We start from the raw sequence: 51,638 nt of genomic DNA on the forward strand, positions 1-51,638 counted from the left end.
GCACTAGCGGAAGCTGATGCTGAATCAACACCAGAACCAGTAACGCCAGCTATTGATGCTCAACCAAGTGTTGAGCCTCAAACTGAAGCCCAAGTTATAGCTCAGGCGCAAGACGACGAAGAGTTTTCGTTTGATGATTTCGACTTACCAGAGTTTAGTGAAGAAGACGCACTAGCGGAAGCTGATGCTGAATCAACAACAGAGCCAGCAACGCCTGCTATAGACTCTCAATCAAGTGTTGAATCGCAACCTACCGCTGAGCCTCAGTTAGATGCTGCACCACAAGTTGAAACTGCGAAACCAGAAAGCGAAGAAGAATTCTCGCTTGATGACTTCGAACTACCAGAGTTTGGTGAAGACGATGCGTTAGCGGAAGTGGTGAGTGAACCAGATGAAGCACAGTTAGAGCAAGACTTAGCGCCTGACACAGAGAAGTTCGAGTTCGATGACCTTGATCTTCCGGAGTACGATGAAGAAAGCGCAAAAGCAGACTCTGTTTTAGATGATATTGAGCAAAGCAATGCCGAGCCGGTGGCGGAAGCCCAAGGCGTAGAGTTCGATGAGTTTGATTTACCGGAATATGGTGAAGATGAAGCCATCTCTGATGCGTTTGCTGAGAAGCCAACACCACTGACTTCTTTCAGCCCACAAGGCGAAGAGCAAGATGCGTTGCATGATCTGTTCTCAAATCCGCAGAGCTATAGTCAGGCTGATGATTTCTCGAATGCTGAAGACTCTGAACCGGCTGGTTTTGCACAGCCAGAACAATCACTGAGCGCGGCTTCAGAGCCAAACTCAACGCCTGCAGCGGTTCAAGACGAGCCACTAGAAGGCTTTGATGACTTTGATGAGACAGCATTAGCTGAGTTGCTTTCTGAAGATGTTCAAGACTCTGTCGACAACATGTTCGATAAGCCATTGGACGCAACTTCGATTGATAGCGCAGGGTTAGATATTGACGCCATGCTTGAAGTCGGCGGCGAAGACTGGAAAGGCTTTAACCTAGCGCCAGAACAACAATCGAGCATGCATAATGATGTGCCTGATGACCAACAAGAGATTTGGGCATCGGCTGAACAGCAAGCTGAACCGAAAATCAAAGAAGAGAATTGGGCTGAACAAGACAATCTAACCGAATCAGGCAACAGTCGTGATAAGCAGTACATGACGATTGATGAGCTAATGGCTCAAGTCGAGCAAGAAGGTGAAGAAGTCATTAATCCAGACGATGAAGAGCTTAAACTGGATGTGGGTCTTAACGAATTCCCTGATGTTATCGGTGATATTGGCAATTATGATGTCGACAGCAATGCAGAAGCTGCGGGTAAGCTTGATTTGGCCAAAATCTACATCGAGATGAGTGACTCGCAAGGGGCAATTAAGCTTCTAGAAGAGGCAATCGTTGACGGCAGCGATGATATTCGTCGAGAGGCAAAAAATCTTATCGATACGTTAAACGGTCGATAAATTTACAAATCAGTAAGGGTAGCGTTGGCTACCCTTTATTTTAAGGCGATACAGAGCGCTATCGTTTCATTTGGTTTTTCAACAGCATCGTCTCGGTCGATGCTGATTGTTTATTGAAGTTTTAGCCCCATCCTATTTGGGCTAGCACTGATTTCCGTATATAATTCTCGCCCATTTTCAAAGAGAACAAGAACATGAAAATTGCTTTAGGTATTGAATATAACGGTACCCACTACTTTGGTTGGCAGCGCCAACGAGACGTGAAAAGTGTCCAAGAAGAATTGGAAAAGGCTCTTTCAGTTGTCGCGAATCACCCTGTAGAAGTTATGTGCGCAGGTCGTACAGATGCCGGTGTTCACGGTACGGGACAAGTCGTTCACTTTGAAACTAATGTCGATCGTAAAATGGTGGCATGGACAATGGGCGCGAATGCCAACATGCCAAAAGATATTGCGGTTCGTTGGGCGACAGAAGTGAATGAGGATTTCCATGCTCGTTTCTCGGCTACTGCCCGCCGTTATCGCTACATTATCTTTAACCATGCACTACGCCCAGGCATTTTGAATTCAGGTGTGAGCCATTATCATGGTCATCTTGATGAGAAAAAAATGCATGAAGCGGGTCAGTACTTACTTGGTGAGAATGACTTCACTTCGTTCAGGGCAACACACTGTCAATCTCGTAGCCCATGGAGAAACATGATTCACTTGAACGTGACTCGTCATGGACACTACATTGTGATCGATATTAAAGCGAATGCGTTTGTTCACCACATGGTGAGGAATATTACGGGTAGCCTTATTGCCGTAGGTAAAGGTGAGCAGAAACCAGAGTGGATCCAGTGGCTTTTAGAAGCTAAAGATCGAAAAGTAGCCGGCGCAACTGCAAAAGCGGAAGGTTTGTATCTGGTGGATGTTGATTATCCTGAACATTTTGAGCTACCACGAGAGCCAATTGGTCCTCTATTTTTACCGGATAATTTGAACTAAATGTGAGACTTAGGTTCAAAAATTATTACGGTTTAGTGCGTAAGATAGTCCCAGGAAATAGGTACAACCAGTTTTTTATCTACAGTCGCTGTTTTATGTGCTTTAATTCCCACGCATAATTCCCAAATTTATTTCTTTCGCAATCAAGCGGAAGAATCGAAACAAAAAGGTCTTCCATGAGTTGGCTTGAAAAGATTTTAGAAAAAAGCAACATCGTAACATCTCGTAAAGCGTCTATCCCTGAGGGTGTTTGGACGAAATGTACTTCTTGTGAGCAGGTTCTGTACCATGCTGAACTAGAGCGTAACCTAGAAGTATGTCCAAAATGTGACCATCACATGCGCATGAAAGCACGTCGTCGTCTGGATACATTCCTAGACAAAGGTGAGCGTGTTGAACTAGGTGCTGATCTTGAGCCACAAGACAAGCTGAAGTTTAAAGACTCTAAGCGTTACAAAGAACGTATCTCTGCTGCTCAAAAGAACAGTGGTGAAACAGACGCATTAGTTGCAATGAAAGGCGAACTATTGGGTTTACCTATCGTAGCGTGTGCTTTTGAATTCTCATTCATGGGCGGCTCAATGGGTTCTGTTGTTGGTGCTCGTTTCGTGAAAGCGGTAGATGCTGCTATCGAGAACAACTGTGGTTTAGTGTGTTTCTCTGCAAGTGGTGGTGCTCGTATGCAAGAGGCATTGATGTCTCTAATGCAAATGGCGAAAACCAGTGCTGCGCTTGAGCGTTTATCTGCGAAAGGCCTACCGTTTGTTTCAGTTATGACTGATCCAACAATGGGTGGTGTTTCTGCAAGTTTGGCAATGCTTGGCGATATCAATATTGGTGAACCAAAAGCACTGATCGGTTTTGCTGGACGTCGTGTAATCGAACAAACGGTACGTGAAGACCTTCCTGAAGGTTTCCAACGCAGTGAGTTCCTACTAGACCACGGTGCTATCGACATGATTGTTGACCGTCGTGAGATGCGTCAGCGCGTTGCAAGCCTTGTTGCTAAAATGACCAACCAGCCTTCACCATTAGTAGTTTCTGTGAACGATTCACCGAATGAAGCTACTTATGAAGTACCAGAAGCGCCAGAAAAAGGGTAAAGTACCTTCTAACAAACCAACTTAATTATGGTTATGAGTTAGATGAGTCAACAACCTATTCCTCAAGCCACATCCTCTTTGGAGATGTGGCTTGATTATTTATCAAACATCCACACAAGCGCTATTGATCTTGGATTAGACCGAGTTCAGGCCGTCGCCTCTAAGGCAAACCTCACCAAACCTGCTCAACATGTTATTACTGTTGCCGGAACCAATGGCAAAGGCTCAACATGTGCACTGATGGAAGCGATTCTATTGGACGCTGGTTACTCAGTTGGTGTCTACAGCTCTCCTCACTTAATTCGCTATAACGAACGTGTTCGTATCAACGGCCAAGATCTATCTGATGAAAAGATGGTTCAGTCTTTCGATTTCATTGAGAAAGAGCGTGGCGAAATCAGCCTGAGTTTTTTCGAATATGGCACTTTAGCGGCGTTACGTGCATTTCAAACTGAAGCGGTTGATGTTGTGCTTTTAGAAGTGGGTTTAGGCGGGCGTTTAGACGCGACCAATATCGTTGAGCATGATGTTTCTGTGATTACTAGTTTGGCTGTCGACCATGTTGACTGGCTAGGTGATGACATCAATGTGATTGGTTTTGAGAAAGCGGGCATTTATCGTAGCGGTAAACCCGCTATCTGTGGTCAACCCAAGCCACCGGCTACGGTTGCAGCGCACGCTGATGACATTAAGGCTGAGTTCTACCAAGTCGGTATTCAATACACTTATGATGTTGACGGTGATACGTGGAACTGGCGCAGTGGTGCATTCCAACTAGAATCGCTACCTATTCCAAGCCTGCCGTTACCTAACGCTGCAACAGCGTTGATGGCATTGGGCACATCAGAGCTTAGTATTAGCGACGTGAACGTGGTTAACGGCATGAAGAATGCGCAGCTTCCTGGGCGTATGCAGCAAATTAGCGAACAACCGGTGATTGTGCTTGATGTAGCACACAACCCGCATTCTGCTGAGTACTTTGCGCAGCAAGTCGCGAAGAAGTATGCAGGCAAAAATTTACACGTTGTAGTCGCCATGCTTCATGACAAAGATATCCCCGCGACATTGGAAGTATTAGCTCCAATAACAACACATTGGTACCCAGCTTCGCTGAACGGCCCACGAGCCGCAACAGCCGCTGAATTGTGTCAAAGCTTACCTGAAGGTGTAGAGCGGTATTCAAACCCTGTTGTAGCGTTTGAAGCGGCTTTAGCTTCTGTTAAAGGTGACGATGTTGTGTTGGTTGTCGGTTCTTTCCATACAGTGGGTGAAGTGTTGGAGCATTGGCAGAAAAAAGGAAACTAAATGGCAAGTAAATTCCAAAGCCGGTTAGTCGGCACCATCATTTTAGTGGCCATTGGCGTGATTGTATTGCCCGATGTACTAGATGGTAAGAAGCTCCACTACAAAGAAGAGTTTGCAAGCATTCCAATTAAGCCTGAGCTTGATAGTAATGTTGAAGTGTTTGAAGTACTCGATCCCGTTGAAGATCAGATAGCGCTACCGGATTCTCCGGTTGAGCAAGTGGTTGAAAGTGGTCGTACTGATAATTCAAACACGCAAACCGCGTCTTCTTCTAATGATAAAGAAGCAGACAAAGTGGCAGTTGTGGTTAAGCCGATACCTGAAAAAAATGAATACCAAGACAGTGCTTGGATTATTCAATTGATGGCTTTGAAGAATGCTGACAACGCAAAAAACGTTGTTAAGGATCTGCAAAAGCGCGGTTATCAGGCTCACACCAAGCAAGAAAAAACTTTTACGCGAGTAATTATTGGCCCGGATGTCTCTAAATCCAAACTTGAGCGACAAATTAAGGAATTAGAAAAAATTACGGGTTCAAAAGGCCAGTTGCTCAAATTTAAACCGTTAAATCCATAAGAAAACGTTTGCGTCAGCATTTTTTCTGTTAAAATGCGCGCCAACTTAAGATGAAGAATTCATGAATTGGTTAGATTTTGTCATTTTAGGCGTGATCGGCTTCTCTGCCGTGATCAGTTTAGTTCGTGGTTTCGCTAAAGAAGCCTTGTCACTCGTTATTTGGTTTGGAGCATTTTTTATTGCTAGCCAGTACTACGCTAAATTAGCGATGTACTTCACCAATATCGAAGATGAGATGTTTCGAAACGGAACTGCGATAGCAGCATTGTTTGTTGCAACGTTAGTTGTGGGTGCCTTAGTTAACTATGTCATCGGTCAACTAGTTCAGAAAACAGGCCTGTCAGGTACAGACAGAATCCTCGGTGTCGTCTTTGGTGGCTTACGTGGTGTTTTGATTGTTTCTGCAGTGTTGTTTTTCATGGATGCGTTTACTGCATTCCCAAGTTCTGAGTGGTGGAAGAATTCGCAATTGGTTCCAGAATTTAGTCGAATCATTGCGCCGTTCTTCGAGCATTTACAAGCAACATCTAGTTTCTTATCTGGCGCGCTCTAGCGTCAGTTAATGTCGAAAAATCGAGGATTAGGACATGTGTGGTATTGTTGGAATCGTGGGTTCAACACCTGTAAACCAGTCTATTTATGACGCTTTAACGGTATTGCAGCATCGTGGCCAAGATGCCGCTGGTATTTGTACCATAGAAAGCAATCGTTTCCGTCTGCGTAAGGCGAACGGTTTAGTAAAAGATGTTTTTGAAGCAAAACACATGCAGCGCCTACAAGGTGAAGTTGGTATTGGCCATGTTCGTTATCCTACTGCGGGTAGTTCAAGTGCGTCTGAAGCTCAGCCTTTCTACGTAAACTCTCCTTTTGGCATTACGTTGGCGCACAACGGTAACCTGACGAACGCAAACGAAGTTCGTGAGAAGTTGTTCGAAAAAGACCGTCGTCATGTAAACACAACCTCTGACTCTGAAGTTCTACTGAACGTATTAGCTCATGAGATCGATACTGTTAAAGGTAACGTAACTTCAGATGACGTTTTCCGCGCTGTGGCAAATGTGCATCGTACAATTCGTGGTGCTTACGCCGTAACGGCGATGATCATCGGCCACGGTATGATCGCATTCCGTGACCCACATGGTATTCGTCCATTGTGTCTTGGTAAGCGTGAAGTTCAAGGTAAAACAGAGTACATGGTTGCGTCTGAATCGGTAGCACTCGATGCTGTTGGTTTCGACTTCATGCGCGACGTAGCACCAGGTGAAGCTATCTACGCAACGTTTGACGGTGAGCTTTTCACTAAGCAATGTGCAGACAACCCACAACTAAACCCATGTATCTTTGAGTTTGTATACTTTGCACGCCCAGATTCATTCATCGACAAAATCTCGGTTTACAGCGCACGCGTTGAGATGGGTGAGATGCTTGGTATGCGTATTAAAGAAGAGTACGCAGACTTAGACATTGATGTGGTTATTCCAATCCCTGAAACATCAAACGATATTGCGCTACGAATCGCTCAAGCGATCAATAAGCCATACCGTCAAGGTTTCGTGAAAAACCGCTATGTTGGCCGCACATTCATCATGCCAGGTCAGCAACAACGTAAGAAGTCGGTTCGCCGTAAGCTCAACGCAATTCGCTCTGAGTTTAAAGGTAAGAACGTTCTTCTGGTTGACGATTCTATCGTTCGCGGCACAACATCAGAGCAGATCATTGAGATGGCTCGTGATTCTGGCGCAAATAAGGTCTTCATGGTTTCAGCTGCTCCAGAGGTTCGCTTCCCTAACGTTTACGGCATTGATATGCCGAGCGCGACAGAGTTGATTGCCCATGGTCGTGATAACGAAACGATTTGTAAGCAGATTGGCGCAGACGCCTTGATTTTCCAAACGCTACCAGATCTGATTTCTGCAGTGGGCATGGGCAATCAAGACATCTCTCGTTTTGATACTTCTGTATTTAACGGCGAGTATGTAACGGGCGATATCGACCAAGTGTACCTAGATTTCCTAGACTCTTTGCGTAATGACGACTCAAAGGTTCAGCGTGAGATTCAACAAGATCTTGCTAACTTAGAGTTACACAACGAAGGCGCTTAACTAGCGTTTCGTTAGTCATACAGAGTTTCGCTAGCGATACAGAAAATAAAAAACCAGAGCATCGGCTCTGGTTTTTTGTTTATAGAGAAGGGGATTGACCTTAATGAATGTGGTATGCGATCACAAAATCAATAAACAATCTCACTTTCTCTGGTAGATGGTCTTTGTGGTTATAAAGCATGTAAATATCACGAGGGTTAGCGCTCCAGTCTTCTAAGACTTGCACTAAGCTGCCATCTTCAATGTATTCACGAATCATCACGTCAGGCATCAGGGTGATACCTAGGCCTTCTGAGCACGCTTGTCTTACGACATTAAGCGCATTGGCGTTGAAACGGCCTTTCTCGCTATTCACCACCGTCTCTTCATTCGAATTACTCAGCTGCCACTTAATCAGCGGGTAGCCTTTGAGTAGCGAATGGTTCGCTAGCTCTTCAGCATGGCTTGGAGCTGGGTTCTTCGCTAAGTACTCAGGGCTCGCGATAAGAATATCTTTGACTTCACTGATTTTTCGAGCGATTAGGCTTGAATCACGCTGAGGGCCGACTCGGAAAATTACGTCCCACTCCGTTGGATCCAGCTGATCCGCTTGGTTGTTCATCATCAGCTCAATATTGATATCAGGGTATTGAATCATGAATTCACTGAACATTGGCATCATCATGCGCTTGGTCAGGTTTGAGGGTGCCGTAATACGAATCTTACCGGAAGCGCCTTTGCACACGTCAGTTAACTCTTCTGCAGTAGAAGAGAGACGTTGCAACAGCGGAGAGCATTCATTGAAGAAACGTTCGCCTGCCTCTGTTAAAGAAAGTTTACGCGCGTGTCTATTGAGAAGCCTAAGGTTCAAAGAATCTTCTAAGGCTTGGATGCGTCGTGTGATGGTCGCAACCGGAATCATAGTCTTGCGCGATGTTGCGGTGTAGCTCCCATTTTCAACGACGAGTCGAAAGAGGTTTAAATCATCTAATTTCATAAATCCAGACACATTTGTTTACAATCTCATCTAATTTATACGTAACAGTGAGATCAATGTTTGCGTTACGTCAACTCGTTGCACTATTTACAAGTATTCCAACCCTCGTCACGAATTACCAGTAAAGAGTGCAAATTTGTGTATTTAGCATTTTATTACTAAGTTTTATATTAGTTCTTAGAACAGATAACAATAATAATTCGACTTAGTTTTGTGAGGTTATAGATTATGTACAAAACTCACAGTCAGCCAGTAATGACCTCGGCTCAGGAAGTAATTAACCAAAAATGCGTGATGTTGGTTGATGATGATCCTATTTTTCGCCGTATAACCAGCGCGTACCTAGACAAGGTCGGTTATAAAGTGGTTGAGGCTGAAAATGGACTGGACGCTTTGCAGAAACTTAGAGACTCAGCGCCAGATTTAATTGTGTGTGACTTATCAATGCCAATACTTGATGGCATAGAGCTTGTGGAAGAGCTCAGTTTAGAGTACCCGTCACTGCCTATGATCGTTGTGTCTGGCACTGATGATATGTCTGATGTGGCGAAAGCCTTGCGATTTGGTATTAAAGACTTCTTGGCGAAGCCGTTAGAGGATCACCGTCACCTAGGAAGTGCGATTGCGAATACATTGACAGATTCGTTCGATAACATTTCAGACCAACGAGATTTTTCGAGCCAATGGTTCTGTGTGGATGATGGGGGAGAGATCCCTGAAGACCAAGAACTGCATTGGCACCTGAATTACCTTCAAGATAACCCAAGCGCAGCAAAAGACTTACTGCATGCGCTGCTTCCAGAGAAAGATACGCGACAAGGCTCATGGCGTTGCAGTTACCGGTTACTGCAATCAACAGAGATGATGCCACTTGTGTTTGACTATGCGTGGATGATGAACGGGCAGTTTGCTTTTTACCTCGTCGATTCATCGTCGTCTGATAATGGCGGCTCCGCGACAACATTGTTAGTGAGAGCGCTGTTCCACGATTACATAAGAAACAGAAAAGATTTTAATGTTGATCTCAAAGATATTGCTGAAATCTCAGAGAAGGGGATTCGTTGCTCTAAATGCTCCACCCCAGTGAATGCCTTGTTTGGTGTTGCTGACCTTGCTGAGGGAACCATCTCCATTTTGCCTGCGGGTCTAGACGGGCAATGGTCGAATGGTGAATTGAATCAATATATTGCAGCAGGTGAGCGCTTGGGTGAGAACTGCAAGAAGAACTTTATTACGCGGGACCTTCCGATCGAACAGGGCTGCCAACTGTCGTTGAGCCTACTTGGAGCGGCAAGTTTTAGTTTAGACATACACCAAGGGTCTACTGATTAACCCTATATTTCCTCGGTTTTTGTGAATAATTGATTAAGGTATAGTTGCGCAAATGGTGCGGCTATGCCTTTTTTGTTAAATGTCGATTTAGCAAAGCGGGTTTGGTTCGCCGGATACTTACCTTCACTAACAAAAACAAGAAGCAATCATGGCAGATAACAAAGACTTTCAAGACCCGTTTAATGTATTCTACTTTTTAGGATTTTTAGCCGCATTTTTAATGATTCCATTGCTACCAGCAACACTTACGTTGATCCGTGTATTCAATGGTTACGCAACATTCTAGTTAAGCTGTCGTCGCCGATTGGTGATAGCTAACTCAAGGAGGCCACAATTAGCGTTCGAGTTTTAAGCCTCAATATTGCTGGTGGCCTTTGTATATTTCTCGCAGTTCTAGGGATAGTTTTGCCCGTTCTGCCAACCACTCCTTTTCTCCTTCTTGCCAGCGCATGCTTCATGCGAAGCAATCCGAAAGTTCATAAATGGATGCATGAGCACAAAACGCTGGGTCCTTTGCTGAACAATTGGTATCAACACGGTGCCGTCACCAAACAAGTTAAAATGCGTGGCGTATTCTTTATCTTGTTGAGTTTTGCGTTATCCATCTACTTTGCCCCTATCATTTGGGTCAAGGCTTTCCTAATTTGTGTACTTGTTATTCTTCTCACATGGTTTATGCGACTTCCAACCCATGAGTTGGTTGCTGACAGCAAAGAAAATCACTACCATTAAGCCAGTGTGCCTGCTTGTATAGCGGGCGTTTATTATTTCAGCAATCAGAGTTATGACTCTCGTTGCAATGAATACCAATCGTACCTTTCCTTAATTCCGAGCGTTGATGTTTGATTCGTTAACGAGAGTTTGGAAAGCGGCCTAATGAAGTGCATAAGATTATGAACACAGAAAAAATCTCTCTGATCAAAGCAAGCATCAAAAGCATTCCTGATTACCCTAAAGCGGGTATTTTGTTCCGTGACGTAACAAGCTTGATGGAAGATCCAGTAGCTTACAAAGCGACTATCGACCTGCTAGCGGAAACATACAAGGACATGGGCTTTACTAAGATCGTTGGTACTGAAGCTCGTGGTTTCCTATTTGGTGCGCCTTTGGCACTTGAGCTAGGTGTTGGCTTCATTCCTGTTCGTAAGCCGGGCAAGCTGCCTCGTCAAACTGTGGCACAATCTTATGAGCTTGAGTACGGCACCGACACTCTAGAAATCCATACTGATGCTATCGTTGAAGGCGATAAAGTGTTGATGGTTGATGATTTGCTAGCAACGGGCGGTACGATTGAAGCAACAACAAAGTTGATTCGTCAGCTTGGTGGTATGGTAGAACACGCTGCATTTGTTATTAACCTTCCAGAAATCGGTGGTGACAAGCGCTTACAAGGCTTAGGTCTAGAAGTGTTTAGCATCTGCGAATTCGACGGTCATTAATCCTTTTCGGAATTATTCATGAGCTATCTTGCGTTAGCGCGAAAATGGCGACCAACCAAATTCAAAGAAGTGGTTGGTCAAGCCCATGTTTTAACAGCATTAGAGAATGCCCTTAGCCAGAATAGGTTGCACCACGCATACCTGTTCAGCGGTACACGAGGTGTTGGTAAAACAACCATCGGTCGTTTGTTTGCTAAGGGACTCAACTGTGAAACAGGCATTACCTCAACACCTTGTGGTGAATGTGCAACCTGTAAAGAAATCGATGAAGGTCGCTTTGTTGACCTGCTCGAGATCGATGCGGCATCACGAACTAAGGTAGAAGATACCCGCGAGCTTCTGGACAATGTTCAGTACAAGCCTGCACGTGGTCGCTTCAAGGTTTACCTAATCGATGAAGTCCACATGCTTTCCAGGCACAGCTTTAACGCGCTTCTAAAGACCTTAGAAGAGCCGCCTGAGTATGTGAAATTCTTGCTCGCGACAACGGATCCACAGAAGCTTCCAGTAACGATCTTGTCGCGTTGTTTGCAGTTCCATCTTAAGCCGATCAGCGTTGATAATATTCACGAGCAGCTCGATCATATTCTTGAACAAGAAGATGTGACGTCTGAATCTCGTGCGCTTGGAATGATTGCTCATGCTGCTGATGGCAGTATGCGTGATGCGCTAAGCCTTACAGACCAAGCTATCGCATTGGGTAATGGCAATGTCGTAACAGATACTGTTGCTCACATGCTCGGAACACTGGATACCGACCAAGCTATCCACTTGCTTGAAGCGATTAGCAGTAAGCAGCCACAGCAAGCGATGGCGTGTATCCAAAGCCTTGCTGAGAACGGTGTTGAGTGGGACGGTTTGCTGAATCAGCTTGCGGCCCAACTGCATCGTCTTGCGATGTTCCAAGCTTTGCCATCTACATTAGATAAGGCACAGCCTGACGCTGAGAAGCTTGAACTACTGAGCAAAGCGCTTAGCCCACAAGACATTCAACTCTACTACCAGATCGTGTTGAAAGGTCGTGAAGACTTACCATTGTCGCCAACCGCTCGCGTTGGTATTGAGATGGTGGTTTTACGCATGTTGGCATTTAGACCAGCTGAACAAGCGGTTGCTACGGCAATCTCGACTCAGTCGGCAAGCCCAGCGCCAGTTCCAGCAGCTCAAGCTCAGAACGTTGCTCAGTCAGTGAGTCAACCTGCGCCAATGGCAGCTCCGAGACAGCCTCAGATGCAACAACAGGCGCCTCAACAGCAAGCTATGCAGCAGCCACCCGTGCAACAGACTCCAGCACAGTATTCAGATTCGCAAGGTTACGCTGAACATTCAGGCAACCAAGGTTATCCTGAGCAGGATTACCCGCATAGCCAGTATGACGCGCCTCCTGCTTATGATGAGCGTCCAAGCTACGGTGCAGAGCAGCCTCAGCAGCAACAAACGAATTATCAAAACCAGAGTCCGGTTCAACAGCCAAGCGCTGCACCTTCTGCTCCGCAAGAGCAGCCAGCGCGTGCAACTTCGCCTATGAGTGGTTTACGCCACCAATTACGTTCTCAACGTAGAGGCAGTTCGGCAACAGAAAACAAAGGCTCGGTGCCAAAAAAGGCTAAAGCGACACCAGCTAAAACTTCAGTTCTTGATCGAGTTGCTCAGCAACACGGTGGTTCTGAGCGGGTGTCGCCAGCTTCTTTATCAGCCTCTTCGACAGAGAATGTGACCAATGATAATGAACCTTATCGCTGGAAACCGTCTAAACCTGTAGTGAAAGAGGTAAGCAAAGAGCTTACACCTACTCAAATAAAGCGTGCGTTAGAGCATATTAAGACACCAGAAATGGTCGACAAATTGCTTCAAGAGTCGATTGCTCAAGATGAATGGTCAGCCACGATTCAAAAGCTAGAGACAGCCAAGCTTGTTGAACAGTTAGCATTGAACTCAGTGTTTGCTAAAAACGACACATCAATCACTTTAACGTTAAGAGCGAGCCAAGCTCACTTGAATACCGACCGTGCACAGAGTGAGCTATTGCAGTCTCTCAATACTGTGCTTGGGGAAGAGTGTCATTTGAGTGTTGAAATCGGTGATGGTGGAGAAACGCCGCTAGAATTACGAGAACGACTGTATCAAGGTAAGTTGAAAGACGCGTTTACCGCTTTAGAAAACGATGCCAACGTACAGTTCATTGAAAAACGTTTTGCCGCTGAACTCGACAGAGACAGCGTTCGTCCTATCTAGAACGTTTTCTTGTTTAGTGACCGGCGTATCATCCCAGATAAGCAAATCTGAGAACTGAACATCGAGGGGTTGAATCACACTGTTTTAACCCCCATTTAAGCTCGTATAGCTTAATTAATTTTTAATAAACCAATTAGACCAGAGAGTATTAACATGTTTGGTAAAGGCGGTATGGGCAACATGATGAAGCAAGCCCAGCAAATGCAAGAGCGCATGCAAAAGCTTCAAGAAGAAATCGCAAATATGGAAGTTACAGGTGAGTCAGGTGCTGGCCTTGTAAAAGTAACGATCACTGGTAGCCACAGCGTTCGCCGTGTTGATATCGATGAAAGCCTAATGGAAGACGATAAAGAGATGCTTGAAGATCTTATCGCTGCTGCTTTCAACGATGCGGCTCGTCGCGTTGAAGAAACTCAAAAAGAGAAAATGGCTAGCGTAACTGGCGGAATGCAACTTCCACCAGGTATGAAGATGCCTTTCTAAGAAACTATTTCTAAAGGTTTATTCAGGCTGCGGTTTATCTTGAGTAAATCGTTACTTGAAAATTAGAACGGTTAAATATGCGTACCAGTCATATGCTGGAGCATTTGATGGAGGCCTTACGTTGTCTACCTGGGGTTGGCCCCAAGTCGGCGCAGCGTATGGCCTTTCATTTGTTACAGCGCGATAGAAAAGGCGGCCTACAGTTGGCTGAAGCTCTTAGCCAAGCAATGACCGAAATTGGTCACTGTAATGAGTGCCGTACTTTTACTGAAGAAGATACCTGCCACATTTGTACCAATCCTAAACGTCAGGAAAATGGTCAAATCTGTGTAGTAGAGAGCCCAGCAGACATTGCAGCTATCGAAGCAACAGGCCAATATTCTGGTCGTTACTTTGTGCTTATGGGTCACCTTTCACCACTTGATGGTATTGGTCCAAGTGATATCGGTCTCGATGTTTTGGACTACCGCCTGCGTCGTGGTGATATCTCTGAAGTAATCCTAGCGACCAACCCGACAGTTGAAGGGGAAGCGACAGCGCACTACATTGCTGAGCTATGTAATGCCCATGAAGTGAACGCTAGCCGTATCGCTCATGGTGTTCCCGTTGGTGGTGAGCTAGAGCTGGTGGATGGCACCACGCTTTCGCACTCCTTACTCGGTCGTCATAAGATCTAAAAAAGCCGCTTGGTGAAGCATCACTAAGCGGCTTTTTCTTTTATTGCTTTAGACGTTTTTCAGCGCTTAATCTGAACCTCTCACCGCTTTGTATATCATCGCGCCAATCACGGCACCAATAATCGGTGCAATCCAGAATAGCCACAATTGCGAAACGGCCCAATCACCGACAAATACGGCTACACCAGTACTTCGCGCAGGATTCACCGAGGTATTGGTTACAGGGATACTGATAAGGTGAATTAGGGTCAAACAAAGACCAATTGCGATAGGTGCAAACCCAGCGGGTGCTTTCGAATCCGTCGCGCCCATAATCACGAATAGGAACACCATGGTCATGACCACTTCACAAACGAGAGCTGCTGTGAGCGAGTAGCCGCCCGGTGAGTGTTCACCATAACCATTTGAAGCAAAGCCAGATGCCGCAGCGTCAAAGCCTGCTTGGCCTGAAGCAATCACAAATAACACACCACCCGCGATAATACCGCCAATGACCTGGGCAATAATGTAAGGTGCGACGTCTTTGGCATCAAAGCGGCCACCGCTCCAAAGACCAATTGTAACAGCAGGGTTGAGATGACAGCCGGATATATGGCCAATAGCAAAAGCCATGGTGAGTACGGTTAAACCAAACGCGAGGGAAACCCCGAGTAAGCCGATACCTACATCGGGAAAAGCAGCGGCTAAGACGGCACTACCACAACCACCTAACACCAACCAAAATGTACCGAATATTTCTGCGATATACCTATTCATAACGATCCTTATTAATCTGTACCAGTATCAACAAGATAGTTTAGATTTCGCAGAAGTGTGAAATCTTGTGTATATAGTTGAAAGAAAGAACAGAGAATCTTATGTAATCACTTCGAACTCGCACTAAAGATCGTTAAGGTCAGTCGTATTCTATCGCTATTTTAGCAAGTAAGAGTGACCTGATAATTAGCCGTATTTGTGTCAGTATTCTTTTTATTTAAACTACGATGAGTTGATAAAAATTAAGTAAGTTCTACTTCTACCAACACCCCAAAGTGATCTGATACAACCGGATAAAAATCGTGATTAAAAATCACCTTATGCTGCTTTACCACTACAGGCTGATTACTAAGTACTAAATCAATGCGTAGCGCTTGGCTATTTTGCTCCCAACCATCAATGTTTTTAATGACAGTGGTTCCATCATCTTTGATTTCAGCAACTTCATAACAATCCATCAAACCGCGTTGTAATACGTAATCATAGCCTTCATTACGTATATGGCTTGGGTTGTTGAAATCGCCTAATAGAAAGCTCAACTCTGTTGGTAAAGTTGCCTTGATTCGGTCGAACTGATCCTCAAATGAGTTCTCTGAGTCATTCCACCAGCCACAATGACAATTATAAAGATTAAAATCACCCTGTTGAGAGGTCACTTTAATACGCACTGCTCGCCGATGTTTCCAAAAGCTCACATCATAGCTATCACTTAAATCAATGACCTCATGTTCGACAATCGGTAGTCGCGTTAAAAATGAGAGCCCCTCTTGATATACTTCATAACTTTGATGAACGAAATCCCACGTAAGTTGGTAGTGATGACCGTATTCCATGAGTTTTTTCTGTAATAAATAACCATAGTTATTCGCCAACACAGTGTGATTGGTTAATATATTGGCATCAACGGCCGGGCTATCTTGATGTTGATTCACTTCCTGTAATGCAACCACATCGCACCCTTGCTCGATAATGGCTTGCGCGACCACATCTAACTTTTCTAGCTGTTTTTCTTCTTGCCAACTGTGGGTATTTAGTGTCATTAACTTCATTATTATTCACTTATTTATTCTAGTGAGATAAAACGCAGCGCAAGGCTGCGTTTCTCGAGGTTATTTGATCTAAAAAGAATTACGCAGGTTGTGCTGAATATTTCTCTATTAACTTAGATTTAATAACATCCACCCCAGGGCCATAAATAACTTGTACACCCTGTTCTTTAATCACAGCACCAAGAGCCCCTGTCGGCTTCCATGATGCATATTCAGCAACCAACTTCGGATCATTAACTGTAATACGCAAGCGAGTCATACAAGCATCAATCTCAGCAATATTGGCACGGCCACCTAAATTCTGAATAATAATGTTCATCTTCTCATCTTCTGACATCGATTCTGAGCTTTCATCCAGGTAGTTACCCATACGACCCGGTGTTGGTAACTTCAATTTCACGATTAGGAAGCGGAACAATCCATAGTTAACCACAAAGAAAACAATAGAAACTAATGCAAAGCGAACCAGATCACCACCGATGCCCGCTGAAACCATCATAGGTATACGAGTGAGTAACTCAATCAAACCAAAGGCATGTACACGTAGGTCCATCACATCGACCAACGCAAATGCAACTCCTGTTAACACAGCATGTGCAACATACAAAACGGGAGCGATAAACATAAACATGAATTCAATAGGCTCAGTCACACCGGTTAATAACACAGCAAGACAGGCAGATAAGAACATTGGCTTATATTGTGCGCGCTTATCACTATCAACACAGTGATACATCGCAAGTCCAATACCAATCAATGAAGAGGCTGCGATAATAACTTGGCCTGCTTTAAAGCGTGCTGGGTGCACCGTATCTAACAGGTGTTGGTAAGTTGTCGGATCGCTTAATTTAAGATTATTTAAATCGCTGACCCAAGCAAGCCATAATGGATCTTGACCATAAACACTTGAGCCCGCATTCATCCCAGTCAAAAGCTCATAAGTACCACCCAACTCGGTGTAATTCATTGGAATAGTTAAAGTGTGGTGTAAACCAAATGGCAGTAATAAACGCTCTAACGTACCATACAAGAAAGGAGCAGTGATCGGCGCAGTGTCTTTAGAGGTAGCAATCCATTGACCAAAATCATTAAGCGCACCTTGAATTAAAGGCCATATTACAGATAAACCAAACGCAATAATCAGCGAATAGAAAATAACAACAAAAGGTACAAAACGCTTACCGTTGAAAAATGCTAATGCCTGAGGTAAGCGAGCGAAGTCATGATAGCGGTTAAATAAGTTGGCACCTAAATAGCCAGACATAATACCGATAAACACACCCATATTTAGGGCAGGAGCACCCAAAATATTCGTGAAGAATTGAGAGACAGGTAACTCAGAACCAAATAGGCTCATCACAACCGCTTCTGGGTCACTGAGCATAGCGTTATCCACGCCCAATATAACCCCAGTGATACGGTTGATTAAGATGAAGGCAATTAGCGCGGCAAATGCGCCACCTGCACGCTCTTTTGCCCACGAGCCACCAATCGCGACCGCAAATAATAGGTGAAGGTTAACAATGATCCCCCAACCTATGTTTTCCATTATAGCGCCTAGTGTTTCAATGGCACCAAACCCACCCGCATACATTGCGACCACTTTACCTAGTGATATCATGATACCAGCGGCAGGCATCACCGCGATAACAACGATAAGGGACTTCCCAAATCGTTGCCAAAAATCAAACGATAGTAACTTACTCATAAATAGTTCCTTGATTTAAATACAGGCTAACGTTATCAGCGCCTAGCCATAAATATAATTTAGTGCTTTCTTGCAAATATATACGCGGCATAAGCGGGGGCTATTTGCGTTGTTATAAAATCTGAGCGAACGTGTTCATTGTTAATATTCTGATTATCAAGCATTAACTCGCCTAATTGGGTGCAGTCGATATCAACAACGCTCTCTTGTGGACTTAAATTGGTAATAATGGTCCATGTCATGTCTTGAGCAACACGTTGATAAACATAGATATTAGGATCGTTAGCTAGCAGTAATTGATAACGGCCAACCACTAAGCTTTCATGTGACTTGCGCAAAGCAATCAACTGCTTATAGAAACCTAAGATCGAATTTGGATCTTGCTGTTGTTGCTCAACATTGATATCTGCATACTGTTGATTCACCGAGAACCAAGGTTGCACCTCAGAAAAACCGGCAAAATCCTGGTCATTCCATTGCATTGGCAAGCGACTGTGGTCGCGGGATACTTGATTTAACAAGGCTAAGATATCGGCATCGCTCTGACCTTGTTGCGATAGCTTTTGAATTAAATTTCTCGCAGACACATCGTTAAATTCGTCAAGAGAAGTAAACTGATGATTTACCATACCAATCTCTTGGCCCTGATAAATAAATGGAGTTCCTTTCATCAAGAAATAACAACTCGCTAACGCGGTAGCACTGGCATACCTAGAGTTAGGATCGGCAAAAGTATCAATACTACGAGCTTGATCGTGGTTTTCTAAATAAAGCGCATTCCAGCCTTTACCTTCTAAGGCATCTTGCCAACGCGATAAAATGCGTTTGAACGCCACGAGATCGAAATTCTCGTTGCTTTGTTCTTCCGACCATAGCTTCATGTGTTCAAACTGAAAAATCATGTTAAAAACACCACCTTGATCGTGCTCGGTCGCTTCAGCAACCCAAGGCAATGCGTTGTCGGCCGTCACCCCATTGGCCTCACCAACGGTCACGATATCAAAAGGCGAAAACGCCTGCTCTTTTAACTCAAACAGATGTTTTTCAATCCCTGCCACATTCATATGATAATCGAATGAAGAGACATAGTTTTCACCCTTTGGATTGGGTAAAGAGGGTAAACCAGCTTGTTTTTGAATATGGCTAATTGCATCGACACGGAAACCATCAATACCTCGTTCCAACCACCAATGAATCATTTTAAATAGTGCTTGTTTAACTTCAGGGTTTTCCCAATTAAGATCTGGCTGTTTTTTAGAAAATAGGTGCAAATAATATTGTGCAGTTTTGTCATCATATTCCCATGCACTACCATGAAAAATACTTTCCCAGTTATTTGGTTCGCAAGTCGGCTTTTCAGCTGTAGGCTCACAACCATCACGCCAAATATACCAATCACGCTTAGGGCTATCTTTGTTATCTCGCGATTCGATGAACCATGGATGCTCATCGCTAGTGTGGTTTATCACTAAATCCATAATAATGCGAATGCCACGTTCATGAGCAGCAGTGATTAATTTATCCACATCCTCAAGGGTTCCAAAGTCAGGATGAATCGCTTGATAGTCACTGATATCGTAACCGTTATCATCATTCGGTGATGCGTAGAATGGGCAGATCCATATTAAATCAATGCCCAAATCAGCAAGATAATCTAGCTTAGCAATGATCCCATTGATGTCACCAATACCGTCCTGGTTTGTATCATAAAAACTACGGGGATAAATTTGGTAGGCAGTTGCTTTCTTCCACCACGTGAGTGGTTTTGAGTGTAGATTATTAGCGAGTGTCATCGGTTATACTATGTGTGTTATCGTTAACACATAGTGTTAAATGGAACCTATTTGGACTCAATACAATTTCAGAGAAACTGTGAACTTTCTCTCATTCTTATGTCGAATGTGCCTTCAACGGAACTGAAATCGCGCTTGAGCAATTTTTTGACAGCTTGGTAGCCCACTTGATAGTAGTTAAAAGCGACAGTAGTCAGGCTTGGGACTAACAAATCGCTGTAGTCATAGTCACCCATGCCTACAATCCATAAGTTATGACCAATCTTGAGTTGCTGTTCTTTGGCGCGACGATATAAACGAATAGCAATATTATCGGTGGCACAAAAGTAGACATGATTAGGCTGTAATTGAATTGCCTGGTAGCCGGCTTTGTCCTCCGAGTTGGCTAGAGCTTGTAGTGAAAAATTCAACTCAGGGACGGTGTCAGTAATGGTGGCTTGCATCAACTTAGTACGGCTGGAAAGCATACGCTCATCATAAATATAATGTACGGCTGCCAGCGGTGCCTGCTGTTGTTTTAACTGAGTGATGGTTTGGGAAACGAGTGCTTTAATTGCAGCATGGTCGGGGTAATATAAACAGCAATGGTGGGGGGTGTTTTTACCAATAAATAACACATTGTCTAAGGTTTGATAAAACGTCTCTTCGACACTGTGCTTTGAAGCAATAATAATAGTGCCCAATGCATTTAAGCCATTAAACTCTCTCACAGCTTGGCATTCTGACTCATGGTTAAACCCTGAGGCATGAAAAAGCATTCGTACTTGTGATTCATTGGCAGCCGCCAGTGCTCCTTTGATTACTAAACTAGTTGTATAAGACTCAATGCGAGGAGCAACGAAACCAATAATATTAGATTGGCTACGAATGGAACGAGCAAATATATTAGGGGTATAATGATTTTCTTTGACGATAGCATCAATTTTAAGGCGATTTTCAGCCGAGACATAACCGTCATTAAAGTAACGTGACACGGTCATTGTTGAAATTCCAAGCTGTCTTGAAATCTCCGCCATGGTCATTTTTTTACTCATCACATTTTCCTTCCATAATGTATTATTGCCATATTATCCAATATATTGGCTGACAACAAAGTAAATAAAAACGCTACCTGATGATATACACATAGTACTTCAAGTTTATAAGGTATTGTCCACTTCTCGACCTGAACTGAATACCCGTAGTCATGGCCTTGCTCGCTCAGGTCTTCAGTGCAACGACTGCTAATTTAAAAATGGGCAGGAGATATCACCGACGTAGCTACAAACAAATATTGGCTATAATTAGTTGCCATTATTGACCTTTATTCAAGGCAAGTTATTGGTTGGTTTATGGGTACGAGAATAAAGGCCTCACTGATCTGTGATGTCTTATCGATGGCTTTATTTCGCCGAGAGTTTCCTGAAACGGTTATTACTCATAGCGAGGTAGTCAGTACTGTTTGAAAGACTATTGAGGCCTCATAAGCACCTATAACCTATAACCTATAACCTATAACCTAAAGCAAAGTATGAGTAGGAAAAGAAATTGCTGGGATATAGAAAAGGGCTAATACGCTTAGGTAATGGCTTCTAACTCGATCAGGTTATCAAGGGCTTGTTGGTCGGTTTTACCACAAATGACAGGGCAAGCTTTGAATTGGTGACATACCTTCGGGCGTGAAGGTTGACCAAATAATTTGCAGAGATCTTGCTCATTTAATTGGGTGCAGCGTACCCCAGCAGGCTTACCATTAGGCATTCCAGGAATAGCAGATGTAATACTTGGAGCGATACAGCATGCTCCACAACCTAGGCGACATTCCATCAAATTAAACTCACTAAATAACAGGGTGCGCGATAGTAGCAAAAAATGATGAGAGTGACAGCTGTTGATTGAATCAAAGAATGAACAATTATTATCCTTGAACTTTTTATGGGCTAGCGGTATAACACGCACCCCAGTAAAAGAGTAAGAAGTAATCCTATGACGAATCCATTTTGGCAAGAAAAGACACTAGAACAGATGACCGAGAACGAGTGGGAATCACTTTGTGACGGTTGTGGGAAGTGCTGCCTGCATAAACTAATGGATGAAGATAGCGATGAAGTTTACTACACCAATGTGGCGTGTAGCTGGTTAAACGACAAAACATGTTCGTGTAAAGATTACTCGAACCGCTTCACTTCAGGTGAAGAGTGTTTGAAGCTGACTCGTGACAAGATCGATGAGTTTCACTGGCTACCAGACACTTGTGCTTACCGTCTTCTATCAGAATCTAAGCCGATCCCTGAATGGCACCCGTTGATCACCGGATCAAAAACAGAGATGCATGCAGCAGGTGAAAGCGTTCGTAACAAAGTGGTATACGAAATCGATGTTGTCGATTGGGAAGATCACATTCAAAACTTACCTGATAGACTAAAACCTCACAATTAACTTTCAAAGTTGAGAATGCTGTATATACATGATTGTATGTACAGTATGAGGTTTAGTATGTCAGATAACGATGAAAATCAGAAAAAGGTAATACGAAAAGAGGTAGAGATTTCATCTATCCCTAACTTCGTTTACGAGAAACCATTGGTATCCATTGATGAGAATGGCGAACCTCAGGTTACCTACCGTGCCAATGGTAATACGTTCCTAATCAAGAAACTTCCCTTACTCTATATCGCTGGGTATGACGACAAAGACAACCTAATCAGCTACCAGCCATTAGACATGGTCAATGAGTTCTTATTGTCGAAAGCAATCGATGATGGCGTGCTTGAGCTTGGTACAGATGCACAGGGGCTTGCCCATTACTTCAGCTTCATACTGGACAAACAGGCAGAGTGGGATGCTGAATACGATGAAGGGGACTTTGACCCTATCTATGATGACCCCCGTCCAGAATGGAGTATCTTTCCTCGTAACAAACAAGAACGGGTAACATACCAATATCGAGATGGAATAAAGCAGCTCGCTATTAATGGCGTATTGGCTAAAACAACGGCTAGGCAATATATGAGTAGTGTTGTTGGTTTCTACAAACACTGTCTTCGCCAAGGTATCCGCTTTAATAACCCTCCCTTCCAGTTTGAGACAGTGAATATCCATTTCGCAGCATCTGCATCCAGTATGAAAGCTTACCAACGTAAGCAGGTACATACGACGGATATGCGGATTAAGTTTTCTAAGTCATCACGCAGTGGCGGCACAAACCTCAGCAACTTGCGCCGTGATCTAAAGCCGTTTACTAATAATGAATGGAACATCCTGCAAAACATATTAATGAAGTCCCGTAGGGTAGTTCGTCATGGTGACAATAATAAACTGCATTCACTGCCTATTGAGTTTTGCCTACACCCAATGATTTGCCGCAATACAGGGTTACGCCGTGAGGAAGCTGCGAGCCTTCATTTAGGGCAGATAGTTAATCCTGAGACCATGATTCAGGATGGCAAAGAGGTGTTTAAAAAGCCTGTTATGGACTTGGGTGTCGGTGATAAGTATCAGTCACTCACAAAGACAGCTGAGGGCTTCGCAGAGAAGAATAAAAGCCGCGTTACCATTATCCCCGCCGCATTGATGAAGATGCTTTACGATTACTCGCAGTCTGACAGGTATCAAAAGCGCCTTGAGAAATTCAAAGTATGGTGCAAGGAGCAGGCTGAGGCAGGTCATACGCATTTCTTTGAGGGTGATGATGCAATCAACCCCGAACTGGAATACCTGTTTATTACCCAGTCTGGGAAACCCATGTTTACGCGGTTACAAGACTTTACTGGGCGCTGGGTTGAAATACGTAACACAGCAAACCTAACCCAAGGTCTTGACCAGCCTATTGTCGGCTCTATACATAATCTGCGTTCAACATTTGCCGTGAATGTATTCCGCCACCTTTTAAATAAAAAGGATGAGCATGGCAACCCGTCAATCACACCCGATGATGCATTGGATAGGGTGTCAGTGTTGCTAGGCCATGAAGATAGGGCGACGACGATGGAATACCTGAAAATTGCACAGGATATGCCCTCTGCCGATGAAATCTACGAGGATGTACTGGACTATATTGGCGCTTTTGATGATTTGGAGGTGGCAGTATGATGCAGGGACGTAAGCGTACCAAAATTACAACAAAGAAGACCAGCGCACCTATCATCCCACTTCGTTTTGAAGATATGGTTTTAGATTATGGCAATGGACGTAAAGCCTACACTCACCGCCTGCGCTACCGTCATGTCCCGACAGTGAAACAGATTGAATCAGGGAGTGGCGTGTTGGCGAATCGGGATGGTATCGTTAGGGAAATTCACCAACGGCTAAACTCCTTACCTGAAAACTGGTCAAAGCAGGGTTATTTTTCTGGGCTTGTTACCTACTTCCTGTATCTTGATGGCATTGGTTATCACGGTGACCTTTTTACTAATGCCGTCATGATTGATTGCTTAAAGCACTTCAATAAATTAAGCGAGAAAGGTGAGCAGGTATCGGCAGCAGCGCAAATTAAAAGCGGCTTATCTTTCTTATTAAGGCAGTGGAACAGAGAAGCTGACCTTAAGGTACTGCCAGAAGTTGCGGCACTCCCTTTGGTTGCAAATAAATCGTTTCATGTGGAAACAGAGCTGAAGCCGTTATCCAAAATATTGGTTAAAGGCGCTGTGGCCTTTCAGGAAGCGATTGAGAACAATGAGTTGCTAGATATTCATCCGTTCTTTGATGAAGAGCGGTTTGATGAACAAGCAAAGCGTAATGGCTGGACATTAAGGCAATGTGCAGACAAGAAAAGGGGCTTCAAGCTGTGCATGAGATCCATATCTGCAAACCTAAAGGTCGCCTCGCTTCCACATGAGCGACTTCATCGACAGGTATTTTATAATCAGGCATCACGCAATTGGTTTTTCGTGTTCTCAATGCTGACAGGCATGAATACATCGGTGCTCGCTAACGTACAGCATAAGGATGTTTCATTTAAGAGTATTGGTAGTGGGCGATTTGTTTTTGACGGTGAGAAGTTCAGGGCAGGCTATAAGGATTTAGATAATAGCGCTGGCTTTAGCCAGCGAACTAAAGAGTTGATTACCCGATGGCTAAAAACATCTAAAGTGATGTACCAATCACTGGGTATCCCGCTGTCAAATGAACTGCCGCTGTGCCCTTTCTTTAATGGCAATGGTGAGGTTTGGACATTCAATAACCCTTCTACAAATATTGGCTACATCAATACTCAGCTTGAGAAGATAACTGGCTTAACGGTTAGTACAAGCCGATTCAGGGCAACAAAATCTGATGTACTGATGCGAGTCACTGAGGATATCTTCCTTGTGTCACAGGGGCTGAATAATGAAATAAATGTTGTCGCCCAACGCTACACGAGTGGTGTTCAGGCAGACCATGATAACAACCTTAATGCCACGATGGGTGCACAATACGCTATTGCCAAGGGGGAGGATATTGGAAAAGCCATCGAGGGTGCAAAGGCGATGCGCAGCGATATTCTGTCAGATTATGATTATAAGAATTTGCGCAGCCGTGAAAGCAAAGAGCAGCCATTAATGACAACGCCCAGTGGCATCAAGTGCGCAGGGGCAACACCAGAGAAGCTTATTGCGGAAGCAAGGCGCATGAAGCAGTTGGGCATCGATTTTTCGAAAGATACGGGGCGTTGCACGGATTTTCTTGCTTGCTTTGATTGTGACAGCCATAAATTGGTGGCGTCAGAAAATGATATCTGGTTGATGCTGTCATTTTTAGAACAAATCGAAGATCTTAAAGAGATGGTGGCAAGTAATTCCGCACCGAAGGATGAGTATTTTGTGGTGGAGGGGATATTGAAAAAAGTCCTTCTCAGGCTGAAACAAAAAGCACTTAAAAACTACGCTCAAGCAAAACAGAAAGTGGATGACGGTGAGTACCACCCGCTTTATCAAGACCGAGCCAGCGCAAGCCAATTCTTTAAGGGGTAATTTTATGTCTGAAAAGCTTATACAGCTTCGCCAAGAACTTGTTGAAAACCCGTATGTGACGTTTGACTCTGACGGGAAAGGTGTTTCTCGAGTCTTTGATGCAAAGTGGGATTTCCACGCCCTGAACCAGAATGTGAAAACAGTTTCTTTTAGGCATATTGGTGAGAAGTATCGCCTTGATATTCAGTCTTACCTCTATGCGCTGATGCAATGGCAAAAGAAAAAATCAAACTCCAATTCCCATACGGCTGTTAGCTCGTTGGCAAATACAAGGAATCGATTAAACACCATCGCAACACGCTGGGGAAAAAGTGATTTCAGCTTGCTTTCGAGCGAGCGAGAGTGGAAAAAGTATACTAAAGCATTACATGGGGTTGGCGGTGTAGGTATGTGCCAACACATTGCGTCTACGATTAATGCATTGAATAAAGTGGGTCTTGTAACGCGTTATGTCCATAAACGGGAGTATACCAAGTGGGTTAACCCTGATGCTGGTAACGGTCAGGCCATTGCATTTCCTGAAGCGATTCATGTCAGTATTTTAAGGGCAGTTGTTGAGTTTGTGGAAACCTATCACCCATATCGCCATCAGATTTCAGAGGCGATGGAGAAGCTATACACCTATCAGGATGAAATGTTCAACGCTGAGCTAAAAGCACTCGATGTAAGTGCCCTTAACGTGAGGCAAATGACGGCATTCAGCATAAGGATGTCACGCAGATCAAGAAGGTGGCCTGAACGGAAAGCCATTCCTAACTTCTCCTTTTACAGGCGTGGAAATTGGTTAGGAGTAATGCTCAGGATGTGCTTTATCTGTATTGGCTTATTCTCCGCCGCCCGAAAGGAAGAGCTGCTCTCCATGAACAAAGAGAGCTATGACGATACATTAGCTGCTGTGCCCAAGGTCTCAGGGTTTTCGACAAAGGGAAATAAGGGTGAAAGAATTTATACGACGTGGAATACTTCCCCTATCGCAAAGCTGGCACTGGAGCTAGCTTATGACGCCACGCAAGCCGCGAGAAAATACAGTTTAGAACGACTGGATGACGGTTTTCAACATGGTCTGTTAACCCAAGACCAATATAATGCAAAGAAACAAGACCTTGAAAGTGCCTTTATTTCTTCTGACATCCCTTATGGCAGTGAAGCGCTCATAAATAAAGCATCGCTAAAATACAGTATTGACGGGGCTGGTGATGCATTGAATATGAAAGAGTTCAACATTACTGCGACCGCCGAAGACGTTGACGAATTCGACCTGTTAAATCCAGATCGAGCAGGAAGTTTAAAGATTGGAGGCGGTTTACCAAAGCTTAGTCCACATGGCTTGCGAAGGAGTTTTGTGGTCTTTATGGTGAAGAACCGACTGGGCAATGCGCTTACAGTAAAATACCAACTTAAACACCGCAATATTAATATGTCCAACTGGTACGCGAATTATTCCGAACTGGCGCGTACCAACCAACTGCTGATGGATACAAAGTTAATGAGTGAAGTTGATGAAGCCATTGAAAACTCAGCAGTGGACGCATGGGATGAGATTTACAATGTATCCGATACCTTAAGTGGTGCTGAAGGCGAGCGCATAGCCCAAAATAAAGTAGAGCGGCTAGCACAAGGGGAAGAAATTGTTATGTCCCGAAGTGAGTTGCTCGCTTTGGTAAGGTCTGGTGACAAATCCATTGTGTTGCTTCCTACAGGTGGCTACTGCACCAATCGTAATTGTGAGCGCCTTTGCTCATTGATGGATATTGTTGAAGCCCCCTGTGAGCATAAGGTAATCACTGATAAAGCGGCTAAAAGGCTTTCAAGGGAGCGGGACAACCTCATTGCTTCGTTCAGGGCAATCAATGATATGGGTGATTATGCCAGTGAGTTGATTCTGGATGCCAGGAAAAAGAAGATTCAGTCCATTGAACCTACATTGGTCAAACACAGCATCCCATTTGATGGCTTCAATGATGATATTAAGGCGGTATGGTGATGAAAGTTGAGTATAAGGCAACCTGCAAGGCTGAAGGGTTACTGGTCAATGCATTTCAGCGCTTATTAGATGGCAAGCCGCTTCATGTTAAGGCTACGGGTAAGTTAACGTTGAACCGAATCAATAATGAAGCCCAACTTGGCAACAGCTATGTCCATAAGTTTAAAGAGTTCGTGGCCTACGCCAAGCCTGTTATCGATGAATACAACCACAACCGCGATAAGGCGATGACAACAGGCTTAGATATTGAGCTAGATGTCCCTTTGTCTGAGTTTGATAGGCTAAAACACGAATTAAAAAAAGCAAATGAGCTTAAGGATAAATACAGGGTGCAACGAAACAATGCAGTTGAGGCCCGGAAGCAGTTAGAGGTTGAAAATGCCAGGCTCCGTTTCAGGGTGTTTGACCTACAACAAGAGCTTTTAGATGAAAACTCAGTTGTGACACCCATAAAATAACACTTTCCCACGCTCAAAGTGTAATGGGGTAAAGGGAAGTCACACCTTTCTGCCCTAAACCTTGTTAGCACAACGAACTTGCCGTTTGGTGAATATTACAGTTGACCAAATTAATCTAATCCGTACTTTAAGTGCTTATATAGAAGTTTTCCGTAGTTCTGCCCTGAAACTCTGTCAGCGCCGATGTAAAAATGACCCACTAACGCCGATTTAAAATTGACCCACCTGAGGCAAACTATCCGTTCGTAAATGGACAAAGCGGCGGATTATGATCAATCAGGAGCAACTAGTGGAAATACACGTTTTACATCAACAAGGGTGCAGCATCCGCCGTATCGCCAAGGATTTGGGTATTTCAAGGAATACCGTTCGTAACTATCTTCGTGATAAAAGCAAAGCCCCCGTGTATCCAGGGCGTCAACCGCGATCAACTAAACTTCAGCCATACCATGACTACTTGCGTACTCGCATTGACGCAGCAAAACCGTATTGGATACCAGCAACTGTCCTACTTCGTGAATTAAAAGCGCTTGGCTATGAGGGCGGTATAACGATGCTCAAGGAGCACATCAAACAATACAAACCTAGTACGCCTGTCGACCCTGTGGTTCGATTCGAGACAAAGCCTAGTGAGCAGATGCAAGTCGACTTCACTACCATCACGCATTACGGCGTACGTGTTAAAGCCTTCGTTGCAACGCTTGGTTATAGCAGAGCGACGTTCGTTCGCTTTTGTGAGCGAGAGCGTCAAGAAGACTGGGTTGAAGGTCTTGAAGAAGCGTTTGAATACTTCGGTGGCGTACCCAAAGAAGTTCTCTTCGATAATGCGAAGGCCATCATGATAGAGCGAGATGCTTACGGTGAAGGAGAACACCGATGGAACCCGATGTTGCTCACTTCCGCCAAGAAATACAACTTCAAACCAAGAGCGTGCCGTCCTTATCGCGCAAAAACCAAAGGGAAAGTGGAGCGATTTAACTCTTACTTGAAAAGCAGCTTCGTCACTCCGCTTGCTGCGACACTCAAACAACACGGACTTAAGGTCACCGTCGATGTTCTTAATGGACATATCGGCGCATGGTTAGAGACCGTCGCTCACCAACGAATCCACGGCACGACGGGCACAAAGCCTCAGGTTCTGTTAGAGAAAGAACGTTTTACACTTCAGCCCCTTCCGTCACTGACACAGCCGATAGCACCGATAATAATGAGTGGTAATGTCATGCCAGTTGAGAGCTTCCAACACCCACTCTCAACATATGATGCGCTGCTGGAGGTGCGAGTATGAATCTTCAAATGAATCGCATCGAAGATGCCTGTGCAACGCTGAAGTTACAAGCAATGGGTCAGGAGTGGCCGAGACTAGCAGAAGTCGCTAACAATCGTGAGTTGAGTTTAGCCGATTACTTAGAGTCACTTCTAAACGCAGAGCTTGAAGCGAGAGCTGAACGCACAAGAGCAACGCTGACTAAGTTCGCCAGCTTCCCTATGGAGAAAACGTTCGATGACTATGACTTCAAGTTCGCAACAGGTGCCCCAAGGAAACAGCTCAAGGAGCTAACAGGGTTAGCGTTCATCGAGCGAAAGGAGAACGTAGTACTACTTGGTCCAAGTGGTGTCGGTAAGAGCCATCTTGCAGTGAGCCTTGGCCAAATAGCAGTACAAAAGGGCTTAAAGACACGGTTCATCACAGCAGCAGACTTAATGCTTCAACTGTCTACAGCGAAAGCTCAAGGCAAACTTGAAAGCTACCTGAGACGAAGTGTGCTCGCTCCAAAGCTTCTTATCGTCGACGAAATCGGATATCTACCGTTCGGCAGAGAAGAAGCGAACTTGTTCTTCAACGTCATCGCTAAACGATACGAGCAAGGCAGCATTATCGTGACCAGTAACTTGCCGTTCTCTCAATGGTCAAATGCGTTCGCCGACGATACGACACTAACTGCGGCATTACTGGATAGGCTTCTTCATCATTCGCATATCGTACAAATCAGTGGAGAAAGCTACCGATTACGAGGAAAGAAGGCGGCTGGAACCATACCAACGGTTCTAGAAAATCTATCTGAAAGTAGAAGTTAATTACGTGGGTGGGTCAGTTTTACTTCGGCGATAACGTCGATAAGTGGGTCAATTTTAAACTGGCGTTGACAACTCTATCAATTTCACACAACCGATGGATACCAGTTGAGTTACATAATGAATGACAGCAACATAGAAGTAATGCAAACACGGAAAAATTCCAATTATTTAAGCGTTAGCTTTCTTTCTTAATTTTCTGGAGACTAAAATGTTAGAAAGTTGTGGTTATTGTAATGGGCAGTTTAAACCGTTAAATAGTACCCAAAAATACTGTTGTAAAAGTTGCAAAAACTGTAGCCATTCTTCGAGTCGATTAGATCAAAAAGATACGCGGAAATTACTAACTGTCTCTAGCTATTATGCAACAGATGGAGGGCGGCAAGAAGTTGAGAGAGGTTCACATGATGCTACTTTACTCCATCACGGAATGACTAGAGATGAATGGTTAGATAAATGGAAAGAAACAAATAGTTTTCGCCTCCCAAAAAGCTAACAAGAAATTTAAATGGAACAAAACCAGTTCGCCATGTTTCGTTCCTCAACAAGTTTGGCAAACTATTTTTGTCCGCTTAATTAGGCGCTATCGAGAGGAAGTATGTCAAAAAATGAAGTGATTTTGTCCAATTCGGGGATAGGCGAATTTGTAATTTCACTTACCCCTGATATTCCAATGATCATAGTTACTATCTTTATTGGTATAAGCTCGGTGATAAATGCGCGGACAGTAAATAGAATTACTAAGGATAACCAAAAGCAACATGGGTTACAAAAGAGAGCTGAAATTCGTCAGAAGTGGCAGGATGATTTTAAGCTTAATATCTCAGAGTTAGTGTCACTAGCAACTATTGTTAACTTGCGGTGCCGAGGCGACAAAGCATTTTCATCAACATCTGAGTATTTTGAATTGTGGCAAAAGTTGTTTCATTATCAAACGCGAATAACGTTGATGATGGATGAGCAAAAAGACTATGCAACGATTATAGATCGTCTCGTGGAGGATGTATTTTCACATGCTGCAGACACAAGTATTGACACTAAAGGGTTAGCCGCATATAGCAACGCCTTGGTTGAACAATCTCAAACTGTCATAGAAAAAGCATGGCAAGATATCAATAAAGATTTGGGGTAAAAAATATAACAAACAGCCACGAAAAGTGTGCTGTTTTGACCTGAAGTTGCGAGGGTTTACCGAAGTTAATCATCAGTGCCACTTAGCAGGGTGCTACCTCTCCCATACATAAGGTAATCCGCAATCTACTAAATTAGTAAAACCACTGACACGTCTTTGCCCCAAAGCTTCTCAGAACCACGGAAGGAACAACCCAGCCAGTACAATAGTAGACGAAGTTGATATCACTTGAGTATTATAAAAAATAGAAGCAACATAGACGGAAATAATCCGTCTATAAGACGTTATATTTAAAGGAAAATTCATGAAGCGTGGTGTAGTAGTTGGTCCAACTTTTATTCCTTCTGATGGTTCTCAGGAAGGTTATCATGGCGATTTGAAATACAAATTAGAATTAGATAGCTTGCGTTTTGCTTTACTATTTTGGGACATCATAGATTATAGTGCACTCGAAAATTTTATGATGCGCGATAGTTTTCTCGGTCCTTCTAATCCAGAGCTCGACTTATTAAAACTAGAAGGGCTTGCTGTTAATGATAACCCACCTGCTGGATTGGATGTTGAGTTGGCTGGTAGAGGTCTATATATTCAAGAGATTCCGCTGTATTCACAGCTAGCATCTTTGGTCCACCTAAACAAGTCCGATGATTGTGAGTGGAGTCTTTTTCAAACGCAACCAGAAGTTTATATTCCTAAAGAAGCTTCCATTATTAGAGCGACTACCGAGTTTAGTTTATTTAACTTACTTCCAATCCCTGCTTCAGCTGTTCCCCTTGATGATGTGTTACGTTTTAGAGAAAAACGTCAACCAGAGCTTCTTGCCTTAAGAGATGTTATTGATAGCTTTACTGCAAGAATTTGCTCAGCTGAGAACTCTATCAAAGAGGCTGAAAAAGTAAAAAACACCTTAGAAAGGGAGCTTGAAAATTATAGTAAAGTAGTGCGTGAGCTTGATCAGAATGTGGTATTTAAGTCTATTACAAAAGTAGCTACTGATGATTTTGTTGCATTATCAGGGTTACTTGGCGCTTTATCAACGATGTTTACAGGGATCCCTGCATCCATACCAAGCATGTTGACACTAGGGGCTGGAGTTACCGCATCAGTAAAGCTAGCAATTAAAGATACTCCAACTTGTAGTCAGTTGCCGGGTTCTTTGAAAAACTATGCATATTTATTGTCTGCGCAAAAAGAGCTTGTTTAAACATAACAAATGACTATGGCACGATTCGCCTTACTCGTGGTAATCCGTTAGCGGATTCACCGACACGGAAGAGTCCAATTCCTTGTTTGTTACAGCCGGAAGCTATTCCCATGACTCTCCGATTGCATCACATCTTATGCCGAAGAGTGCCAGCCCCAGTATGAGTCAATATCAGTCAACGGAAACCGATAGGCTTGAAATTGATTTCGAGTTTTCATTAGGTATAAAGCTTAATTTAACACTTTTACCATCCACTATCGCATCTAAATCCATATCAAAGTAGGTGCGTTCAAACTCTAATGATTTTAGATCAAGTCCAAAATTGTCAGGCACAAAACCTTTCTTGCTAACCTTCAATTCGTTTAACCTGCCTTCTTTTTTACTTTCCAATATTTTTTTGTACTCTTCAAAGCTCGTATTGAATTGAAAAGAGCTAATATTGTTACCTAATACAATTTCTTCACCTTCAAGTAAGCTTGAAACGTAAATCAAGGTATTATAGTCCTGTTCTGATAATTCAAAGTCACCATATACTGGTACTGATAGGTTGAATTTATCTGCTATTTTTTTATAGCAATCAATGATATGAATGAGATTACCAAACTGTTCGAAAAACTCTAACTGTTCTTGATTTTGTTCTCCAATCGACATAGGGCCAATAGCTTCACCTTCTTCAAGTTCCAACCCAATGCTTAAACCGCCCCCGGTTTGAAGAACTTCTTTTGCCATTAAAAGCTTATTGAAAAAAGGCAATCTATTAACACTTTTTCCATCCCATAAAGATGTACTAATAACATAATCGCAAGTCACTTTAGGAGCTTGAGTATCTACGAGATCGTAAAAACACGATACTTTAATCAACTTATTAAACGCAAAAGCTTCAAACTTAAGGCCATTTTTCAAATTAATCTGCTTACCTTTAAAGCTTCCAAGGTAGACTTGATTTGAATGTGAGATTGCATAAAGATCAACCGTTATCCTTTTAGAGCTCGGCTGTATAGTCAATTCTCTAGTTCCTCTTTCGTCATTGCCCAATGCCTCGAATAATTTCGAACCTGTAAACCTAAAACTGTCACTGGATAATTTGAATGGCTTACCGGTCTCTCTCATCTCCTCAAGGTTAGCTTGAAATACTTCCCCATCAGATTTGTTCATTGATATAGCGAAGCTAGCGTCACTTGTTAGAGGTATAATATTTCGAAGCGTTGCTCCATTGACTACATCAGTCTGAACAGAAAACCTACTATCTAATTGGTTCAGGTGATCGTCAATAAAGCCGACCATCTTAGATGGTACACTCGCATAGAAAATAGAATCTTTACCAGATACATAATCTAAAGTGTTTTTTAAAGCCTTTGACTCAATTTCTTCTTTAGGAAGAAGTTGCTTACCAATATTATCCCTAGCGTAAGCTAAGGCATGGCTCTTCCAATCATGTAAGAGCTCTTCAGAATAGGAATCATCATCAACGTCAATAAGCCTAGAACACGTAGTGCAAAGCCAAATACCATTATCATAATGTTTTCTCTCTGCTTCTGTTTGTTCTAGCTTGTAACGAGGCCCTCCGGGTGCGGCGGCACATATATGGGCAGCGACTCCCACATTCGATGACGAACACCCATCAATTTTAGATGCCGTAGTAAGAACTCGACAGTCAGGTTTTGAACATAAATTTGCTACATGCTCTCTTAACAAGCGTTTAGTAGTATCAAGAAAGTCATGTCTTTTATGGTTTGAAGCCATCCACTACAGCCTATGTAATTTAAAATGAAGAAACAGCAACACTCTATCCATTAAGTGTATAAAAGAAAAGTATATTAATTGTGTAGTAGATGACCGAAACTGGTATCAATTTTTAGGCGATTCACGTGATTTGAAGTAGCTGAGGTTATTCGACTGTCCAGAGCGTCGTAACACATTTTGTCCAGACTCTTGCTAGGGAGTGGGCGTAATGTGTGTGATCACCAAGCGATTCTGTCGTACGGTAATTACGCTTTTGAACTCCGTCAACAAGAAGCAGTACAGTAAGATCCTAAATAGTACCTATTTAGTCAGGCCGCAGACCAAATCTAAGTCTGGATAGTGCAACTAGACTTCACGTTTACTTTTGGCTAGCAATGATGAAATTAATTCTTTCCTCTCACTCTCTGTCATTTGAGAAACAATACATGCTAGTTCTGCGGCGCTTGCATTTTCACAGAAAAAGTAACTTAAAGGCACACCTAGTTCATCGGCCAATAGCTTTAAGGTTTGTACGTCTGGGGTGTGTTTACCCTTCTCGTATTGATTCATTCTAGGGCTAGCAGAGCTTTCATCCATACCTATACGTACTCCCAATGCTTTTTGAGAGAGGTTTGCTTTTTTGCGGGCTTCTTTGAGCCGCACTGGAATTGGGTTTTCGAATGGCACTTAAGTTTCATGTCTCTGATCTCACGGTAACTAAGATTTTCTTAGTTTTACTGATTTCTGTATACTAAGCAATCCTTAGTATTTTAGTGGTATATACGGTACATGAAGCGTTCTTTGAAAATCAGTGATGAAATGCACAACCTATTGATTGAAAAAGAGATGGATGGTTTTTTAGTTGTTGAGCTAAGAGATGCATTTGTTTCGATTAATGACTCCTATGTTGATCTGGATGATGCTCGTCGTAAGGTTTATCGACAACTCCTTCGTTTGGTGAAGAACAATTGGCTTCGAGTTGAAGGGACGGGGCAGCAGAAACGATACTTTCAAACAGACTTATTTAAAGGTCTTCAAATCGATACTGTATCAGACAACACTAAGGTTACTTTTTCCACCTCGTCTGATTACTCGGTATTAAGGCACGAACGCAATCAGTACAAAGGTGAGCTAGAGATTGTTTTTGGGGAGATTAATGAGTATCAATCTCTCTGTAGCCGCTTTCCTGAACTCGAGCCGAGGTTGCTTCCACTTCTTGAGCAAGCAAGAGAGCATTCAGCGCAGTTATTAGGAAGAGTGAATGTACTCACCAGTGTTCTCAAAACACTTTGTGAGGGCAACCAGTCGTGCTAAGACAATGGCAGACAGAATGCTCAGAGAAGGCATTACAGAAATACAGTTCAAACCAGCAGCACTTCTTCTGCCAAGCAACTCCAGGGGCAGGAAAAACAGTATTGGCTGCGACGGTCGCTTCAAAGTTGCTGCAAGAGGACAAGATCGACCTTGTATTGTGTTTCTCTCCCTCTTTAACGGTTTCAAGCGGAATAAAGAAAACCTTTTCACAGATTCTTAATTGTACCTTTAATGGTGGATTAGGTTCTATTGGACGATCTCTCACTTATCAGTCGATTCAATTTCTAAATGAGGAGTTTTGGCTGACGCTAAGAAATCATCGAGTTTTTGTGGTCTTTGATGAGATACACCATTGCTCTGGTGCAGAGATTGAAAATGCGAATGTTTGGGGCCAACAAGTCCTTGCAAAGATTCAAGGACTCGCAACGTATACCCTTGCTCTTTCAGGGACTCCGTGGCGTTCAGACTCTTTGCCGATAGTATTGGGACAGTACAGCGATCCTGACGGGATACTTTTGGTTGATTATCAATACACGTTGAAACAAGCAATCGGCGATAAGGTTTGCAGAGCCCCTAAGATTGTTTTGGTTGATAATGAACATTTGACCGTGACGAACAATGAGAAGGTGGAGTCTTTTTCTTCAATATTGGAAATGATTAAGCAGACCAAGGCCTCATATCAAAGCATCATTCATAATGAAGATGCAATGGAGTACTTACTTGGGTTGGGTTGCAAAAAGCTTGCAGAAATCCGTTCTCGATCCCCGACGGCTGGAGGGTTAATTGTTGCTGCATCAGTTCAGCACGCACAAACAATTAAAAAGGTACTTTCTGAAAAGTATGCTCAATCGGTCTCAATAGTGACCTATCGGCATGAAGAGCCTTTAGCAGAGATTGAACGTTATAGACGAAGCGATACTCAATGGATTGTTAGCGTTGGAATGATTAGTGAGGGGACCGATATTCCGCGCCTTCAAGTGTGTTGTCACATGAGTTCAGTCAAAACCGAATTGTACTTCAGACAGGTGCTCGGGCGAATTCTTCGTGTGAACGGCGTGACAAATCAACAAGCGTGGCTATTCACCTTTGCTGAACAAAGCTTGATTGACTATGCAGAAAGGATTGAACAAGATATTCCTGAGTCGTGTATATATGCAAAATGGGAAAATTTTGCAGAAGCCGAGCCAGATACTAAGCGCAACCGTCTGAGCGAAAAGGGGTTGCTAGAAGAGCGTGGAGGACTTAGCTCTAAGCTGGTATGGAATGGCACAACAAAGAACACTGATAATATTGATATCGCACTTGGCGCGTTTGATGAGCTTCGGCTCGGAGCTTTTAGACAGCGGGTAATATCGGCATTTTTGGCTTCTTGAGTAGGCCTATTATTTACCAAGCCGCTTAACTCAATCAAAATTCAGCGTTTTTACTTTGGGTGGCGTGGCTTAGGGGCTCGTTAATACCACACTTTAGTTCTGAATTGCTCCTGGCCCTAAAGAGCTAGTAAATTCTGCTAGCTCAAAAAAGCGCGATCATCGCTAGCAAGGTTTTGCCCCATTATCAGTTTCGTCAAAAACTCTGCATGGGTAGATAGCCGAATTTTGCCCAAATACAGCTAATATGTTCCGAAAGGTCATCAAGCATGAATAATGGGTGTCATGATGAAGTTCTGCAAAAGAGTGAATAGGACTGTAATACACTTTAAAGTCCTGTCAGATTGATGCTGATCATATTTCTGGATGAGTCTTCGTTTCTAATTGAAATTTTTGTTTTGTTTTATTTAACAGCTTGTTAGATTTACTTAGCACTTAATTCGCACTATTAATAAACGATGGTGCAGTAGACATATAACTCAACACATTAATTCAAGGGAATGAAAGATGATGTTAAGAAAAACTTCAATTGCTGTCGGTGTACTGACAGTATTAACGAGCTTAAATGCCAGTGCGGTACGCATGGGAACGGACGTTGCCGAAGCTGACTATGACGACTTGCGAAGTGTATTTTCCATGATGATATAGATGTATCAGCTACACGAATTTCGGAGTCATACCATGTTTAATTTTATCAAAACCGCCGCCAAAGACTTAGCTTATTTCTTAATGAGTGTCTTGCTTGAAAGAGTTTTTGCGCTGCTATTCGCACTTTTAATTTACATGCTCTTATTGGGATAACAAAAAGGCTAACATGCAAAAGCTTGCGCCCTTAAAAAGCTATGAGATATTAGAAACTTAACGACCCACATTAGATTCAAGGAATACAGAACATATGATGTTAAGAAAAACTACAATTGCTGTCGGCATACTGACAGTGTTAACGAGCTTAAATGCCAGTGCGGTACGCATGGGAACGGACGTTGCCGAAGCTGACTACCGCGACCATACAGTACGCTTTGAAGTCTCTAATCCAGAGGGGCTAACATCGACCTGTGGCGGCTTACTGATTTCTGGCGAATACATCCTTACGGCGGGACACTGTACTGGTGATAGTGCTTACACATCGAATTACACTGAATACCTGCCTTGGCTTGACAGTGGGGCGTCTAATTCTATTACCGTTTACAAGGGCGTTGAGCGATATGCTGACGGGATTAGCACCACCTATTCAAACCTTGATGTGTACGGTACATTTGAATCTGCCTACAACTCTATGCTGAATGAGTTAGCCTACATTGAATCCGTACATGGCGCATCGAAATTCGCATCGCAATACTTCTGGTATGATTTGGATTGGTCGCGTATTACAGGACAGCGAGATATTGCGCTCATTCAACTTTCAGAAAAAATACCGCAGCAGCATCAAGCGGCTATTAAACCTATTTTTGATAGTATCAGCGAAACATTTTATTTAGAAACAGGGGATACGTTTACCTTTCGTGGTTGGGGGAACGATGAAACAAATTCAGCTCCAACCTTAATGCAAGAAACTACGCTTGAGATCCCTTTTGATCATGGTGGTTACAACCCGAATAAACCTGTTGATTCATTAGATACAACCGCTGATTGTGACAGTTCATCAGTTGAATGTGAATATCGAACATTTGATTACCTTATCGTCAAACCGACTGTGGTGAGTGGTACGGCAAGCTCTGGGGATTCTGGTACACCGATGGTCTTGGATGGTAACGCTTTAATGTTAGCGTCTTCTGAGTCTTTCGATCACACTCAAAATATGTTTGCAAATATTGGTTCGTACCTAGAAAACATTGCTACTGCCATCAACAAAGTCACTGCGCCGTCAGCAATGATTTTTGATATTGTTGAGAGTGATACCAACTCAATCACCAGTACATTTAAAGTGCAAAACCTGACTCAGTTTGCCGACTACGTAGCCCCTAGCTTGACGGGTGATACGGGCAGCTTCACGGTCACTGGCTGCGATGTAAGCCTCGACACTTACGAGTCATGCGAACTTACGCTGACGGTTAACCCAAACGGCGTAGCTCAAAGCACTGACAGTAACGTAGAGCTTTATTTAAACGATACCAATAACACCATTATCCCTATCAGTTCGGTAATAGCAAAAGAGTTACCCGAAGATAACGACGGTAGCGACGGTAGCGACGGTAGTGGCAGTGGTGGCAGTGGTGGCGGCTCAACAGGACTGTTTTCGTTATTTGGGTTACTCGCCCTTACGCGATTGAGAAAGTCGAAGTAATATAGAAACCCAATTAGTCAAAATCCAAGTGAGCTTAAATATAGCAGTCGTTGTACGGATGCGGTCTATTGTAGGTAAGCTCACTTAATCCACATTTAAGCGATTGCGACTCTTTCATCGCGCTTTAGCTGTCTACAACTCATTTTTCAATACACCAAGTTATTCATGAATGCCTAATTTAGCAAAATCTGTAACAAGCTAATAAGATGGTACGCCCCACCCACACGCTAAACTTAACATTGTTAGGTTCAGTTAAATAAAGGTGACCATCATGACTACTATTCGCGTTATCGGTATCGATTTAGGAAAGAACACATTTCATCTTATCGGCCATGATTACTCAGGTAGAGAAGTCTTCAGAAAGAAGCTTAACAGACAAAAGCTGCTTCAATTATTATCAGTTCATGAACCTGTTATTGTTGCGATGGAAGCTTGTGGTGGCGCTCATTGGCTGGCGAGGCGGTGTGAGTCTTATGGACATCAAGTCAAATTGATTCCTGCTCAGTATGTTAAACCTTACGTAAAAACAAACAAAAATGACTTCATCGACGCTGATGCAATTGCAGAAGCCTCAATGCGTCCAAATATGCGCTTTGTCTCTCCAAAAAGTGAATTAGCTCAAGTATGTACAGTCGTCCGAAAAATCAGAGCAGGTTATCTCAAGGAAAGAACAGCGTGCATGAATAGGATAGGTTCAATTCTTCTAGAGTTTGGGATAAGTTTTCCGAGAGGGCATCACAACATGAAGAACCTATTTCAGTATTTAGCCGATAATAAAGAACCCGTTCCACCAATGTTAATTTTGGAGCTTAGAGAACAATTAGCTCATTACAATCAATTGAATGCATGGATTAAAGAGCAGGAAAAGAAATTAGAAAACTTACTGAAAGACGATGAATTGTTGACTCTTTTACAAAGTGTCCCAGGAATTGGGCCGATGACAGCTTCTTGTTGCTTGTCAACTGTAGGGAACCCTACCGATTTTGCGAATGGTCGTAATTTTGCTGCTTGGATTGGTTTAACGCCACATCAATATTCTACTGGTGGCAAATCAAGAATGCTCGGAATATCGAAACGAGGAAACAAAGAGCTTAGAGAACTATTCGTCCATGCTGCTAGGGCTGTTATCTGGAGAGATGGGACGGCTGAACGTTACTTTGGCTCTTGGCTTATTGACCTGAAGCGCCGGAAACCATTCAATGTTGCCCTTGTTGCTTTAGCAAACAAATTGGCTCGGATAGCATGGTCAGTAATGGTGACTCATAAAGCTTTTGAAATAAGAGTATAAATCAGATTTGCAGATGATATATAAAGATGACAAAACGGTTAGACCACCAGATTGAAGACCTGATGGACAGAACAGCAACATAGAATGCTTTCACGTTTTTGAGGACAATCTGGCGCGGATCTCATCGTAGAGCTGGGACTAATGCAAGTCTCACACAGACTCTGAATACATTAGCGCAAACCAACTCCGTTATTTTTGATTTATCACTTGCAAAACGGGGCATACCATACATTCTGTCCAAAAGTTTCTTACGCAGAGTTGTGGTTGTATGTGGTTGTATGAGAGGCATGTATGATGCAACGGAGGATTGCTTTGATCGACTTGATGGGATAGTTGAGAATTTTTGGATGATTTTCTCAGGTTTTGGTTAGAGAAAGGGCTTTTTGTTGAGAAAGTCATGAACCCATTGGTATTGTTGGTCTCTCTCATGATTCATAAAAACAAAAATTAATTCTTGGAGATCTTAAATCATCCTAACAGGGGCTAGGCGTAGCAAGGTGTATCAAGGCTTTGCTTGTGGTCACTTCGTCAATAATCATCAATATTTATCTATATTCTGAAAATTTGTGGACATGATGTGGACGTTTTAGTGTCCACGTTAGTCACTTATTTGAGGGTAGCTAAAGGGTTTTTCGTGACCACATCTTCTAGGTGATCGGGGGCTAGGTGAGCGTATCGCATGGTCTGTTTTATGTCACTGTGACCAAGGATTCGTTGCAGGGCGATAATGTTACCACCGTTCATCATGTAGTAAGACGCAAAAGTATGGCGCAGAACGTGGGCAGCTTGCTGCTTTAGTCGTGGAACATTGCGCACGATGAATCGGTAAACCGTCGAATAGCCAATGTTAAACAATGGGCCTGAACCCTCTTTGTAAATCACATCATAAAGTTCTGGGCTGATCGGTACCGAGCGATTCTTTTTGCCTTTCGTCTGCGTGAACGTGACTTTGTACTTGGTGAGCTGTGCGCCAGTAAGTCGTGACGCTTCACGGAATCGACCACCTGTAGCTAAACAAAGTTTGATGATCTTGTGCATGTCGTCGTGGAACTCGTGCGCTTCGGCATTGGCAATCAGTGTTTGCATTTCCTCAACGGTCAAAAACTCCATTTCCGTTTCATGTAGTTTGAATTGTCGAACAGACTGCAGAGGGTTTTCACCTTTCCATTCGCCCATTCGTTGCAGTTCAACAATCACCGCATTTAGCAAGTCTTGTTCGTTGTTGCAGGTGCGAAATGTAACAGCCACTTTTCTCCCGTTCAGGTCTGCGACTTCTCCGGCAATGCGTCGAGTTCGATAGTCGGTGAACATAGCTGGCGTGACTTTTTGATAAAGCGGATCGCCCATTGCTAACCCAATAACCTTTAGTTTGTTATAGGTGTATTTTGAATGGGCTAATGACTGGCCGTGGCGTTCCTGCCATAAATCAATCATATCCAGTAGGCTGCGAGTTTGGCTTTTTTCACCTAACCACGGTTTGTCGTCTGTCTCTTTTAAAACAAACTTTTCATAAGCCATGGCTTCGCCCTTAGTAGCGAAGCGTTTTCTTATGCGTTTACCGTTGCGACCATTTGGTCGAACATCGCAAATCCATGGCTTTTTGTTTCCGTCTTCTACTTTTCTAACGGCCATTTAATTAAGTACTCGTAGGTAAAGGCTCAATTATTTGGAGGTGCTTAAATTATTCGGAGGTAGCTCCGAGTATTCGTTAAGCTAAGTATCTACGCCGGTGGCCTGCACACGTATTTGAGTACATAACCGAATTATTTCGCCACAGCGTTTGAGGTCTTCCTGCCTTTGTGTAGTCTCAAAATCACCACCAGTTGCACAGTCATATAAATCGCCAAGAAGTGTGTTCATTTCTTTGTTGAATTTGCTTCTGGATTTATCCAAGAAGAATCTTGCAGCTATTTTTTTCTGACTATCTCTTAACAGTCGTAACTCTGCTTTCATTCTCATTTCTTTAATGAGTATGCCTTTCGAATGCCGACTATTGTATGGATGCATCCAATATTCAGTAGCAGTTTTTTCGAAGCGGTCTAGAACAACTTCTAGTTTTGCTACTTCAGATGAAAGCCTTTTTTTGACGTCTACAACATACCAATAGATTACATTGAACAAAAATGCGGCTATGACTGAACTTAAAGCACCAACAATGGCTACAGGATAAGAACCGTCTGGTATGCCGCTCAACGTCTTATCAAGGTGGACTAGAGATTCAATTAGCTCTCCATTGTTGGTTTGAACAGTTGGGAGCGCGGATAAAGAAAAGTCGCCTGTGAACGGCTCACAAGCGACTAATTCATGTTTGACTTCTATGATCAATTCATCATCGTTTACTTTCATCAACGTGGCTCGGTTGCTTGATAAACTTTAGAGTTAAATTTTGCTTCTTTGATATATTTCCGAGCTCTGGAAGCATAAAACTCATAATCAGAATCTGAGTACTTAAAGTCTATTTTTGCAAGCAGGTCTTTAGCAGAGATATAACCATACTTAACCATTCCTGCAAAGCCCTCTGTAAGAAAGGATGAACCATAAGTGTCAACATCATCATCTAAAATAAATGTCACTTTTTCACCTGGTGTAAGTTCAGAGACTAGTTTTTTTAGATGATCTTCTCTAAATGCTTCACCGCTTCTTGCGCCTGTATCCGAATAGAAGCGCCCTGACGGTTCATTTGAAAACTCTGTACCAATATTAAAAATGCTCATTCTCTAACCCCAATTTTAAAGAGTAACGCGCCAAACAATTAAAGTACCTTCTACAGGGTACTCGGAGCGAGACGTTTTAGTAAGTTGTTTCTTTCCTTCGACACTAAAGGTGTATTGTCCTTTGCCACTTAGTATAGAAAGCATTCCACTTTCTCTTTGCTTAATGAATTCAAGAAGATCACCCAGTCCTTTTCCTCTATCTTCTTCTTCGGTTCTAGTTCTACCATACTCAACAGCTGCTTTTAATTGGTGCTGATCTTGTCGTTTCTCAGATGACAACAGGCTATAAATTTCTTCTTTCCACTTCGATTTTGGTAAAGTTTTCGGAATGCTAGCCCCTTGATCATAGAATACGACCTTGAGTTCTTGAGTAGTTTCATTATAAGAACCAGTCATATACCATGCTTCTTCTCGTGTTCTTCGTTCCCAATAATCGGGATATGCATGGTGGAATACGTTGGTAATTGCTTCATCTAAGCCGCTAGCAAGGAAAGTCCATTTCGCGATCTTATCACCAACAAGTTTATGTATTTCTTCTCTTAGTTCTCGGATTTTTCCACTGTCGCCACAATAGCCTTTTATGTACCTAACCAAACGGGTATCTGAGCAGTTGTCTGTACAAACAGGTGGCTTTCCATATTTATTTTCGAACAGGTCAAAAAAGCCAAGGTCATGCAGTTGACTGTATATTTCAGCATTCCATTGTTTGATTTTAGGGCTGAGTTTGTTGCGAATGGTATCTTCCCAATTTGATAGTTCTGCTGTTAACACCAATGCTGCTGGGGTAGACAACTTTCGTAAACTATCAAAGTTCACACTGGCGAGATTGTATGCTCCTCGTGGAAGAGGTCGCCCACCATTTTTGCCAATGTATCTTACAAGCATGCTTAAAGCGTTAATGTGCTGTAAGGTTTCATCTTTATTTTGCTCAAAGTCCATTTGTTCAGGCAAGTGGATAACAGTACCTTTTTTGCGACTTTTTGCCAGCTTATATCTTAAGCCTTTTTTAAACTCTTCTTCTAAATAATCATTAAGAGGTTGGTAGTCAATCTTGCTCAGTTTACTCAAGGGTTGGTGTTTAATAGGTCTTCTGTGTTTTTTTAACTCTTTGAGCCGTTCTATGACGTCCCTTTGACGTTGTTTATCTGTTATTTTTTTCATTGTTTATAACTTGATATTTAGGGAATTTGTTATCTCTTCAGAATCTAAGTGCAGGTAGTTTTCTATCCATTCTGGCAGGTCATAGCGTTTCGCTCCAACTTTGAGTTTGGTTTCAATTCTAGCTGTTTTAAATGTTCTAGATTCTTCGCTTTTATGGCATACCCCTTTTATGTAGGCTCTTTTGTTACCATCAAAACCAAACTCTGTGGGAGATATTGAGCGCCGTTCTCTATCGTCATATTTCCGGTAAGTAAACTCTATGTCGTCACTTTGACCGGCCCACAGTACAGTCAGTTCTTTTGTCCAATCCTCCACAGAGTCATAAGCTCTATGACCTATTTGGTGATCGAGGTTAAACCTTTCACAAAGTTCAATTTGCTCAGTGATCGACAAGTTATTTTTTACCGCATAAGCATTAAAGTTGTCTCTATCTTTTAACAAGTGGTTACCATATTTTCTGGAGACTAATGCTAAAACTACTGCGAGTAACACTAAAGACAAACCAATCCATAGCCACATAAAACTGCCCTCCTAGCCAATTAACAAAATTATTATTCTTTGTTCATGCTCATGGTTACTCGACCAAGCACGTTTATGTCTTCTTCTGATACTTCAATAGTTGAGTTGCCGAAACTGATAGCAAGCTTTTTACCGGGCAGTCGCTGAACATGATTTATTGAATGAGCACCGTCAATTTGAATCAGATAGCGACCTGATGTGGCATGAGTTTCTTCTGAGTTGATAAAGCATCGCTGTCCATCATGATCTACGATAATTGTCTTGCTAGCTTTCAGTCCGTAACCATCCAGTGTAAGAGAGTCCAAAGAAAGCGATCCTCTTTCTTCTAATTGACCATTTACTATTGAATTAATTTTGATGGAGTCAGCAGGGACTTGTTCGTCATCAAATGGCTGGCCCTCACCTAAAGCAAGGTATCTAACAGAAGCTCCAGATTTCAGATGTTCTCTGACAATAAGTTCAAACCCTGTTCGATCGTGATGATGCCAAGTCGAGAATGTAGAACTTGGTATGCCGTAGTAGTCACTCATAAGCTCATATGTCTTACATCCAGTCACTTCTTTTAGCTTTTTTGTAAATTCTCGCCCTTTCAAATACTCAAATGGAGGGACTTTTGCTTTTAGTCTGCTCATATAACAAGCCTGCTTTCACTTAAATGACAAACTGGACCTAAAAACGCTTTAAATGAGATCTGAAAATAATTTCTTATTTTAAAATCTTGCAAATGAAAGAATTTGATCGTAAGTTTATCTCATACGAAATGATGGTTAACCAATATCACTCAATTACCATCAAATACACTCAAACAAGTAGGATACCACTTATGGCAACTCTACAAATAGCAATTGATGCGCCTATCTGCACAAAAAAAGAATTTTTACGTCGCACTGGCATGTCCTCATCTACGTTCGACCGTCAGAAAGACCTTGGCAACATTCCTGTAGTTCCAAAACAAGACACCAAGGGCCTGATTATGGTCAACATGGTGAAGTACATGGAAAAGCTAGCGGCGCAACAAGTATGAAGTTCGCTATCCCACCTAAAACCAAACTCACCCAGCAAGATGCAATGAGTGAGTCTTGGGAAGATAAATACCCGAACAAATGCCCAGTATGGCTAGAAGTAATTGGCTGGGCTTTCGTTTTCGTACCGTTCTTCTTCAATTGAGTATTAGTTATGGACGCAAATAACTCAATGTGTGTATTACGTGAACGCAAACAACAAACTTTTGATGCGGCTTGTTGTGATTTTGTCGTCAATCACGATGTTGAAGCGATAGCCCGAAAGCTTGAACTTAACGGCACAATGCTTCGCAACATGCTGAACCCAAACCAACCGCACGTGCTTAAACCTGTTGTGCTTGCTTCTATCAGCCGTGTTTCTGGCGATTACTCAATCGTAAATACGTTATTTGCAGATGATGGGGTGGTCACTATCCCACTACCAAAAGCAGAAGATGATCTGAACCTGCTTGAACGAGTTCTACAGCTAAACACTCATTCTGGTGAGCTTTCTAGCGATGCGTTAGCCATGTGCACCGCAGAGCGTTTACCGCGATCTACCAAACGCAAAACACTAGCCAAGGCACAAGCTGCTTTAGGCAACTTGGTTTTGCTAATCAATGACCTTGAACACCGCACCACAGGCTTGCACCCACTTGTACAAATGGGCACAGACTTTTTGGCTAATGGTGCGCCTATCCCCGGCTTAGCCTAAACAGCTTGAGCCAAGAAGAGGAGAGAAAACACCATGAGTCAGTTAGCCAATAAACAAGACCTACAACCGCCTGTTCATCAAGTAAGTACGCCAAGCGCACTAGAAAGTATTGCTGCGTGTAAGTCGCTTTTCGATAAAGGCGCAAAGCGTCAAAAGCTTCGCAAGATGTATGACGAAATGAGTGATCGCAGCCGTGGGTTAATCCTGATCGCAGGTGGTATGCCAGCGAAAGACTATAACCGTTCATTCGATTCATTTGATGATTTAGAACTGCAGAAAGTCCGTTCTGGTATGCAGCTTTTAAAAGAAATGGTGTTGAAGTTTGACCGCAAAGTGGGCGATGTCCGCCGCTTGAAACACTCCGATATTTGCAACGTGAATTAATCACCTAGCCAGCCTTGCCCCTGAAAGGGGGCTTTTTTTCGTCTTAGCGTAGGAGCATAGAAGATGAGTGATATTAATTTAGAAGCAAACGAAGCTTTGAGAATGGCAAGAGAAGCGCAAGCTATTGCCACAAAGCTGAATGAAGAAACAAAAGAGCGCATGGCTCAAACTCGCCAAATGCATGATGCAATGTTGATTAGCCAACGCCGTGTTTGTTATGCGTTCAGCACTCTATTGCCTAAGCCACACCAAGGCGATTTTTTAACAGTGATTTCCCCAGAAGCGTTAGAAGATGAAGCCAAGAGCATTCTTGAACAGGTATCGAAAAGACAAGAGTCGGATGTGATCAATACGATTGTGAATCTAGCACTAGTCAATAGTGATGTGATCCAAATTCATGTGAATGTTACGAGTATCGAAGATGTGTCCGTCCAAGTTTATAAGCTTGGTGATATGAAAAAGTACAACTATCGAAATGTGCCATGTTTGCTTCACGAGAGTGTTGAGTTTGATGTCAGATTTTCAAAGGACAACGAAACGGTTCTAGGCCAGTTATTGAGATTAGAAGACAAACTGATTGACCTGATCGCGGAAGCGCGTGAAGAAGCCGAAACAAACGTGGAGGCTAACTGATATGTGCAATTGTTTTGATGAAATGCTTGCGAGAGTTAAGGACGCAGCTACTGAGCAACTAAAAGACACTCCAATGGTTGAGGGCTCTTTAAAAGTAGAATGGAAAAACCGTGTGTTCTTTCTTGATGGTAAAGAGTCTGCACCTGTAGCTCTTTATGTGGAAACAGAGTACCGCCCACTAAAGAAAAATAATGAGCCAATGAAGAACAAAAAGAAGCTAGAAAACGGCTTCAAAATGTCTAATTGCCCTTTCTGCGGAACTGCATTTGATGAGGTGGCAGCATGAGTTCAACTACCGGAAAAGTGCAACCTCGTGAGCTGTACCCAACGCCGCCAGAAGTTGTCGACGCATTGCTATCAAAGTTAACCGTTCGCCCAACCGACAAGTTTTTAGAACCTTGTTACGGTACTGGTGCAATCTTCGACAAGATAGCTTTGCCACAAAGCCAAAAGTCATTTGCTGAAATCGAAAAAGGTATTGATTACCTAACAACTGATTTCGGTACCCAAGACGTGATCATCACTAACCCTCCGTTTTCACTAACGGAGGAGTTCATTCGCAAAAGCCTAAGTGAGTTAGCCCCAGATGGGACAATGGCATACCTGCAGCGTGTTAACTATTTAGGCTCTAAGAAGCGTTTGCCTTTCTGGTTTGAAATCGGCTTTCCGCCAAAGTGTCCAATCATCGTTCCTCGTCCTCGCTTTGTGGGCGGCGGTTCAGATTCGTGTGAATACGCTTGGTTTATCTGGGATAACGGCAACCGCTTCGATATTCCTCAAGGGCTAAGCCATATCGTTTCTGTTGGTCATGAGGTGGCGGCATGAGCGAACCAAAACAAGTGCTTTGCCAAGACTGCTTGAAACTTAAACCTTTCACAGCGGCTCGTCATAACTCAGAAGAACAGTGTGAATGCGGTGGTGATTTCTGTGGTTGTAGTGGGTGCCAGCACACTATCAAAGGTCTGCTGGCAGGTGAAACCAATGCAAAAGTTCTAGGAACCTTGAAAGACATTCACGGTTGGACTTCTGAAGGCATTAAGTCTTAATGGCCGAGAAAATCACATTTACCACTGAACAAAAACGTGCAGCCTCCATCGCTTGTCAGCAATGGGGGCATTTGCACGTTTATCCGCAAAAGCCTAAGACGGTAGAAATTTCGGCAGAACGTCCGGTGTTTGATCGTGAACCTGAAGGCATGAGTGTCACTGAACGCAAAATATTTGAAGCGAATCCAGAAGACTTCGAATGGGCGCGAGAAAGAATTAAAGATCTACCGGATTACCTAACCAAGTACTTTGTTACTCGTTACGTTTCAGTGTTCGAAAAGAAAGGTCGTAAAGATGCCAACATATTTTTGCGTGAACGTATGGGGCCAGCCGCTGAACGTGCGCTGATGGTTTTACGCAAATACAAAAAGTTACCGACAACCCAAAAGGTTGCTTTGCTCAGTGAAGATAATGAAAGCACTGACCAAAGCGACTTAGCTAACAACAGCCAAGCTTACTTTGACTTTGAGAAGGCAGAGCGTAACCGCAAGCCAGTTAAAAGCCGATTACTGGCAGAGCTTGAGCAAACAGAACTACGCGACATGGCTTTTAATATCTCCAATATTGTTGACCGCTTTAGAATGATAGAAGCGAGCAAGTACCATGCGAAAACAGATCTAGGTACTGAAATGGCGGCGGTGTTCACCTATGAGCAAGTGGCTGAATTTGTAGCTAGCTCTTTTGGAGTGAAGCCTCCGAGAAAGTACAAAGACCAATCTGAGCTATCAGCACTGCAAGATATTTCAAAGATGATTAGCGAGAAGTGGTGGTGTAACCGCTTAAAGAAGATTCGCAAAATCATGCGCGAGCATCTTGCCATTGCAATGGGGCAAGTTTCTTCAAAAGCCTCTCCTTATGCTTCATGGGATTGCATTCGCGAGCACCGAGAGCAGCAGACCAAAAATTGGGAATTCATTAAGCAGTGTGAACTGTTTGATGAAGAAACCGAAGAAGTGACGGATCTGGCTCCAATGGTATTGAAAAGCGTGTCTAACCCTGCAATTCGTCGTCATGAATTAATGGTGCGTTGCCGTGGTTGTGAAGACATTGGCAACGAGCTGGGTTTGCAAGGTCTGTTCTTAACGTTGACCACTCCATCTAAGTATCACAACTCGTACAAGAAAGGCGGCTTTATTGGTCACTGGAATGGTGCAAGTCCACGTGATGCGCAATCTTACCTAAACAACGTTTGGCAGCGAATCCGCGCCAAACTAGGTCGTGATGAAATCCGTTGGTTTGGTGTTCGTGTCGCTGAGCCACACCATGACGGCACACCACACTGGCATTTGCTTATCTGGGTAAAACCAGAAGACGTGATGCAAGTGCGTGACATCTTCATTTCTTACGCCACGCAAGAAGACCGTGGCGAACTGCACCCAGAACTTGAGAAAGAGAAGAAAAAGCCGTTCCGCAAATGTGCTTACGTTGGGCCGCTAGATTACCGCCCACGTTGTGACTTTGGTTTTATTGACCCAGAGAAAGGTACTGCAACGGGCTATATCGCCAAATACATTTCAAAGAACATTGACGGCTTTGCAATGGACGGGGAGATCTCGGACGAAACAGGCAAGCCAGTAAAAGACATGGCGAAGAATGTTAGTGCTTGGAAAAGCCGTTGGAACATTCGCCAGTTTCAGTTCTTCGGTGGTGCGCCAGTCACGACTTACCGTGAACTACGCCGCTTCGCTAACCAGAACAAAAAAGCGTTTATGGAATACCTCTTCATGCAAGAGCGTGTCGACCTACTCACTATTTACTCAATGCTTCAGCGTGATCTTGTTGGGCCTATTAAACCTAGCAAGCTGATTACCAATGAAGAGTTAATGAAAGTGATTGGTGATAGCTACCAGTCACGCATGAAGACCGAAGACGCAAGCATCACAGACACTTTAAAAGCTGCTGACCATGGTAACTGGCAAGGTTACATCATGGGGCAAGGTGGCCCATTCGTTAAGCGTGAAGATTTACTGATCGTGAACTCTTATGAAGTACTACCGTTCGCTTCACCTCATGGCGAAGATGTTCGCAAAATTGAGGGCTTCACTACACCAGAAGAAACCATCAAAACACGCACCAAAGTTTGGACGATTCAGAAGAAATCAAAGGTTAACGATGAAGCTAAAGCGTGCGCTCTTGGGAGCGAAGCGACCGCTTTTGGAGCCTCTGGCTCCTCTCGGAGTTCTGTCAATAACTGTACGGAGCTCGATGAGGTACAGGTCTGCGATCAGCTAACTAGATTGTTAAGCCCAAATGAAATAGTGGCGAATAGCCCACCAAATATGGGTGCTTTTTCGGTTTCTGCCTTATTAAAAGGCAGCTCAGTTCGAATTGATAATGAGACAAGCATTCAAATCCGCCCTGCGGAGGTAGACGAACACGGCAATAAACGCCCAGCGCAACTGGTCGAAGTGAGCCGAGTGCCTGCGGATGATATGAATTGGCTGAATTTTGAGGGTTGGGACAAGACATTTGCCCAACCGGAACAAGTAAAAGAAGAATACCAACAACCTGACCTTTCGTTTTTCCCTGAAGCGGAATTCGACTGGCCGTTAGTCTAGAAAATAGTCCGGCTTTGATAATGTTGAATGTTTTGGTTGTGATGGAGTTCAAATTTATTGAAATTGATGTTTTTCGTATTAAACGTGGCAAAATGTCGAGATAAATTGAGTGTTTTATTACAATTTAATATTTATATGTAATTGATATATAAGAA

General features: G+C 43.2%; 52 protein-coding genes and 1 pseudogene. 38 read left to right on the top strand and 15 right to left on the bottom strand.

Going from position 1 to position 51,638, the window contains the following annotated elements:
* The 7 genes from AB4329_RS08830 to purF form a co-directional block, all read left to right on the top strand.
* On the top strand, positions 1 to 1,467 hold a 1,467-nt coding region (locus AB4329_RS08830; RefSeq protein WP_372058219.1), incomplete at its 5' end, for a FimV/HubP family polar landmark protein.
* A 194-nt stretch (positions 1,468 to 1,661) separates the two neighbouring features.
* On the top strand, positions 1,662 to 2,456 hold the full coding sequence (truA, locus tag AB4329_RS08835) for a tRNA pseudouridine(38-40) synthase TruA (RefSeq protein ID WP_004734161.1): 795 nt from the start codon (positions 1,662 to 1,664) through the stop codon (positions 2,454 to 2,456).
* A 176-nt stretch (positions 2,457 to 2,632) separates the two neighbouring features.
* On the top strand, positions 2,633 to 3,559 hold the full coding sequence (accD, locus tag AB4329_RS08840; RefSeq protein WP_017062348.1) for an acetyl-CoA carboxylase, carboxyltransferase subunit beta: 927 nt from the start codon (positions 2,633 to 2,635) through the stop codon (positions 3,557 to 3,559).
* Between the two features lie 42 nt (positions 3,560 to 3,601).
* Positions 3,602 to 4,864, top strand: a complete 1,263-nt coding sequence (gene folC / locus AB4329_RS08845; RefSeq protein ID WP_017062347.1) for a bifunctional tetrahydrofolate synthase/dihydrofolate synthase — start codon at positions 3,602 to 3,604, stop codon at positions 4,862 to 4,864.
* Positions 4,865 to 5,440: an SPOR domain-containing protein gene (locus AB4329_RS08850; protein ID WP_017070741.1), complete on the top strand. Its 576-nt coding sequence runs from the start codon at positions 4,865 to 4,867 to the stop codon at positions 5,438 to 5,440.
* A 61-nt stretch (positions 5,441 to 5,501) separates the two neighbouring features.
* On the top strand, positions 5,502 to 5,993 hold the full coding sequence (locus tag AB4329_RS08855) for a CvpA family protein (protein WP_009848678.1): 492 nt from the start codon (positions 5,502 to 5,504) through the stop codon (positions 5,991 to 5,993).
* A 34-nt stretch (positions 5,994 to 6,027) separates the two neighbouring features.
* Complete coding sequence (purF, locus tag AB4329_RS08860) at positions 6,028 to 7,542, top strand: amidophosphoribosyltransferase (RefSeq protein ID WP_017062345.1); 1,515 nt, start codon at positions 6,028 to 6,030, stop codon at positions 7,540 to 7,542.
* Positions 7,543 to 7,642: 100 nt separating this feature from the next.
* Here purF and AB4329_RS08865 read toward each other — a convergent pair whose 3' ends face one another.
* Positions 7,643 to 8,518, bottom strand: a complete 876-nt coding sequence (locus AB4329_RS08865; protein WP_017062344.1) for a LysR family transcriptional regulator — start codon at positions 8,516 to 8,518, stop codon at positions 7,643 to 7,645.
* A 228-nt stretch (positions 8,519 to 8,746) separates the two neighbouring features.
* Here AB4329_RS08865 and AB4329_RS08870 point away from each other — a divergent pair, with 228 nt between their 5' ends.
* From AB4329_RS08870 to recR, 7 genes are all read left to right on the top strand, one after another.
* Complete coding sequence (locus AB4329_RS08870) at positions 8,747 to 9,850, top strand: response regulator (RefSeq protein WP_372138050.1); 1,104 nt, start codon at positions 8,747 to 8,749, stop codon at positions 9,848 to 9,850.
* Positions 9,851 to 9,998: 148 nt separating this feature from the next.
* Entirely contained in the window at positions 9,999 to 10,136 is a 138-nt protein-coding gene (locus tag AB4329_RS08875; RefSeq protein ID WP_017067606.1) for a hypothetical protein, read from the top strand.
* A gap of 74 nt (positions 10,137 to 10,210) precedes the next feature.
* Positions 10,211 to 10,582 (top strand): YbaN family protein, encoded by a 372-nt coding sequence (locus AB4329_RS08880; protein ID WP_372138094.1) that lies wholly within the window; start codon positions 10,211 to 10,213, stop codon positions 10,580 to 10,582.
* Positions 10,583 to 10,743: 161 nt separating this feature from the next.
* A complete protein-coding gene (gene apt, locus AB4329_RS08885; protein ID WP_017070315.1) occupies positions 10,744 to 11,289 on the top strand; it encodes an adenine phosphoribosyltransferase in 546 nt (181 codons plus the stop codon).
* Between the two features lie 18 nt (positions 11,290 to 11,307).
* The gene (gene dnaX, locus AB4329_RS08890; protein ID WP_017070743.1) at positions 11,308 to 13,524 is read left to right on the top strand and encodes a DNA polymerase III subunit gamma/tau; all 2,217 of its coding nucleotides are present in this window, start codon (positions 11,308 to 11,310) and stop codon (positions 13,522 to 13,524) included.
* A 153-nt stretch (positions 13,525 to 13,677) separates the two neighbouring features.
* On the top strand, positions 13,678 to 14,007 hold the full coding sequence (locus AB4329_RS08895) for a YbaB/EbfC family nucleoid-associated protein (RefSeq protein WP_017062338.1): 330 nt from the start codon (positions 13,678 to 13,680) through the stop codon (positions 14,005 to 14,007).
* 77 nt (positions 14,008 to 14,084) lie between these two features.
* Positions 14,085 to 14,684 carry a recombination mediator RecR gene (recR, locus tag AB4329_RS08900; protein ID WP_019823189.1) on the top strand — a complete coding sequence of 200 codons (600 nt, stop codon included), beginning with the start codon at positions 14,085 to 14,087 and terminating at the stop codon, positions 14,682 to 14,684.
* A 66-nt stretch (positions 14,685 to 14,750) separates the two neighbouring features.
* On the opposite strand, the gene aqpZ is transcribed toward recR, so the two are convergent.
* The 5 genes from aqpZ to AB4329_RS08925 form a co-directional block, all read right to left on the bottom strand.
* Positions 14,751 to 15,440, bottom strand: coding sequence for an aquaporin Z (gene aqpZ, locus AB4329_RS08905; protein WP_136973517.1), 690 nt, complete (start codon positions 15,438 to 15,440; stop codon positions 14,751 to 14,753).
* 242 nt (positions 15,441 to 15,682) lie between these two features.
* Complete coding sequence (locus tag AB4329_RS08910) at positions 15,683 to 16,489, bottom strand: endonuclease/exonuclease/phosphatase family protein (RefSeq protein WP_170962780.1); 807 nt, start codon at positions 16,487 to 16,489, stop codon at positions 15,683 to 15,685.
* A 79-nt stretch (positions 16,490 to 16,568) separates the two neighbouring features.
* Complete coding sequence (locus AB4329_RS08915) at positions 16,569 to 18,197, bottom strand: PTS transporter subunit IIBC (protein ID WP_017070319.1); 1,629 nt, start codon at positions 18,195 to 18,197, stop codon at positions 16,569 to 16,571.
* Between the two features lie 59 nt (positions 18,198 to 18,256).
* A complete protein-coding gene (locus tag AB4329_RS08920; RefSeq protein WP_372138052.1) occupies positions 18,257 to 19,990 on the bottom strand; it encodes an alpha-glucosidase in 1,734 nt (577 codons plus the stop codon).
* A gap of 68 nt (positions 19,991 to 20,058) precedes the next feature.
* Entirely contained in the window at positions 20,059 to 21,024 is a 966-nt protein-coding gene (locus tag AB4329_RS08925) for a LacI family DNA-binding transcriptional regulator (protein WP_017070321.1), read from the bottom strand.
* A 140-nt stretch (positions 21,025 to 21,164) separates the two neighbouring features.
* Here AB4329_RS08925 and AB4329_RS08930 point away from each other — a divergent pair.
* Positions 21,165 to 21,458: pseudogene (locus AB4329_RS08930) on the top strand (DDE-type integrase/transposase/recombinase); the annotation flags it as partial.
* An 89-nt stretch (positions 21,459 to 21,547) separates the two neighbouring features.
* Here AB4329_RS08930 and AB4329_RS08935 read toward each other — a convergent pair.
* On the bottom strand, positions 21,548 to 21,796 hold the full coding sequence (locus AB4329_RS08935) for a YkgJ family cysteine cluster protein (protein ID WP_372138054.1): 249 nt from the start codon (positions 21,794 to 21,796) through the stop codon (positions 21,548 to 21,550).
* 159 nt (positions 21,797 to 21,955) lie between these two features.
* On the opposite strand from AB4329_RS08935, the gene AB4329_RS08940 reads away from it, so the two are divergent.
* The 9 genes from AB4329_RS08940 to AB4329_RS08980 all read left to right on the top strand — a co-directional run bounded on the left by AB4329_RS08940 (position 21,956) and on the right by AB4329_RS08980 (position 32,774).
* Complete coding sequence (locus AB4329_RS08940) at positions 21,956 to 22,408, top strand: YcgN family cysteine cluster protein (protein ID WP_372138056.1); 453 nt, start codon at positions 21,956 to 21,958, stop codon at positions 22,406 to 22,408.
* Between the two features lie 57 nt (positions 22,409 to 22,465).
* Positions 22,466 to 24,061 carry a site-specific integrase gene (locus tag AB4329_RS08945; RefSeq protein ID WP_372138095.1) on the top strand — a complete coding sequence of 532 codons (1,596 nt, stop codon included), beginning with the start codon at positions 22,466 to 22,468 and terminating at the stop codon, positions 24,059 to 24,061.
* A complete protein-coding gene (locus tag AB4329_RS08950) occupies positions 24,058 to 25,920 on the top strand; it encodes a hypothetical protein (RefSeq protein WP_372138058.1) in 1,863 nt (620 codons plus the stop codon). Before AB4329_RS08945 ends, AB4329_RS08950 begins: the two co-directional genes overlap by 4 nt.
* A 4-nt stretch (positions 25,921 to 25,924) precedes the next feature.
* Positions 25,925 to 27,904 carry a hypothetical protein gene (locus AB4329_RS08955; protein WP_372138060.1) on the top strand — a complete coding sequence of 660 codons (1,980 nt, stop codon included), beginning with the start codon at positions 25,925 to 25,927 and terminating at the stop codon, positions 27,902 to 27,904.
* Positions 27,904 to 28,362 (top strand): hypothetical protein, encoded by a 459-nt coding sequence (locus tag AB4329_RS08960; protein ID WP_372138062.1) that lies wholly within the window; start codon positions 27,904 to 27,906, stop codon positions 28,360 to 28,362. The genes AB4329_RS08955 and AB4329_RS08960 overlap by 1 nt, the downstream gene beginning before the upstream one ends.
* A gap of 268 nt (positions 28,363 to 28,630) precedes the next feature.
* The gene (gene istA, locus AB4329_RS08965) at positions 28,631 to 29,650 is read left to right on the top strand and encodes an IS21 family transposase (protein ID WP_372138064.1); all 1,020 of its coding nucleotides are present in this window, start codon (positions 28,631 to 28,633) and stop codon (positions 29,648 to 29,650) included.
* Positions 29,647 to 30,441, top strand: coding sequence for an IS21-like element helper ATPase IstB (gene istB, locus AB4329_RS08970; protein ID WP_371729133.1), 795 nt, complete (start codon positions 29,647 to 29,649; stop codon positions 30,439 to 30,441). The genes istA and istB overlap by 4 nt, the downstream gene beginning before the upstream one ends.
* A 595-nt stretch (positions 30,442 to 31,036) precedes the next feature.
* Positions 31,037 to 31,570 (top strand): hypothetical protein, encoded by a 534-nt coding sequence (locus AB4329_RS08975; RefSeq protein WP_372138065.1) that lies wholly within the window; start codon positions 31,037 to 31,039, stop codon positions 31,568 to 31,570.
* Positions 31,571 to 31,874: 304 nt separating this feature from the next.
* The gene (locus AB4329_RS08980; protein WP_372138067.1) at positions 31,875 to 32,774 is read left to right on the top strand and encodes a DUF6236 family protein; all 900 of its coding nucleotides are present in this window, start codon (positions 31,875 to 31,877) and stop codon (positions 32,772 to 32,774) included.
* 171 nt (positions 32,775 to 32,945) lie between these two features.
* On the opposite strand, the gene AB4329_RS08985 is transcribed toward AB4329_RS08980, so the two are convergent.
* Entirely contained in the window at positions 32,946 to 34,517 is a 1,572-nt protein-coding gene (locus AB4329_RS08985; RefSeq protein WP_372138069.1) for a hypothetical protein, read from the bottom strand.
* A gap of 345 nt (positions 34,518 to 34,862) precedes the next feature.
* Positions 34,863 to 35,183 carry a helix-turn-helix domain-containing protein gene (locus tag AB4329_RS08990; RefSeq protein ID WP_372138070.1) on the bottom strand — a complete coding sequence of 107 codons (321 nt, stop codon included), beginning with the start codon at positions 35,181 to 35,183 and terminating at the stop codon, positions 34,863 to 34,865.
* Positions 35,184 to 35,297: 114 nt separating this feature from the next.
* Between AB4329_RS08990 and AB4329_RS08995 the strand changes: the two genes are divergently transcribed.
* From AB4329_RS08995 to AB4329_RS09015, 5 genes are all read left to right on the top strand, one after another.
* Positions 35,298 to 35,810, top strand: a complete 513-nt coding sequence (locus AB4329_RS08995) for a hypothetical protein (RefSeq protein ID WP_372138097.1) — start codon at positions 35,298 to 35,300, stop codon at positions 35,808 to 35,810.
* Positions 35,804 to 37,183 (top strand): DEAD/DEAH box helicase, encoded by a 1,380-nt coding sequence (locus AB4329_RS09000; RefSeq protein WP_372138071.1) that lies wholly within the window; start codon positions 35,804 to 35,806, stop codon positions 37,181 to 37,183. Before AB4329_RS08995 ends, AB4329_RS09000 begins: the two co-directional genes overlap by 7 nt.
* Before the next feature lie 504 nt (positions 37,184 to 37,687).
* On the top strand, positions 37,688 to 37,828 hold the full coding sequence (locus tag AB4329_RS09005; protein ID WP_372138072.1) for a hypothetical protein: 141 nt from the start codon (positions 37,688 to 37,690) through the stop codon (positions 37,826 to 37,828).
* 247 nt (positions 37,829 to 38,075) lie between these two features.
* A complete protein-coding gene (locus tag AB4329_RS09010; RefSeq protein WP_372138073.1) occupies positions 38,076 to 39,464 on the top strand; it encodes a trypsin-like serine protease in 1,389 nt (462 codons plus the stop codon).
* 271 nt (positions 39,465 to 39,735) lie between these two features.
* The gene (locus tag AB4329_RS09015) at positions 39,736 to 40,752 is read left to right on the top strand and encodes an IS110 family transposase (RefSeq protein ID WP_372138075.1); all 1,017 of its coding nucleotides are present in this window, start codon (positions 39,736 to 39,738) and stop codon (positions 40,750 to 40,752) included.
* A gap of 606 nt (positions 40,753 to 41,358) precedes the next feature.
* Here the strand turns inward: AB4329_RS09015 and AB4329_RS09020 are convergent.
* From AB4329_RS09020 to AB4329_RS09045, 6 genes are all read right to left on the bottom strand, one after another.
* Positions 41,359 to 42,384 carry a tyrosine-type recombinase/integrase gene (locus tag AB4329_RS09020; protein WP_372138077.1) on the bottom strand — a complete coding sequence of 342 codons (1,026 nt, stop codon included), beginning with the start codon at positions 42,382 to 42,384 and terminating at the stop codon, positions 41,359 to 41,361.
* A gap of 81 nt (positions 42,385 to 42,465) precedes the next feature.
* The gene (locus tag AB4329_RS09025; RefSeq protein ID WP_372138079.1) at positions 42,466 to 43,098 is read right to left on the bottom strand and encodes a hypothetical protein; all 633 of its coding nucleotides are present in this window, start codon (positions 43,096 to 43,098) and stop codon (positions 42,466 to 42,468) included.
* A complete protein-coding gene (locus tag AB4329_RS09030; protein ID WP_372138080.1) occupies positions 43,098 to 43,466 on the bottom strand; it encodes an STAS-like domain-containing protein in 369 nt (122 codons plus the stop codon). The genes AB4329_RS09025 and AB4329_RS09030 overlap by 1 nt, the downstream gene beginning before the upstream one ends.
* Positions 43,467 to 43,481: 15 nt before the next feature.
* A complete protein-coding gene (locus AB4329_RS09035; protein WP_372138082.1) occupies positions 43,482 to 44,627 on the bottom strand; it encodes a hypothetical protein in 1,146 nt (381 codons plus the stop codon).
* 3 nt (positions 44,628 to 44,630) lie between these two features.
* A complete protein-coding gene (locus AB4329_RS09040) occupies positions 44,631 to 45,146 on the bottom strand; it encodes a WYL domain-containing protein (protein ID WP_372138084.1) in 516 nt (171 codons plus the stop codon).
* 32 nt (positions 45,147 to 45,178) lie between these two features.
* Positions 45,179 to 45,778: a helix-turn-helix domain-containing protein gene (locus tag AB4329_RS09045; RefSeq protein ID WP_372138086.1), complete on the bottom strand. Its 600-nt coding sequence runs from the start codon at positions 45,776 to 45,778 to the stop codon at positions 45,179 to 45,181.
* Positions 45,779 to 45,969: 191 nt separating this feature from the next.
* Between AB4329_RS09045 and AB4329_RS09050 the strand changes: the two genes are divergently transcribed.
* The 9 genes from AB4329_RS09050 (at position 45,970) to AB4329_RS09090 (ending at position 51,483) form a co-directional block, all read left to right on the top strand.
* Positions 45,970 to 46,170, top strand: a complete 201-nt coding sequence (locus AB4329_RS09050) for a hypothetical protein (RefSeq protein WP_029856908.1) — start codon at positions 45,970 to 45,972, stop codon at positions 46,168 to 46,170.
* Positions 46,167 to 46,313: a hypothetical protein gene (locus AB4329_RS09055; RefSeq protein ID WP_372138088.1), complete on the top strand. Its 147-nt coding sequence runs from the start codon at positions 46,167 to 46,169 to the stop codon at positions 46,311 to 46,313. Before AB4329_RS09050 ends, AB4329_RS09055 begins: the two co-directional genes overlap by 4 nt.
* Before the next feature lie 9 nt (positions 46,314 to 46,322).
* Positions 46,323 to 46,862 carry a phage regulatory CII family protein gene (locus AB4329_RS09060; RefSeq protein WP_372138089.1) on the top strand — a complete coding sequence of 180 codons (540 nt, stop codon included), beginning with the start codon at positions 46,323 to 46,325 and terminating at the stop codon, positions 46,860 to 46,862.
* Between the two features lie 33 nt (positions 46,863 to 46,895).
* On the top strand, positions 46,896 to 47,246 hold the full coding sequence (locus AB4329_RS09065) for a hypothetical protein (RefSeq protein ID WP_222782458.1): 351 nt from the start codon (positions 46,896 to 46,898) through the stop codon (positions 47,244 to 47,246).
* A gap of 63 nt (positions 47,247 to 47,309) precedes the next feature.
* Entirely contained in the window at positions 47,310 to 47,879 is a 570-nt protein-coding gene (locus tag AB4329_RS09070) for a hypothetical protein (RefSeq protein WP_372138090.1), read from the top strand.
* Position 47,880: 1 nt separating this feature from the next.
* On the top strand, positions 47,881 to 48,165 hold the full coding sequence (locus tag AB4329_RS09075; RefSeq protein WP_372138092.1) for a hypothetical protein: 285 nt from the start codon (positions 47,881 to 47,883) through the stop codon (positions 48,163 to 48,165).
* Positions 48,162 to 48,704, top strand: a complete 543-nt coding sequence (locus AB4329_RS09080; protein ID WP_029837881.1) for a DNA methyltransferase — start codon at positions 48,162 to 48,164, stop codon at positions 48,702 to 48,704. Before AB4329_RS09075 ends, AB4329_RS09080 begins: the two co-directional genes overlap by 4 nt.
* Positions 48,701 to 48,925, top strand: coding sequence for a hypothetical protein (locus tag AB4329_RS09085; RefSeq protein ID WP_029837883.1), 225 nt, complete (start codon positions 48,701 to 48,703; stop codon positions 48,923 to 48,925). The genes AB4329_RS09080 and AB4329_RS09085 overlap by 4 nt, the downstream gene beginning before the upstream one ends.
* Complete coding sequence (locus AB4329_RS09090) at positions 48,925 to 51,483, top strand: replication endonuclease (protein WP_372138093.1); 2,559 nt, start codon at positions 48,925 to 48,927, stop codon at positions 51,481 to 51,483. The genes AB4329_RS09085 and AB4329_RS09090 overlap by 1 nt, the downstream gene beginning before the upstream one ends.
* Positions 51,484 to 51,638 lie beyond the last annotated feature (155 nt).

The sequence above is a fragment of the Vibrio sp. 10N.261.54.A5 genome (assembly GCF_041471145.1).
In the GTDB taxonomy this organism is placed as follows: Bacteria; Pseudomonadota; Gammaproteobacteria; order Enterobacterales; family Vibrionaceae; genus Vibrio; species Vibrio crassostreae_C.

Bases quoted from the DNA above. Each gene is read 5' to 3' on its own strand.
- truA (WP_004734161.1), top strand. From the start codon at position 1,662: ATGAAAATTGCTTTAGGTATTGAATATAACGGTACCCACTACTTTGGT.
- accD (WP_017062348.1), top strand. From the start codon at position 2,633: ATGAGTTGGCTTGAAAAGATTTTAGAAAAAAGCAACATCGTAACATCT.
- folC (WP_017062347.1), top strand. From the start codon at position 3,602: ATGAGTCAACAACCTATTCCTCAAGCCACATCCTCTTTGGAGATGTGG.
- AB4329_RS08850 (WP_017070741.1), top strand. From the start codon at position 4,865: ATGGCAAGTAAATTCCAAAGCCGGTTAGTCGGCACCATCATTTTAGTG.
- AB4329_RS08855 (WP_009848678.1), top strand. From the start codon at position 5,502: ATGAATTGGTTAGATTTTGTCATTTTAGGCGTGATCGGCTTCTCTGCC.
- purF (WP_017062345.1), top strand. From the start codon at position 6,028: ATGTGTGGTATTGTTGGAATCGTGGGTTCAACACCTGTAAACCAGTCT.
- AB4329_RS08865 (WP_017062344.1), bottom strand. From the start codon at position 8,518: ATGAAATTAGATGATTTAAACCTCTTTCGACTCGTCGTTGAAAATGGG.
- AB4329_RS08870 (WP_372138050.1), top strand. From the start codon at position 8,747: ATGTACAAAACTCACAGTCAGCCAGTAATGACCTCGGCTCAGGAAGTA.
- AB4329_RS08875 (WP_017067606.1), top strand. From the start codon at position 9,999: ATGGCAGATAACAAAGACTTTCAAGACCCGTTTAATGTATTCTACTTT.
- apt (WP_017070315.1), top strand. From the start codon at position 10,744: ATGAACACAGAAAAAATCTCTCTGATCAAAGCAAGCATCAAAAGCATT.
- dnaX (WP_017070743.1), top strand. From the start codon at position 11,308: ATGAGCTATCTTGCGTTAGCGCGAAAATGGCGACCAACCAAATTCAAA.
- AB4329_RS08895 (WP_017062338.1), top strand. From the start codon at position 13,678: ATGTTTGGTAAAGGCGGTATGGGCAACATGATGAAGCAAGCCCAGCAA.
- recR (WP_019823189.1), top strand. From the start codon at position 14,085: ATGCGTACCAGTCATATGCTGGAGCATTTGATGGAGGCCTTACGTTGT.
- aqpZ (WP_136973517.1), bottom strand. From the start codon at position 15,440: ATGAATAGGTATATCGCAGAAATATTCGGTACATTTTGGTTGGTGTTA.
- AB4329_RS08910 (WP_170962780.1), bottom strand. From the start codon at position 16,489: ATGAAGTTAATGACACTAAATACCCACAGTTGGCAAGAAGAAAAACAG.
- AB4329_RS08915 (WP_017070319.1), bottom strand. From the start codon at position 18,197: ATGAGTAAGTTACTATCGTTTGATTTTTGGCAACGATTTGGGAAGTCC.
- AB4329_RS08920 (WP_372138052.1), bottom strand. From the start codon at position 19,990: ATGACACTCGCTAATAATCTACACTCAAAACCACTCACGTGGTGGAAG.
- AB4329_RS08925 (WP_017070321.1), bottom strand. From the start codon at position 21,024: ATGAGTAAAAAAATGACCATGGCGGAGATTTCAAGACAGCTTGGAATT.
- AB4329_RS08935 (WP_372138054.1), bottom strand. From the start codon at position 21,796: ATGGAATGTCGCCTAGGTTGTGGAGCATGCTGTATCGCTCCAAGTATT.
- AB4329_RS08940 (WP_372138056.1), top strand. From the start codon at position 21,956: ATGACGAATCCATTTTGGCAAGAAAAGACACTAGAACAGATGACCGAG.
- AB4329_RS08945 (WP_372138095.1), top strand. From the start codon at position 22,466: ATGTCAGATAACGATGAAAATCAGAAAAAGGTAATACGAAAAGAGGTA.
- AB4329_RS08950 (WP_372138058.1), top strand. From the start codon at position 24,058: ATGATGCAGGGACGTAAGCGTACCAAAATTACAACAAAGAAGACCAGC.
- AB4329_RS08955 (WP_372138060.1), top strand. From the start codon at position 25,925: ATGTCTGAAAAGCTTATACAGCTTCGCCAAGAACTTGTTGAAAACCCG.
- AB4329_RS08960 (WP_372138062.1), top strand. From the start codon at position 27,904: ATGAAAGTTGAGTATAAGGCAACCTGCAAGGCTGAAGGGTTACTGGTC.
- istA (WP_372138064.1), top strand. From the start codon at position 28,631: ATGATCAATCAGGAGCAACTAGTGGAAATACACGTTTTACATCAACAA.
- istB (WP_371729133.1), top strand. From the start codon at position 29,647: ATGAATCTTCAAATGAATCGCATCGAAGATGCCTGTGCAACGCTGAAG.
- AB4329_RS08975 (WP_372138065.1), top strand. From the start codon at position 31,037: ATGTCAAAAAATGAAGTGATTTTGTCCAATTCGGGGATAGGCGAATTT.
- AB4329_RS08980 (WP_372138067.1), top strand. From the start codon at position 31,875: ATGAAGCGTGGTGTAGTAGTTGGTCCAACTTTTATTCCTTCTGATGGT.
- AB4329_RS08985 (WP_372138069.1), bottom strand. From the start codon at position 34,517: ATGGCTTCAAACCATAAAAGACATGACTTTCTTGATACTACTAAACGC.
- AB4329_RS09005 (WP_372138072.1), top strand. From the start codon at position 37,688: ATGATGTTAAGAAAAACTTCAATTGCTGTCGGTGTACTGACAGTATTA.
- AB4329_RS09010 (WP_372138073.1), top strand. From the start codon at position 38,076: ATGATGTTAAGAAAAACTACAATTGCTGTCGGCATACTGACAGTGTTA.
- AB4329_RS09015 (WP_372138075.1), top strand. From the start codon at position 39,736: ATGACTACTATTCGCGTTATCGGTATCGATTTAGGAAAGAACACATTT.
- AB4329_RS09020 (WP_372138077.1), bottom strand. From the start codon at position 42,384: ATGGCCGTTAGAAAAGTAGAAGACGGAAACAAAAAGCCATGGATTTGC.
- AB4329_RS09025 (WP_372138079.1), bottom strand. From the start codon at position 43,098: ATGAAAGTAAACGATGATGAATTGATCATAGAAGTCAAACATGAATTA.
- AB4329_RS09030 (WP_372138080.1), bottom strand. From the start codon at position 43,466: ATGAGCATTTTTAATATTGGTACAGAGTTTTCAAATGAACCGTCAGGG.
- AB4329_RS09035 (WP_372138082.1), bottom strand. From the start codon at position 44,627: ATGAAAAAAATAACAGATAAACAACGTCAAAGGGACGTCATAGAACGG.
- AB4329_RS09040 (WP_372138084.1), bottom strand. From the start codon at position 45,146: ATGTGGCTATGGATTGGTTTGTCTTTAGTGTTACTCGCAGTAGTTTTA.
- AB4329_RS09045 (WP_372138086.1), bottom strand. From the start codon at position 45,778: ATGAGCAGACTAAAAGCAAAAGTCCCTCCATTTGAGTATTTGAAAGGG.
- AB4329_RS09050 (WP_029856908.1), top strand. From the start codon at position 45,970: ATGGCAACTCTACAAATAGCAATTGATGCGCCTATCTGCACAAAAAAA.
- AB4329_RS09055 (WP_372138088.1), top strand. From the start codon at position 46,167: ATGAAGTTCGCTATCCCACCTAAAACCAAACTCACCCAGCAAGATGCA.
- AB4329_RS09060 (WP_372138089.1), top strand. From the start codon at position 46,323: ATGGACGCAAATAACTCAATGTGTGTATTACGTGAACGCAAACAACAA.
- AB4329_RS09065 (WP_222782458.1), top strand. From the start codon at position 46,896: ATGAGTCAGTTAGCCAATAAACAAGACCTACAACCGCCTGTTCATCAA.
- AB4329_RS09070 (WP_372138090.1), top strand. From the start codon at position 47,310: ATGAGTGATATTAATTTAGAAGCAAACGAAGCTTTGAGAATGGCAAGA.
- AB4329_RS09075 (WP_372138092.1), top strand. From the start codon at position 47,881: ATGTGCAATTGTTTTGATGAAATGCTTGCGAGAGTTAAGGACGCAGCT.
- AB4329_RS09080 (WP_029837881.1), top strand. From the start codon at position 48,162: ATGAGTTCAACTACCGGAAAAGTGCAACCTCGTGAGCTGTACCCAACG.
- AB4329_RS09085 (WP_029837883.1), top strand. From the start codon at position 48,701: ATGAGCGAACCAAAACAAGTGCTTTGCCAAGACTGCTTGAAACTTAAA.
- AB4329_RS09090 (WP_372138093.1), top strand. From the start codon at position 48,925: ATGGCCGAGAAAATCACATTTACCACTGAACAAAAACGTGCAGCCTCC.